41 protein-coding genes are annotated in these 46,793 nt (G+C 71.7%); 24 read left to right on the top strand and 17 right to left on the bottom strand.

Annotation, left to right across the window (positions count from 1 at the left end):
* The first annotated feature begins 307 nt into the window (after positions 1-307).
* The 3 genes from EAO76_RS28745 to leuE all read left to right on the top strand — a co-directional run bounded on the left by EAO76_RS28745 (position 308) and on the right by leuE (position 3,340).
* Positions 308-1,888, top strand: coding sequence for a methylmalonyl-CoA mutase (locus EAO76_RS28745; RefSeq protein ID WP_148838822.1), 1,581 nt, complete (start codon positions 308-310; stop codon positions 1,886-1,888).
* 91 nt (positions 1,889-1,979) lie between these two features.
* Entirely contained in the window at positions 1,980-2,591 is a 612-nt protein-coding gene (locus EAO76_RS28750; RefSeq protein WP_148838823.1) for a Uma2 family endonuclease, read from the top strand.
* A gap of 83 nt (positions 2,592-2,674) precedes the next feature.
* A complete protein-coding gene (leuE, locus tag EAO76_RS28755; protein WP_148838824.1) occupies positions 2,675-3,340 on the top strand; it encodes a leucine efflux protein LeuE in 666 nt (221 codons plus the stop codon).
* A 32-nt stretch (positions 3,341-3,372) separates the two neighbouring features.
* On the opposite strand, the gene EAO76_RS28760 is transcribed toward leuE, so the two are convergent.
* Positions 3,373-4,833 carry an FAD-dependent monooxygenase gene (locus EAO76_RS28760; protein WP_148838825.1) on the bottom strand — a complete coding sequence of 487 codons (1,461 nt, stop codon included), beginning with the start codon at positions 4,831-4,833 and terminating at the stop codon, positions 3,373-3,375.
* Between the two features lie 38 nt (positions 4,834-4,871).
* Here EAO76_RS28760 and EAO76_RS28765 point away from each other — a divergent pair, with 38 nt between their 5' ends.
* The 4 genes from EAO76_RS28765 to EAO76_RS28780 all read left to right on the top strand — a co-directional run bounded on the left by EAO76_RS28765 (position 4,872) and on the right by EAO76_RS28780 (position 9,271).
* Positions 4,872-5,516, top strand: a complete 645-nt coding sequence (locus tag EAO76_RS28765) for a TetR/AcrR family transcriptional regulator C-terminal domain-containing protein (protein ID WP_148838826.1) — start codon at positions 4,872-4,874, stop codon at positions 5,514-5,516.
* A gap of 313 nt (positions 5,517-5,829) precedes the next feature.
* Positions 5,830-6,795, top strand: coding sequence for a glycosyltransferase family 2 protein (locus EAO76_RS28770; protein WP_148838827.1), 966 nt, complete (start codon positions 5,830-5,832; stop codon positions 6,793-6,795).
* Between the two features lie 2 nt (positions 6,796-6,797).
* Complete coding sequence (locus EAO76_RS28775) at positions 6,798-8,141, top strand: polysialyltransferase family glycosyltransferase (RefSeq protein WP_148838828.1); 1,344 nt, start codon at positions 6,798-6,800, stop codon at positions 8,139-8,141.
* Complete coding sequence (locus EAO76_RS28780; RefSeq protein ID WP_148838829.1) at positions 8,138-9,271, top strand: acyltransferase; 1,134 nt, start codon at positions 8,138-8,140, stop codon at positions 9,269-9,271. Before EAO76_RS28775 ends, EAO76_RS28780 begins: the two co-directional genes overlap by 4 nt.
* 50 nt (positions 9,272-9,321) lie before the next feature.
* Here EAO76_RS28780 and EAO76_RS28785 read toward each other — a convergent pair whose 3' ends face one another.
* Positions 9,322-10,638 (bottom strand): polysialyltransferase family glycosyltransferase, encoded by a 1,317-nt coding sequence (locus tag EAO76_RS28785; protein WP_148838830.1) that lies wholly within the window; start codon positions 10,636-10,638, stop codon positions 9,322-9,324.
* Positions 10,635-11,615: a glycosyltransferase family 2 protein gene (locus tag EAO76_RS28790; RefSeq protein ID WP_148838831.1), complete on the bottom strand. Its 981-nt coding sequence runs from the start codon at positions 11,613-11,615 to the stop codon at positions 10,635-10,637. The genes EAO76_RS28785 and EAO76_RS28790 overlap by 4 nt, the downstream gene beginning before the upstream one ends.
* 208 nt (positions 11,616-11,823) lie before the next feature.
* Here EAO76_RS28790 and EAO76_RS28795 point away from each other — a divergent pair, with 208 nt between their 5' ends.
* The 4 genes from EAO76_RS28795 (at position 11,824) to EAO76_RS28810 (ending at position 16,528) form a co-directional block, all read left to right on the top strand.
* Positions 11,824-13,173 (top strand): DUF6716 putative glycosyltransferase, encoded by a 1,350-nt coding sequence (locus EAO76_RS28795; RefSeq protein ID WP_148838832.1) that lies wholly within the window; start codon positions 11,824-11,826, stop codon positions 13,171-13,173.
* 68 nt (positions 13,174-13,241) lie between these two features.
* Positions 13,242-14,468: an acylneuraminate cytidylyltransferase gene (locus EAO76_RS28800; protein WP_148838833.1), complete on the top strand. Its 1,227-nt coding sequence runs from the start codon at positions 13,242-13,244 to the stop codon at positions 14,466-14,468.
* A 60-nt stretch (positions 14,469-14,528) separates the two neighbouring features.
* Complete coding sequence (locus EAO76_RS28805) at positions 14,529-15,461, top strand: N-acetylneuraminate synthase family protein (protein ID WP_148838834.1); 933 nt, start codon at positions 14,529-14,531, stop codon at positions 15,459-15,461.
* Positions 15,462-15,472: 11 nt separating this feature from the next.
* Positions 15,473-16,528: a hypothetical protein gene (locus EAO76_RS28810; protein ID WP_148838835.1), complete on the top strand. Its 1,056-nt coding sequence runs from the start codon at positions 15,473-15,475 to the stop codon at positions 16,526-16,528.
* A 144-nt stretch (positions 16,529-16,672) separates the two neighbouring features.
* Here the strand turns inward: EAO76_RS28810 and EAO76_RS28815 are convergent, their stop codons facing one another.
* Together EAO76_RS28815 and EAO76_RS28820 are read right to left on the bottom strand one after the other, a co-directional pair.
* Positions 16,673-17,056: a peptidase inhibitor family I36 protein gene (locus EAO76_RS28815; RefSeq protein WP_148838836.1), complete on the bottom strand. Its 384-nt coding sequence runs from the start codon at positions 17,054-17,056 to the stop codon at positions 16,673-16,675.
* A 136-nt stretch (positions 17,057-17,192) separates the two neighbouring features.
* Positions 17,193-18,194, bottom strand: coding sequence for a helix-turn-helix domain-containing protein (locus tag EAO76_RS28820; protein WP_148838837.1), 1,002 nt, complete (start codon positions 18,192-18,194; stop codon positions 17,193-17,195).
* A gap of 530 nt (positions 18,195-18,724) precedes the next feature.
* Between EAO76_RS28820 and EAO76_RS28825 the strand changes: the two genes are divergently transcribed.
* From EAO76_RS28825 to EAO76_RS28860, 8 genes are all read left to right on the top strand, one after another.
* Entirely contained in the window at positions 18,725-19,954 is a 1,230-nt protein-coding gene (locus EAO76_RS28825; RefSeq protein WP_148840362.1) for an amidohydrolase, read from the top strand.
* Between the two features lie 444 nt (positions 19,955-20,398).
* Positions 20,399-21,448: a BMP family protein gene (locus EAO76_RS28830; protein WP_148838838.1), complete on the top strand. Its 1,050-nt coding sequence runs from the start codon at positions 20,399-20,401 to the stop codon at positions 21,446-21,448.
* A 373-nt stretch (positions 21,449-21,821) separates the two neighbouring features.
* Positions 21,822-23,405 (top strand): ABC transporter ATP-binding protein, encoded by a 1,584-nt coding sequence (locus EAO76_RS28835; protein WP_148838839.1) that lies wholly within the window; start codon positions 21,822-21,824, stop codon positions 23,403-23,405.
* On the top strand, positions 23,402-24,520 hold the full coding sequence (locus tag EAO76_RS28840) for an ABC transporter permease (protein ID WP_148838840.1): 1,119 nt from the start codon (positions 23,402-23,404) through the stop codon (positions 24,518-24,520). The genes EAO76_RS28835 and EAO76_RS28840 overlap by 4 nt, the downstream gene beginning before the upstream one ends.
* The gene (locus tag EAO76_RS28845; protein WP_148838841.1) at positions 24,517-25,782 is read left to right on the top strand and encodes an ABC transporter permease; all 1,266 of its coding nucleotides are present in this window, start codon (positions 24,517-24,519) and stop codon (positions 25,780-25,782) included. Before EAO76_RS28840 ends, EAO76_RS28845 begins: the two co-directional genes overlap by 4 nt.
* A complete protein-coding gene (locus EAO76_RS28850) occupies positions 25,779-26,177 on the top strand; it encodes a cytidine deaminase (RefSeq protein WP_148838842.1) in 399 nt (132 codons plus the stop codon). The genes EAO76_RS28845 and EAO76_RS28850 overlap by 4 nt, the downstream gene beginning before the upstream one ends.
* A 214-nt stretch (positions 26,178-26,391) precedes the next feature.
* A complete protein-coding gene (locus EAO76_RS28855; RefSeq protein ID WP_148838843.1) occupies positions 26,392-27,669 on the top strand; it encodes a thymidine phosphorylase in 1,278 nt (425 codons plus the stop codon).
* A 98-nt stretch (positions 27,670-27,767) separates the two neighbouring features.
* Positions 27,768-28,358, top strand: a complete 591-nt coding sequence (locus EAO76_RS28860; RefSeq protein ID WP_148838844.1) for a Uma2 family endonuclease — start codon at positions 27,768-27,770, stop codon at positions 28,356-28,358.
* Positions 28,359-28,480: 122 nt separating this feature from the next.
* Here the strand turns inward: EAO76_RS28860 and EAO76_RS28865 are convergent, their stop codons facing one another.
* The gene (locus EAO76_RS28865) at positions 28,481-31,756 is read right to left on the bottom strand and encodes a S8 family serine peptidase (RefSeq protein ID WP_148838845.1); all 3,276 of its coding nucleotides are present in this window, start codon (positions 31,754-31,756) and stop codon (positions 28,481-28,483) included.
* A gap of 410 nt (positions 31,757-32,166) precedes the next feature.
* On the opposite strand from EAO76_RS28865, the gene EAO76_RS28870 reads away from it, so the two are divergent.
* Complete coding sequence (locus tag EAO76_RS28870) at positions 32,167-32,532, top strand: STAS domain-containing protein (protein ID WP_148838846.1); 366 nt, start codon at positions 32,167-32,169, stop codon at positions 32,530-32,532.
* A 250-nt stretch (positions 32,533-32,782) separates the two neighbouring features.
* Here the strand turns inward: EAO76_RS28870 and EAO76_RS28875 are convergent, their stop codons facing one another.
* From EAO76_RS28875 to EAO76_RS28890, 4 genes are all read right to left on the bottom strand, one after another.
* Positions 32,783-33,100, bottom strand: coding sequence for a hypothetical protein (locus tag EAO76_RS28875; RefSeq protein ID WP_148838847.1), 318 nt, complete (start codon positions 33,098-33,100; stop codon positions 32,783-32,785).
* A gap of 10 nt (positions 33,101-33,110) precedes the next feature.
* Complete coding sequence (locus EAO76_RS28880; RefSeq protein ID WP_262375814.1) at positions 33,111-34,130, bottom strand: sigma-70 family RNA polymerase sigma factor; 1,020 nt, start codon at positions 34,128-34,130, stop codon at positions 33,111-33,113.
* A gap of 177 nt (positions 34,131-34,307) precedes the next feature.
* On the bottom strand, positions 34,308-35,024 hold the full coding sequence (locus tag EAO76_RS28885) for a L,D-transpeptidase family protein (protein ID WP_148838849.1): 717 nt from the start codon (positions 35,022-35,024) through the stop codon (positions 34,308-34,310).
* A 186-nt stretch (positions 35,025-35,210) separates the two neighbouring features.
* Positions 35,211-36,533, bottom strand: coding sequence for an MFS transporter (locus EAO76_RS28890; RefSeq protein ID WP_148838850.1), 1,323 nt, complete (start codon positions 36,531-36,533; stop codon positions 35,211-35,213).
* A gap of 62 nt (positions 36,534-36,595) precedes the next feature.
* Between EAO76_RS28890 and EAO76_RS28895 the strand changes: the two genes are divergently transcribed.
* On the top strand, positions 36,596-37,549 hold the full coding sequence (locus EAO76_RS28895) for a LysR family transcriptional regulator (RefSeq protein WP_148838851.1): 954 nt from the start codon (positions 36,596-36,598) through the stop codon (positions 37,547-37,549).
* Positions 37,550-38,226: 677 nt separating this feature from the next.
* Here EAO76_RS28895 and EAO76_RS28900 read toward each other — a convergent pair.
* Together EAO76_RS28900 and EAO76_RS28905 are read right to left on the bottom strand one after the other, a co-directional pair.
* Positions 38,227-38,655 carry a hypothetical protein gene (locus EAO76_RS28900; protein WP_148838852.1) on the bottom strand — a complete coding sequence of 143 codons (429 nt, stop codon included), beginning with the start codon at positions 38,653-38,655 and terminating at the stop codon, positions 38,227-38,229.
* Between the two features lie 602 nt (positions 38,656-39,257).
* Positions 39,258-40,019 (bottom strand): alpha/beta hydrolase, encoded by a 762-nt coding sequence (locus tag EAO76_RS28905; protein ID WP_262375815.1) that lies wholly within the window; start codon positions 40,017-40,019, stop codon positions 39,258-39,260.
* 102 nt (positions 40,020-40,121) lie between these two features.
* Between EAO76_RS28905 and EAO76_RS28910 the strand changes: the two genes are divergently transcribed.
* Together EAO76_RS28910 and EAO76_RS28915 are read left to right on the top strand one after the other, a co-directional pair.
* Positions 40,122-41,273 carry an adenosine deaminase gene (locus EAO76_RS28910; RefSeq protein WP_148838853.1) on the top strand — a complete coding sequence of 384 codons (1,152 nt, stop codon included), beginning with the start codon at positions 40,122-40,124 and terminating at the stop codon, positions 41,271-41,273.
* A 143-nt stretch (positions 41,274-41,416) separates the two neighbouring features.
* Positions 41,417-41,752: a hypothetical protein gene (locus EAO76_RS28915; protein WP_148838854.1), complete on the top strand. Its 336-nt coding sequence runs from the start codon at positions 41,417-41,419 to the stop codon at positions 41,750-41,752.
* Positions 41,753-41,835: 83 nt separating this feature from the next.
* Here the strand turns inward: EAO76_RS28915 and EAO76_RS28920 are convergent, their stop codons facing one another.
* From EAO76_RS28920 to afsQ1, 5 genes are all read right to left on the bottom strand, one after another.
* Positions 41,836-42,039, bottom strand: a complete 204-nt coding sequence (locus tag EAO76_RS28920) for a PspC domain-containing protein (protein ID WP_148838855.1) — start codon at positions 42,037-42,039, stop codon at positions 41,836-41,838.
* Positions 42,040-42,131: 92 nt separating this feature from the next.
* Complete coding sequence (locus tag EAO76_RS28925; protein ID WP_376038401.1) at positions 42,132-42,674, bottom strand: VanZ family protein; 543 nt, start codon at positions 42,672-42,674, stop codon at positions 42,132-42,134.
* Between the two features lie 290 nt (positions 42,675-42,964).
* Positions 42,965-43,588 carry a hypothetical protein gene (locus tag EAO76_RS28930; RefSeq protein ID WP_148838857.1) on the bottom strand — a complete coding sequence of 208 codons (624 nt, stop codon included), beginning with the start codon at positions 43,586-43,588 and terminating at the stop codon, positions 42,965-42,967.
* The gene (locus tag EAO76_RS28935; RefSeq protein ID WP_148838858.1) at positions 43,585-45,123 is read right to left on the bottom strand and encodes a HAMP domain-containing sensor histidine kinase; all 1,539 of its coding nucleotides are present in this window, start codon (positions 45,121-45,123) and stop codon (positions 43,585-43,587) included. The genes EAO76_RS28930 and EAO76_RS28935 overlap by 4 nt, the downstream gene beginning before the upstream one ends.
* On the bottom strand, positions 45,120-45,797 hold the full coding sequence (gene afsQ1, locus EAO76_RS28940; protein WP_176729344.1) for a two-component system response regulator AfsQ1: 678 nt from the start codon (positions 45,795-45,797) through the stop codon (positions 45,120-45,122). Before afsQ1 ends, EAO76_RS28935 begins: the two co-directional genes overlap by 4 nt.
* A 203-nt stretch (positions 45,798-46,000) precedes the next feature.
* On the opposite strand from afsQ1, the gene EAO76_RS28945 reads away from it, so the two are divergent.
* The gene (locus EAO76_RS28945; RefSeq protein WP_148838859.1) at positions 46,001-46,762 is read left to right on the top strand and encodes a SigE family RNA polymerase sigma factor; all 762 of its coding nucleotides are present in this window, start codon (positions 46,001-46,003) and stop codon (positions 46,760-46,762) included.
* Positions 46,763-46,793 lie beyond the last annotated feature (31 nt).

The raw sequence follows: 46,793 nt of genomic DNA on the forward strand, positions 1-46,793 counted from the left end.
TGCCGGTGGCCTCCGCCCGGCAGCCCGCCGCCGTGGTCACGGCGAGCACGGCGAGTGCCGCGGTCGCCCCCGCCCGGCCCCGCGGCCCGAACCGCCGCGCCCTGTTCGGTATCCCTGTCCGTGCCGTGCTTCCGGTGGTGCTGCGGTGTCTCATCTCGGCCCCCTGGATGTCCGGTAACTCATGAGACGGATTCCCGCTCTGCCCGGTTGCCAAAGCCCGCGCATGATGGGGGAACGGTGCCGGAACCGTGGTCACCGGTCACCGGTAAGCGGCTGCGGCGAGCGGCCCCGGCGGGAGGCACGGAGGATGACGCGCGAATCGGAGTCGGGACTGCCCGTCGAGCCGGTGTACGGGCCGGAGGCGCTGGCGGGGTGGGATGCCGGTGAGCGGCTGGGGGTGCCGGGGGGCTATCCGTTCACGCGCGGTGTGTACGGGTCGATGTACACGGGGCGGGCGTGGACGATGCGGCAGTACGCGGGGTTCGGGACGGCGGTGGAGTCCAACGCCCGCTACCGGCAGCTGATCGCGAACGGGACGACGGGGCTGTCGGTGGCGTTCGACCTGCCCACGCAGATGGGGTACGACTCCGACGCCCCGGTCGCGTCGGGGGAGGTGGGCAGGGTGGGGGTGGCGGTCGACTCCATCGACGACATGCGGGTCCTGTTCGACTCCATCGCGCTGGACCGGGTGTCCACGTCGATGACGATCAACGCCCCGGCCGCGGTGCTGTTGCTGCTGTACCAGCTGGTGGGCGAGGAGCAGGGGGTGGCGGCGCGGGACCTGACGGGGACGGTGCAGAACGACGTGCTCAAGGAGTACGTCGCGCGCGGCACGTACATCTTCCCGCCGGGGCCGTCGCTGCGGCTGACGGCGGACGTCTTCGGGTACTGCCGTGACGAGCTGCCGCGGTGGAACACGATCTCGGTCTCCGGGTACCACATGGCCGAGGCCGGGGCCACGCCGGTGCAGGAGGTCGCCTTCACCCTGGCCGACGGCATCGAGTACGTGCGCACGGCCCTGGCGGCGGGCATGGACGTGGACGACTTCGCGCCCCGGCTGTCGTTCTTCTTCGTCGCCCGCACCACGATCCTGGAGGAGGTCGCGAAGTTCCGGGCGGCCCGCCGGATCTGGGCGAGGGTGATGCGGGAGGAGTTCGGGGCGGAGGACCCCAAGTCGCTGATGCTGCGCTTCCACACGCAGACCGCCGGGGTCCAGCTCACCGCGCAGCAGCCCGAGGTCAACCTGGCCCGGGTCACCGTCCAGGCCCTGGCCGCGGTCCTGGGCGGCACCCAGTCCCTGCACACCAACTCCTACGACGAGGCCATCGCCCTGCCCACCGACAGGTCCGCCCGCCTGGCCCTGCGCACCCAGCAGGTCCTGGCCCACGAGACGGACGTGACCGCGACCGTCGACCCGTTCGCCGGGTCGTACGCCGTGGAGCGGATGACCGACGACATCGAGACGGCCGTGCTGGAGCTGATGGGGCGGGTCGAGGCGATGGGCGGGGCGGTGCGCGCGATCGAGCAGGGCTTCCAGAAGAGCGAGATCGAGCGCTCCGCCTACCGCGTCGCGCTGGAGACCGAGGAGGGCCGACGGGTCGTGGTCGGCGTCAACCGCTTCCGCCTCGACGAGGAGGAGCCCTACGAACCCCTGCGCGTCGACCCCGCCGTCGAGGCCGAACAGGCCGCCCGCCTGGCGAGGCTGCGCGCCGAGCGCGACGGGGACGCCGTGGCGGCCGCACTGGACCGGCTGCGCGATGCCGCCCGGGGCACCGACAACGTCCTGTACCCGATGAAGGACGCCCTCAGGGCCCGGGCCACGGTGGGCGAGGTCTGCGACGCCCTGCGCGAGGTGTGGGGGAGGTACGAGCCGTCGGACGCGTTCTGAGCCGGCGGGGTACCCGCGCGGGTGATCCCTCGCCGAATGCCCGCGGCCGTGGATGAGCTCGTGAACAGTGGTCCCCGGAAGGGGGGATGCCGTGGCCGTGACACAGCACGAGGAGCAGACGCACGAGCGGGAACGGCCGGGGCCGACGCCCGGCGGGGCAGCCGACCGGCTCGCGCGTTCACTGCCCGGGTATCGCGTGGAGATTCTCCGGGGAAGGCTCATCGCGACGCCGTGGGCGGACGTATCGCACGCCCTGACTCTGTCCTGGCTCGGCGAGGAGTTCGGTGCGCGGGCGCGTACCGTGGGACTGAGACTCGTCCAGGGGGTTGGGCTGTGGCTGCCTTCCGGGCCGGAGGACTACGCGATTCCCGACCTGTCGGTCGTCGAAGCCGACATCAAGGACGCCCACGTCATGAAGAACTGCTACGCCGCGCACGTCTTCCGCATGGTCGTGGAGGTGACCTCGACCAACTGGGCGGACGACCTCGGTCCCAAGGTCGAGGACTACGCCCAGGCGGGCATCCCGGTCTACGTGGTGGCCGACCGCAAGCACGACCGGGTGCTGCTCTGCACCGACCCCCGGGGCGGCGAGTACAAGAACAAGGTGCACCACGGGCGCGGGACCTCGTTCACCGTGCCGGAAGTGGCCGGGGTCGAGATGAAGCTCTCCGTGGACCGTCTCCTCGACGGCGACGAGGACTGACCCCGGGCCGCTTCCGCCCGGGGTTTCCCGAACCCTGGAACCCCCTGGACAGGGAGTCGTACTCGCGTGCGACACTCCGGTTCATGCTGGGTGTCACCGATCTTCCGACCTATCTCGCCGGCCTGGTGCTGATCGTCCTTCTGCCGGGACCGAACTCGCTGTACGTGCTGTCCGTCGCCGCCCGGCGCGGGGTGCGGACCGGGTACGTGGCGGCGGCCGGGGTGTGGACCGGGGACACCGTGCTGATGACGCTGTCCGCGCTCGGGGTCTCCTCGCTGCTGCGGACGAACCCGGTGCTGTTCACCGTCGTCAAGTTCGCCGGCGCGGGCTATCTGACCTGGATGGCCGTCGGCATGCTGCGGGCCGCGGTCGCCATGTGGCGCGAGCGGCACCGGAAGGCGGCCGAGCCGGCCGGGGAGGGCGACGGGGCCCCGGCACCGGCGACGATGGAGCGGCCGTACCGGCGGGCGCTGGTGGTCAGCCTCTTCAACCCGAAGGCGATCCTGTTCCTGGTGTCGTTCTTCGTCCAGTTCGTCGACCCCGACTACGCCTATCCCGCGCTGTCCTTCCTGGTACTGGGCGCCCTGCTGCAGATCGCCAGCGCCCTCTACCTGTCGATGCTGATCTTCGGCGGCACCCGGCTGGCCACCGCGTTCCGCCGCCGCAAGCGGCTGTCGGCGGGGGCCACGTCGGCGGCCGGGCTGCTGTTCCTCGGGTTCGCCACGAAGCTCTCGCTCAGCAGCGTGTGACGCTCCGGCTCGGCAACGTGTGACGCCACGGCTCAGGGGGCCGTGACCGGGGCGAGCCCGAACCGGGCCAGGTATCGCACCAGCTCCGAGGGGTCCTCGCCCGCCCAGCCGATGTAGCCGTCCGGGCGGACCAGGAACAGGCCCTCCCCGTACGCCTCGTGGACGCCGGTGCGGTGCGTCCGGAGCGGGCCGCCGTCGGGCAGGGGGAGCACGGGCGGTCCGGTGTCCGGGCCGACCGCCAGCAGGGTGAAGTGCGGGCCGCGGAAGACGTCGAAGAGGCGCCGCCCCCCGTCCGTCGGGCCGTCCGGGGCGCGGTCGCCGGAGTGCAGGACCCCGGCCCGGCCCACCGACAGCGGGCCGGTGCGGTAGCCGAGGCCGAGCTGCTGGACCGCCGCGCCGCGCTCCTGCTCGCCCCGGTGGATGCGGGTGGACAGGCCGAGCACGTCGGCGGCGACCGGGCGGCGCTCCTGCTCGTAACTGTCCAGCAGGGCGTCCGGCGCCCCGTGCCGCAGGACCTGGCCGAGCTTCCAGCCCAGGTTGTACGCGTCCTGCACGCCGGTGTTCAGCCCCTGGCCGCCCGCGGGGGAGTGCACGTGCGCGGCGTCGCCCGCCAGGAAGACCCGGCCCGCGCGGAACCGGTCGGCCAGTGCGGCGCGCGGCCGGAAGTCGGAGGCCCAGCGGACCTCGGTGACGTCCCGTGCCGCCAGGTGGGTACGGGCGGCGACCAGGGCGCGCACCCCCTCCGGCGACGTGTCGGGCTCGCCCTCCTCGAACCGGGCGACCAGCTGGAAGTCCGCCGTGCCGGGCAGCGGGCAGAGCGTGAGGAAGCCCTGCCCGTCGGGCATCACGTGCCAGTTGAGCCGGTCCAGCGCGTCCTCGGCCACCCGCACGTCGGCGACCAGCATCGGCGCCGGGTCCACGTCCTCGCCGGTCATCGCGATGCCCAGCGCGCGCCGCACCGTGCTGCGCCCGCCGTCCGCCGCGACCAGGTAGGCGGCCCGGACCGGGCCCGTGGTCAGGTGGGCGGTGACGCCGTCCGCGTCCTGGTCGAGGCCGGTCAGCGCGGTGGAGAAGGCGACGTCGCCGCCCAGTTCGCGCAGCCGGGCCAGCAGGATCTCCTGGGTGCGCCACTGCGGCATCAGCCACGGCTCCCCGTACGGCTCGGTCCCGGTCGGGGCCGCGCGGCGGAACATGTCGTGCTCCCGCAGCCGCTCCCCGTCCTTCCAGACCATCCCCACCGGGGCCGGGCCGCCGTGCTCGCGGACCGCGTCGCCGACGCCGAGGTCGTCCAGGACCTCCCGGGTGCGCGGCTGGATGCCCTTGCCGCGCGAGCCGGGGAAGAGGCCCGGCGCCCGCTCGGCGACCAGGACGCGCACACCGCGCCGGACCAGGTCGCAGGCGAGGGCAAGTCCGCACGGACCGGCGCCGACGACCACGACCTCGGGCCCGGGCGCCGTCACGCCCACCGTTTCCTTAACGCCGTTAAGTTCCATGGTCGGGAGTGTGGGCTTAACGCTGTTAAATTGTCAAGGTGGGTACGACGAAGATCGACCGGGCCCGGGTGGCCGACACCGGGCTGCGGCTGTTGAACGAGGTGGGCCTCGACGGCCTCACCCTGCGCGCCATCGCCAGGGAGCTGGACGTCAAGGCGCCCGCCCTCTACTGGCACTTCAAGGACAAGCAGGCGCTCCTCGACGAGATGGCCACCGTGATGTACCGCCGGATGCTCGACGAGGGGCTGCCGAGCCCGGTCCCGGAGCGCTGGCAGGACCAACTCGTCTCGTACAACAGCGCGTTGCGCGCCGCCCTGCTGCGCTACCGCGACGGGGCCAAGGTCTACAGCGGCGCCAGGTTCACCGGCACCGACCACGCCGACGGCCTGGAGGCCCATCTGCGGACCATGGTCGACGCCGGGTTCGAGCTGTGGCAGGCGGTGCGGGCGAGCACCACGGCCTACTCGTACACGATGGGCTTCGTCACCGAGGAGCAGGGCGTCCTGCCGATGCCGGACGAACGGCGGGACGGCTTCGACATCGGCGAACGGGCCGACCGCATGGCCGCGTACCCGCTCGCCGCGGCGGCCGGTGCCGAGATCTTCGCGAACTACGACGAACGCTTCGACGACGGGCTGCGGCTGATCGTCGCGGGCATCGAGGCGCGGTACGGGGTGTCCTGACGCCCGCGCCCGGCTGACGCCCGCGCACCGTCGATGCCCGCGCCCGGCTGACGCCCGCGCCTCGCCGGCCCGCGCCCGGCTGACGCCCGCGCCTCGCCGGCCCGCGCGCCTCGTCGGCCCACGTGTGCCGGTCGGCCCGCGTGTACCGGCCGGCCCGCGTGTATCGGTCGGTCCGTGGGCCCGGTCGGCCCGGCCCCGACACCGCGTCACGCGAGCGTCGTCCAGAGTTCACCACCCGTCGCCCCGTCGGCCACCCCGTCCTCGGCACGCCTGATTACGTTGGGCGGCCACAAGACCGAAGGCGAGGGCCGGCGTGCCGAAACTGTCCGTTGTCGTACCGCTCCACAATGTCGCCCCGTATGCCGACACCACGCTGGGCAGCCTGGCCCGCAACGCGGCCGGGGACGTGGAGTTCCTGCTGGTGGACGACTGCTCCACGGACGAGACACCGGCCGTCATCGACCGCTGGGCCGCGAGACTCCCGCAGGCCCGGGTCATCCGCCACGAGGTGAACGTCGGCATCGCCACCGCCCGCAACAGCGGCATCGAGGCGGCGGACGGGGAGTACCTCACCTTCCTCGACGGCGACGACTGGTACGCCCCCGGGCACCTGGACCGGCTGCTGCGCGCCACCGAGGAACTGGGCGTCGACTTCGTCCGCCACGACCACGTCCAGGCGACCGGCACCGGCCGGGTGGTCCGCCGCGCCCCGGCCCGGATCCGGGACCGGGCGACCGACCCGCGGGAGGGCATCGCGTACCCGGGGATGGAGACGATGGTCGACTACCCCTTCGTCTGGGCCGGCCTCTACCACCGGCGGCTCTTCGAGGACGGGGACATGCTCTTCGACCCGGCGCTGCGCACCGCCGAGGACCGGCTGTGGACCTGGCGGCTGCACCTGCGGGCACGCTCCTGCGCGGTCCTGGGACTCCACGGGATCTTCTACCGGCGCGGGGTCACCACCTCGCTGACCCAGATCAAGGACTCCCGCCAGCTGGACTTCTTCCCCGCCTACGACACCCTCCTGGCGGAGCTGGAGCAGGACCGGGACGCGGAACTCCTCCTGCCCAAGGCGGTCCGCACCTACTGCGCGCTGATCGCCTTCCACACCGAGAAGGCGGAGGAGTACGAGGCCGCCACGGCCCGCCGGCTGCGGCAGGAGTCGGCCGCCGCGCTGCACCGCATGCCCCCGCACGTGCTGGACCACATCCTGACGACGATGGACACGAAGCGCAGCACCTTGCTCCGACGCCTGCGTGACAAGCAGAAGGCCGCCTGATCATGCCCACCCGCACCCAGATCTTCCAGGTCTCGACCCTGTACGGGGCCGCCACACTCGCCGCCGCCCTCGACGCCGGCCAGTTCGGACCGCCGGCGGACAGCCGCCGCATCCTGCTGGTGTGCAACAACGCCCCGGTGCCGGAGACCGCCGCCGGACCGGACGCGCTGCTCGGCTACGACCGCATCGCCGCCCGTTTCGACTCCGTCATCAGCTGGAACGAGACGATCCGCCCCTACCACCCCGGCGCCTGGGGGCCGCGCGCCGACGACGTCGTGCTGTGGCAGCGCGCGCTGCGGCTCGCCTGGGGACTGGGCGAGGAACCCGTCGAACTGGCCCTGGAGTCCATCCAGGTCGACCCCGCCCGCGCACTCGCGGCGATCTTCTCCGAGAGCGCCCTGCACGTCTACGCGGACGGCCTCATGAGCTACGGCCCCACCCGCACCAGGCTGCCCCAGTCGATGGGCTGCCGCATCCGGCGGGTGCTCCACCTCGACCTGGTGCCCGGCCTGAAGCCCATGCTGCTGTCCGAGTTCGACGTGGAGACCGAACTCGTACCGGAGGACGCCTTCCGCAAGGTCCTGGGCGAGATCGCCGCGTCGGCCGACGGCGACCGGCAGCTCGCCGGGGCGGTCGCGCAGGCCCCCACCGCCGTGCTCCTGGGCCAGTACCTGGCCGCCCTCGACATCCTGACCGTCGAGGAGGAGGAGGCCCTGCACATCCGCATGCTGCACGGGGCCGCCCGGGCCGGTCACACCCGCGTCCTGTTCAAGCCCCACCCCACCGCCCCCGTCCGCTACTCCGACGCCCTGGAGCGGGCCGCGGCCGAGGCCGGGGTCCGGCTCGTCACGCTGGACACGCCCCTGCTGGCGGAGACCCTCTTCGAGCGGTGCGCGCCCACGCTCGTCGTCGGCTGCTTCTCGACCGCCATGCTCACCGCCGCCGTGTACTACGGCATCCCGGTCGCCCGCGTCGGCACCGGCCTGGTCCTGGACCGCATCGCCCCGTACGAGAACAGCAACCGCGTTCCGCTGACGATCGTCGACCACTACGTGCCCGACCTGGAACGGCACGGCGGCGGAGAGGTGCCCGCCCTGCCCGGCACCGCGCCCGCGACCCTGGGACCGCTGGTCCGCACGGTCGGCTACTGCATGCAGTCCGAACTCCACCCGGAGCTGCGCGACGAGGCGGAGAGCTGGCTGCGGGAGCGGCTGGACGACAGCACCCGGCGCTACTTCAAGCGCCAGCGGCTCGGCAAGCTCTCCCTGCCCGGCGGCAGCACCCCGGGCGCCGCGGCCCGGCTGCGCAGCACGGTACGGCGCACCCGCAGCACCCTGCGGGTGTGACGGCCTCCCCGCCGGTACCGCCGGCCTCCTCGCCCGCATCGCCCGCGCCGTCCGCATCGCCGGTCTCTCCGCCCGTACCGGTGGCGGCGGATCCGCGGGGCGGGCGCCCGCCCCGCGAGCACCGCCACGACATCGACCTGATCAGGCTGCTCTGCTCGGTCGGCGTGATCCTCTGCCACACGGGCTCCGCGTTCGTGAACGCCGTCGGCCGCGAGCCCTCGGGCGGGGCGGGCACCTACTGGGCGGGGCTGGTGGCGGACTCGGCCGGCCGGTTCGCCGTGCCGCTGTTCTTCGCCATCGCCGGATGGGTCGTCCTGGTCGGCGCCCCGCCGAAGGACGGCGCGCAACTGCGGCGGCGCATCGTGCGCATCGTGCTGCCGCTCGCCGTGTGGACCGCCCTCCACCTGGCATGGGGGCGGCTGCGCGGCACCAACGACGACCCGGTCGGCGACCTGGCGCTCGACTCGCTCCTCGCCTCGGTGCGCCCCGCCTACCACCTCTGGTACCTGTACGCCTACATCCCCGTGATCATGCTCCTGGCCTTCGTGGTGCTGGTGCGGTCGGGCAGGCGGCCGTGGGGGCTGGGCGCGGCGCTCCTGGTCCTGGCGGCGGCGCCGTCCCTCTTCGGCGACCTCTCCGAGGTCACCGGCACCGAACTGCCGCGCTTCGGCTGGGGCTTCGGCCCGTACCAGCTGATCTACGCGGTGCTGGGCGCGTTCCTGCTCGCGCTGCCCGCCGGAGCCACCGGGCGCAAGCGCCTGCTGTGGACCCTGCCCGCGCTGGTGGCGCTGGCCGCGGTGATCGGCTACCAGTACCGGGTCCACTACGCGATCCCGTACGCCAGTGTGCTGGTGGCGCTGTTCAGCGCGGGGGTGCTGCTCTCCCTGCACCGGCTGCGGATTCCCGAGGGGCTGCGCCCCCGTCTGACCCGGCTGGCCGACGCGTCGTTCGGCGCCTACCTGGTCCACGTCCTGGTCCTCGGCGTGCTCACGGACCTGTTCGTCTCCACCGGCCTGTCCCTGCCGTCGGCCGCCGCGCTGATGGTCGCGGTGACGGCGGCGACCACGCTGCTGTCGTTCGGCGCGGCGCTGCTGTGGGGACGGCTGGGGATGAGCAGGGTGCTCGGCTGAACCCGGTGTTCCGGGCGGGACCGCCCGCCCGGAACACCGGGAGCCCCGGGTCAGCGCAGTACGGTCCGTCCCAGCCGGCGCGCCTTCCGGGCCGCCCGCCGCACCGCCGGTCTGCGGGAGAGGGCGGCGAGCCGGCCGGGCAGACCGCCGGGGAGCCCGAGCACCGTGAGCCTGCGCCGCGGGAACAGCCGCTGCTCGTCCGGCGTGACGCCGTCCGCGAGGTACGCGGTGGCGGCCGGCCGCAGCCCCGGGTGGATCCGCGGCTGCATCGTGAACCCGATCGCGGCCACCAGCCGACCCGTGTCGCCGGGCGTCCGGGTGCGCCCCGTCTCCAGCTCGGGCAGCAGGGTGTGGGCGAGGACCGCCGGTACCCGGTTGCTGTTCTGATACGGCGTCAGCCTCTCCAGCAGCATCCCCGTACCGGTACGGGCGGTGTCCAGGCCGTACAGCTGCCGGGCCGTGAACAGCGCGGTGGAGAAGCAGCCCACGACGAGCACCGGACGCAACCGCTCGTACAGCGTCTCCGCGAGCACCGGCGCGTCGAGCACGGTGAACTCCACGCCGAGCCGGGCGGCCTCGGCCTCCAGCAGCCGGGACCAGCGGGCGGGCGCCGTCGGATGGGGCTTGAAGACGATCTGCCGGTGCCCGCGCGCGGCGGTCCCGCGCAGCATGCGCAGGTGCAGCTCCTCTTCCTCCTCGGCGGTGAGGATGTCCAGCGCCGAGAGGTACTGGCCGAGCAGGAGCGCCGGAGCGTCGTACGGGATCTCCGGTGCGGGCGTGCGCGCCCCGATCTGTCCGAGGACCGCGCGGAAGGCGTCGTCGGGAACGGTCTCCGCCCCGACGCCGAACTCCGTGAGCAGCAGGGGTTCCAGGCCCGGCACCAGATCGAGGTGGAGGACCCGGCGCACCCGCGTGCCGAGCAGCGGGTCGAGCTTGATCCGGGTGGGCCCGTAGCTCATCAGCCCGTCCGCGTACACGTCCACGGCCGCGCCCGTGAAGATCCCGGTGACGGCGAGGGCCGGGTTGACCTGGATGGACTCGACGGCGAACTCGACGTCGTCGTCGCCCAGTTCCCACAGCCTGCGCAGATGGCGCTCCCACAGCGGTACGTCCTCGGTCCGCGGCGACCAGCCCGACGGGTGGAACGGCTCGATCGCCGCGTTCCAGGAGAGCACCTCGTCGAACCGGTCCCGGATCGCCTCGAAGCCCGGCATCGCGTCGAGCGGCGGCGCGACCTCGGGGACGGCGGCGTTGTTGCTGATCAGCAATATGCGCCGGTCCGCGGGCCGGATGAGGCCCGTGTCGACGGCCGCGGCCAGGGTGGCCGCGCCGTAGAGGGTGGAGGCACAGAGGATCTGAGTGGTCATGCGGCGGCCCTCGCGGCGGCGAAGGGACGACGGCGCAGCCGTCGCAGCCGGGCGGACCTGTCGGCGTCCATGGCGTCGATCGTCTCTTTCAGAATGTCCTGCGGCATGCGGTGCAGCGCTGCCGCGCCCCTGTCGAGAAGGCCGCGGGCGACGGCCGGCTCGAATTTCGAAATGGTCGCCAAATGGTGGGAGATCAGTGCGCAATAGGTGCGCACCGCTTTCGGCAGCAGCGCGTCGGCCTCCGGATCCCGTGCGGTCTCGTCGAGGACCTGGTCGAACGCGCGAATGAAATCGAGTTGCCGGATGTCGCCGATCTGGGTCAATGAGGAGGAGACCCCGCGCCGGTAGAAGACCCCGAGCAGGCCGACCGCGGCGAACGACTCCGCCTCCCGGTGCAGCCGCCAGATCCACGGCCGGTCCTCGGCGGTGCGCAGCCCGTCCGTGAAATGGATCAGTCCGCGCTCCACCAGGCGGCGGTGGTAGACGCCGGCCCAGGCGTACGGGTAGTCGACGGAGGTGGTGCGCCCGACCGGGAGGATCGCGTCGCGCGGGTTCATCGGCACGTCCCGCAGGCCGTGCGGCACCCGGGCCACGGTGCGCGACCTGGCGTGGCACTGCACATGGTCGGTCCGCAGGAAGTCGCACCCCAGCCGGTCCATGGCGGCGACCAGTTCGGCGCAGTACCCGGGGGCCAGCCAGTCGTCCCCGTCGAGGAACGTGACGTACTGGCCGCCCGCCGCGTCGAGGCCGGTGTTGCGGGCGGTCGCCAGCCCCTGGTTCTGTTCGTGCCGCCGCAGCACCACCCCGGGGATCTCGTCCCGCGCCCGGAGCAGGACGTCCGCGGTCCCGTCGGTCGAGGCGTCGTCGACGAGGACGAACTCGAAGTCCTCGCGCGCGTTGGCGCGCAGACTTCGAAGGGTGTCGGAGGCATATGTCCGCACGTTGTAGAACGGCACGATGACGGAGAGCTTAACCACTCGGTCAAGCTAAGGGCGGTTTCGGCATTTACCTTGTCCCGGAGAAGTACTGCGGGTGAACGGCGCATGCGGAAATGGTGAACCGGCGTGAATGCGCGGGTTCTCCGGGGCGTGAACCGGGCCGATTAGCCAATCGTCGACGGGCTGTTAACCAGCTGTTGCCGTCGCGTTGGGCCGCGAATCGAAATGCCTTCCTAAGTTCTGGGACGTGCCCCCACGTACCGAAAAGACGACCGCCCTCCGGGTAGCCGTGCTCGCCGACTCCGACACCCGGTGGAAATGGGGCGCGCTCACCGCGCGCCGCCTCACCGCCGGTGCGTCCGACGCGTCGGCGCAGCGCGTCGAGATCAGCGGACTGCTGCTGCGCGGCCGGGCCACCCCGACCCCGCGCCAGCTCGCCGAGGTCGGCGACGTCGGCATCGGACCCGACCGGGTGCGCGAGGTGACGGCCGTCGAGTTCCTGCACGCGGTGCGCGACGAGGGGTACGACGTGGTCGTCCTCGCCCTCGTCGGCGGCGGCGTCCAGGCCATGCTGCACGGCCTCGCCGCGCTGCGGCTGCCGACCCGGCCCGTCGTCGTCACCGGCTACGTCGGCGTCGTCTACGAGAAGCTCGCCGACGGACTGCTGCTGCGGCACGGCGCGGACGTCGTCCTCGCCAACTCCCGCCACGACGCGGAGCGTTTCCGCGCGGTGTACGAGGGAGTGGGCGCCGACGCCTCGGCCGTCACGGAGGCCGCCCTGCCGTTCCTCGGCGGCGAACCGCACCGCCCGGAGAAGGGCCGCGACACCGTCGTCTTCGCCGCCCAGCCGTCCGTGCCGGCCTCCCGCGCCGACCGCACGTACCTGCTGCGCAGGCTCGTCGAACACGCCCGGCTGCACCCCGGCCGCGAGGTGGTGCTGAAGCTGCGCTCCAAGCCCGGCGAGCACACCACGCACATCGAGGAACTCCCGTACCAGCGGCTCGCCGAGAGGCTGCCCGGCGGGACGCCGCCCAACTTCCGCCTGGCGTACGGGAACATGGGCGAGGTCCTGGACCGCACCGACCTGCTGGTCACGGTCTCCTCGACCGCCGCGCTGGAGTCCCTGCACCGGCGCATCCCGACCGCGGTCCTCACCGACCTCGGCGTCCGCGAGGCCCTCGGCAACCACCACTTCGTCGGCTCCGGACTGCTCACCTCCTGGGACCACCTCGACGGCGGGCTGCGCCCCGAGCCCGACCCGGAGTGGCTGGCCGGCCAGGGCGTCGCCGCCGACGGCACGTACGCCACCGCCTACGACCACGCCCGCGCCCGCGTCGACGCGCTGCTCGCCGCCCCCCGGCTGCCCGACCTCGCCCCCTACTACACCCCGGCCACCGCGCCCGGCTACCTCCCCGGCATCCTCGCCCGCCACCACCTCGCCCCCGACGGCCACCCGCTGCCGGGCGCCGAACGGCCGCGCGAGACGGGCGGGGTGCGCGGAGCGGTCCGCGAGGCGGTCCGGGAGGCGGCGCGCGGCGCGTACCGGCAGGGCGTCCAGCGGGTCGCCCCCGTCATCCGGCGGATGGGCGAGCTGTGACCCCGCCGCCCACCGTGCTCGCCGTGATCCCCGCCCCCTCCGACCCGACCCCGACCCCAGGAGCAGCGATGACGCCGCCCACCGTGCTCGCCGTGATCCCCGCCCGCGGCGGATCCAAGGGCGTACCGGCCAAGAACCTCGCCCAGGTCGGCGGCGTACCGCTGGTCGCCCGCGCCGTACGCGCCTGCCTGGCCTCCCGCGAGGTCACGGACGTCGTCGTGACGACCGACGACGCGGCCATCGCCGACGCGGCCCGCGCCGCGGGCGACACCACGGGCGCCCCCGAGCGGCTGCACATCGTCCAGCGTCCCGCGGCCATCGCCGGGGACAGGTCCAGCAGCGAGGACGCGGTGCTGCACGCCCTGGACGCGTACGAGGCGATGCGCGACCGGAAGGCCGACGTGGTGCTGCTCGTCCAGTGCACCAGCCCCTTCGTCGTACGGGAGGACATCGACGGCGTCGCCGCCGCGGTCGCCCGCGACGGCGCCGACACGGCGGTCACGGTCGCCCCCTTCCACGGCTTCCTCTGGCGCGACGGCAGCGCGATCGAGGAGGGCAACTACGGCGTCAACCACGACAAGTCCGTACGCCAGATGCGCCAGGACCGCCCCGAGGACCTCCTCGAAACCGGCACCGCGTACGCCATGGACGTCGAGGGCTTCCGCACCCACCGCCACCGCTTCTTCGGCCACACCGCGCTGGTGCGCACCGACGCCGCGCGGGTCCTGGAGGTCGACGACCCGCACGACCTGGCCCGCGCCCGCGCCCTCGCCCCGCTGCTCGACCCGTCGCCGCTGCCCACCCTCGACGACGTCGACGCCGTCGTGCTGGACTTCGACGGCACCCAGACCGACGACCGGGTCCTCATCGACGCCGACGGACGCGAGATCGTCGCCGTCCACCGCGGCGACGGCCTGGGCATCGCCGCGCTGCGCAGGGCCGGGCTGCCGCTGCTGATCCTGTCCACCGAGCAGAACCCGGTCGTCGCGGCCCGCGCCCACAAGCTCCGCATCCCGGTCCTGCACGGCATCGACCGCAAGGACCTCGCGCTCAAGCAGTGGTGCGACGAACAGTCCATCGCTCCCGAACGTGTCCTCTACGTCGGCAACGACGTCAACGACCTGCCCTGCTTCGCACTCGCCGGCTGGCCCGTCGCCGTCGCGAGCGCCCACGACTCGGTACGGGCGGCCGCACGCGCCGTCACGACCGTCCCCGGCGGCTTCGGCGCCATCCGCGAGATCGCGGCATGGCTGCTCGGCCCCACCCTCACGACCACCGCCAAGTCCCCCAAGTGATCCCGGGTCCCCGAGCCCGCCACGTCATCCGAGCCACCCGAGCTTAAGGAAACACACCTCATGAGCACCTCCCGCCTGCGCACCTTCGGCACCCGCACCGCCGGCCCCGGCCGCCCCGTCTACATCACCGGCGAGATCGGCATCAACCACAACGGCGACCTCGACAACGCCCTCGCCCTGATCGACATCGCCGCCGAGGCCGGCTGCGACGCGGTCAAGTTCCAGAAGCGCACCCCGGAGATCTGCACCCCGCGCGACCAGTGGGACATCGAGCGCGACACCCCCTGGGGCCGGATGACGTACATCGACTACCGCCACCGCGTCGAGTTCGGCGAGGACGAGTACCGGGCCATCTCCGAGCACTGCGCCCGGCGCGGCATCGACTGGTTCGCCTCCCCGTGGGACACCGAGGCCGTCGCCTTCCTGGAGAAGTTCGACGTCCCCGCCCACAAGGTCGCCTCGGCCTCGCTCACCGACGACGAGCTGCTGCGCGCGCTGCGCGCCACCGGCCGCACGGTCATCCTCTCCACCGGCATGTCCACCCCGAAGCAGATCCGCCACGCGGTGGAGGTCCTCGGCTCGGACAACATCCTGCTCTGCCACGCCACTTCGACGTACCCGGCCAAGGCCGAGGAGCTGAACCTGCGGGTCATCAACACCCTCCAGCAGGAGTACCCCAACGTCCCGATCGGCTACAGCGGCCACGAGACCGGCCTCCAGACGACCCTGGCCGCCGTCGCCCTCGGCGCCACGTTCGTCGAGCGCCACATCACCCTGGACCGCGCCATGTGGGGCTCCGACCAGGCCGCCTCCGTCGAGCCGCAGGGCCTCAGCCGCCTGGTCCGCGACATCCGCACCATCGAGGCCTCGCTCGGCGACGGCGTCAAGAAGGTGTACGAGTCCGAGCTCGGCCCGATGAAGAAGCTCCGCCGGGTCACGGGCGTCGTCGCCGAGAGCGAGGCGGTCGCGGCCGCCGAGCCGGTCGCGGTCTGACGGGCCGACCGGTGAACCTCGCCTTCGTCGAGAGCCCGGTCCAGCTCCTGAACGTCCTGGAGTGGGCCTACGCAGAGGGAGGCGACGACCGGGTCCTGACGGACATCACGGTCGTCGTCCTCCCCCCGGTCGACCCGATGTCGCGCGGCCAGCTGCGCCGGATGGCGGAGCTGGCCCGCGACGAGGGCATCCACGTCCGCTGGCAGGAGGCGCGCGGCGGCGCGAGCGCTCCCTTGAAGAGCCTCCGTGACCTGGCCGGACTCGTCCGCGGGGCCCGCCACGTCGTCATCGGCGACCCGTTCTCCCGGTACGTGCAGCTCCTGCTCACCATGGTCCGGGCCCGCCGCCTCACGGTGGTCGACGACGGCACCGCCACCATGGAGTTCGTCGCCCAGCTGGCCCGCGGCGAACGCCTGGTGCGCTGGCACCGCAAGGGCGGCTCGGGCCCGCGCGAACTGGTCCTGGCCCCGGTCACGGCCCGCGCCCGCAGCCGCTTCGTCCCGTCCGACACCCGCACGGTCGAGGTCTTCACGGCGATGCCGGTCGAGGCCCCGCCCGGCGTCACCATCACCCCCAACACCTTCGCCTGGACCCGCGCCCGCTTCGGCCCGCCGAACCTCACCAGGGGCGCGGACCTGGTCGGCACCTCCCTCGTCGAGACGGGCGTGGTCGACCGGGACCAGTACCTGGAGGCCGTCGCCGCCCTGTCCCGCACCCACGGGGCGACCCGCTACTTCGCCCACCGCCGCGAGTCCACCGACAAGCTCCACGCCCTGGAGGCCCTCACCGGCCTGGAGATCGTCCGCCCCGACCTCCCCCTGGAACTCATCGCCCGCCGCGGCCCGATCGGCCGCACGGTCCTCAGCTTCCCCTCCACCGTCGTCCACACCCTGCCCCTCGCCCTGGCCGGCACCGAGGTGAAGGTCGCGGTCTGCGACATCGCCCCGGAATGGCTCCGCGACACGGCCTCCCCCCGCGCCCAGGGCTTCCTGAGCGGCGTCACGGCAACCGCCCGCGACGTACAGCGCCTGGCCCCGTGGCGCGCCACGGCGGTGACGGAGGCGTAGGAGCCGACGCCGATGGCCTTCGGCCGCCGGGAGCCGACGCCGCCCGGAACGGACCGGTGTGCTCGCTCGTTCCTTCCTCGACATTCCGGCCGAGGTTCCGGCCGGCAGCTGATGCCACCGCCCCGTCGGTCCGGGGGTACCGGATCAGACGCAGTTGACCCACTTGTTGGACTTGATGAAGTGGGTGGTGGACCCGGTCAACTTGGAGCCCCGCTTGATGATGCCGCTGCTGCCCGTGTAGTTCGTCCCCGAGTACCACTTGAAGTCGCAGTTCTTGCCGTGCTGGTAGCGGGACTTGAAGCCCTGGAAGACGGCGAACTGGGTCAGGTTCGCGTTGTTCCCCTCCACCTTCTGCATCCTGCCGGTGTAGTTCTCCCCGGACCAGACGCAGTACCAGCCCGACGGGCAGTCCGATGCCGCGGTCGGCGTGACCTCCGTCGCGCCGACGGTTCCCGCGCTTGTGACCAGCAGGCCCCCGGTCAGCGCGATGCCACTGGCGACGGCGGCGAACTTCCTGGTCATGCGCATGAGTTACCCCCTTCGTCCGGACCGCTTCCCCCGCCCCGGCATTCCCCCCGGGCGGGCGGTCCGTTGTCGTGGAACCACGATGACGCGGACGGGCGTGGCCCCGACAGGACATTCGACGCTGCTCCAAAGACGCAGCTCACAGGGCGGCCGGAGGGACTCGGCGCGGCGGTCGCGGTCGCAGCAGTGCCGCTCCGGTCGGGGTCACCGTGTGCAGGACCGTGTTCGCGTACCGGCGGCTGCTGATCAGCCCCGCCTCGCGCAGTACGGAGGTGTGGTGGGTGGCGGTGGCCGGGGAGACGCCCAGCGCGCGGGCCAACTCCGAGGTGGTGGCGCCCAGCCGGGCGGCGCGCAGGGCGGCGGCGCGGGTCCGGCCGAGCAGCGCGCCGAGCGAGGCGGCGCCGGGGGGTTCGGGCTCGGGGGCCCCGTCGCGGTGCAGCGGGTACAGCAGCGTCGGTTCGAGCGCCGGGTCGGCGAAGGCGACCGCCCGATGCCAGCAGAAGTACGAAGGGACCAGGCGCAGCCCGCGGCCGTCCAGGTGCATGTCGCGGTCCTCCGCGTAGTCGACCTCCAGCACCGGGGGCCGCCAGTGCATGCCCGGCTTCAGTCCGGCCAGCAGCCCGTCCAGGCCGTCGTCGAGGACGGACCGGCCGAGTACTGCCCGCTCGCCGTCGATCCTCGCCCGGACGCGGTCGTGGTGCGGGGCGATCACGGCGGAGTGGTACGCGCGCAGAGTGCTCACCAGTTCCTCCCGCGACCGCCGTTCCGTCAGCCGGGCCGCCCAGGCGGGAGCCCCGACGACCCTGGCGAGGGTCTCCACCTCCCGCCGGACCCGGTCCGGCGGAGTGTCGAGGATCGCCGTGCAGCCGGCGTCCAGTCCATCTTCGGCCTCGGGCGGGGTGAGGAAGTCCGGGAAGTAGCGGGCCCTGGGCACGACCTGGAACAGGACCTTGCGGACGGCGGTGCCGAGCGGTGTACCGATCAGTTTCAGCCGGGCGGTGCGGTGCCACTCGGCGAAGGCCCAGCGTCCCCGGGTGCTCTGGAGCCGGTGGAGGCTGAAGGCGGTCTCCCACAGCGGGTCGGGCGTTCTCGCGATCCGGATGCGGGTCAGATCTTCGGTGGTGAAGTGAATACGCAGCATGCGGCGTCCCCCGAGATGCGGGCCGGGTCCTCTCCCCCCTGGCGAGGCGGCCGTACGAAGAAGATCCCACCGCTCGTCGCCGAGTCAAAGGGGGGTAAAGACGGTGGGCTCCGGCCGGGCCGGGGGAGTGGCGGATTCCTTACCGTGCCGGCGCCCTCCCAGGGTTCCGAGGGCCACGGCTCCGCACCAGGTGGGGCCCCGCCCCGCTCCGCCGGCCGCAAGGTGCCGCCGGGCACGGGAAGCGGAAAGCGGTGGTTTTCGGTCGATCTCGACAGTGGTGTTCCGGTCGGTGTGTCGTCCGGGTGTTCGGCCGGTACCGGGCTCCCGTCGAGGGCCGCGACCCCGGTGGACGTGCCGGAACGCCCTGGTCCCGCGGGCCGTACCCCCGAAGTGGCGGGGCAGCTTACCCATCCGTCCGCCTCATCACTCGCCGTCACACCATCTTTTGTTCGTCTATGTGGCTGAACTTTTCTTGTTTCATGGTCAGTTGAAGGGGGAAGGGCCGTACCCTTCGCCAGGTGAACCAGTTGATGTCCCGCGATTCCGACGCCGAGCCGACGCCTCACGACGAACAGCTTCCCGGCACCCTGCCCGAGGACCTGCGTGCCGAACTGATCGCCTTCCGACGCGATCTGCACATGCACCCCGAGCTCGGCAACCAGGAGTTCCGCACCACCGCGGCCATCAAGGCCCGGCTGGAGAAGGCCGGCCTGCGGCCCCGGGTGCTCTCCACCGGAACCGGACTCATCTGCGACGTGGGCACGCGGGACGACTCCACCCCGCCCGTCCTCGCCCTGCGCGCCGACATCGACGCCCTGCCCATTCCGGACACCAAGACCGGCGTCCCGTACCGCTCCACCGTCCCCGACCGGGCGCACGCCTGCGGGCACGACGTCCACACCACCGCGGTCCTCGGCGCCGGCCTCGTGCTCGCCGACCTCGACCGGCGGGGGCTGCTCCCGAACCCGGTGCGGCTGATCTTCCAGCCGGCCGAGGAGGTGCTGCCCGGCGGGGCGCCCGAGACGATCCTGTCCGGGGCGCTGGAGGGCGTCGGGCGGATCATCGGGGTGCACTGCGACCCGAAGGTGGACGTGGGCCGGATCGGCCTGCGGGTCGGGGCGATCACCTCGGCCTGCGACCGGCTGGAGGTCTCCCTCGACGGACCGGGCGGCCACACCGCCCGCCCGCATCTCACCACCGACCTGGTCACCGCCGCCGCCAAGGTGGCCACCGAGGTGCCCGCGCTGCTGGCCCGCCGGGTCGACGCCCGCTCCGGCCTCGCCGTGACCTGGGGGCGGCTGGAGGCCGGCCACGCCTGCAACGTGATCCCGCAGCACGCCGAGCTGTCGGGCACCGTCCGCTGCCTGGACCTGGCGGCCTGGCGGGAGGCGCCGGACCTGGTGCACGCCGCGATCGACGAGGTGGCCGGGCTGCACGGCGCCAAGACGGTGATCGACTACGTCCAGGGCGTCCCGCCCGTCGTGAACGACGCCGCCGTGATCGACCTGCTCGCCGGGGCGATGACCGCCCGCCGCGGACCGCAGTCGATCGAGAGCACCGAGCAGAGCCTCGGCGGCGAGGACTTCTCCTGGTACCTGGAGCACGTCCCCGGCGCCATGGCACGCCTCGGCGTCCGCACCCCCGGCGACACCGCCCGCCTCGACCTGCACCGCGGCGACTTCGACGCGGACGAGGAGGCGATCACGGTGGCCGTCGAGCTGTTCACCGCCTCGGCACTCCTGGACGGCCGCGACGACTGACCCGGAACGGCGACCGGCCTGGAACGGCGACTGACCTGGAACGGCGACCGGCCCGGAACGGCGACCGACCGGGAGCGGCGACCGAACAGCGGCGGTGCCTGGACGGACGTGGCGGGCGGGGCGGAAGCGGCCGAAAGCCGTCACGGGAACGGGCGGAAGAAGTGGCGGGAACGTGGTGGGAACGGGCGGAAGGCGCACAACCCCGCCCCCGTTTCCCGACCGCCCGAACAGCCCCCGCCGCGCGGCGGGTACCGTGTTCCCGGACCGTTCGCTTCCTCCGTGTCGCCCGATGGCAACCACCCGTAATCGGGTCGGTCACCTCTCGTTCGCGACGATCCGATAACGGCTTCCGTACGGGGCTTTATCTGACATCTACGCGCGTTACGATCGCGGCGAAACCAGCGCCGGAAGAGGCGCTTCGGTCAGGTTTGAAGGAGCCTTCCCTTGCGCCGGATCACCCGGATTGCCACCGTGGGCCTCGCGTCCGCGGCGCTCGCACTCAGCGCCACGGCCTGTGGCAGTAAGACGTCGTCGGATGCTGGTTCCGACTCCAAGGAAGCCAAGACGGCCATCGCGTACGACGTCGGCGGTCGCGGCGACCAGTCGTTCAACGACGCCGCCTACGCCGGTCTGGCCAAGGCCGAGAAGGAACTCGGCTTCAAGGGCACCGAGGCCGAGCCGTCGGACGGCGAGGCGGACGCCGACAAGGTGCAGCGCCTCACCACGCTGGCCCGCGCCGGCAACAACCCGGTGATCGGTGTCGGCTTCGCGTACGCGCCCGCCATCAAGAAGGTCGCGGCGAAGTTCCCGAAGACCACCTTCGGCATCATCGACGACGCCTCGGTGACCGACAAGAACATCGCCAACATGGTCTTCAACGAGGAGCAGGGCTCCTACCTCGCCGGTGTCGCGGCGGCCAAGGTGACCAAGTCCAAGACGGTCGGCTTCATCGGCGGTGTCGAGACCCCGCTGATCAAGAAGTTCCAGGCCGGCTTCGAGCAGGGCGTGAAGGACACCGACTCGTCGGTGAAGGTCCTGTCGCAGTACCTGACCCAGCCGCCGAACTTCGACGGCTTCTCCAAGCCCGACCTCGGCAAGGCCGCCGCCCAGGGGCAGCTCGACAAGAAGGCCGACGTCATCTACGCGGCGGCCGGTCTGGCCGGCTCCGGCTCCATCGAGGCCACCGCCAAGGCGGGCAAGTGGGCCATCGGCGTCGACTCCGACCAGTACAACCAGAAGGGCCTGGCCGCCTACAAGGACCAGATCCTGACCTCGGTCACCAAGGACGTCGCGGACTCCGTCTACAACCTGATCAAGTCGGTCAAGGACGGCAAGCCGCAGTCCGGTGAGATCCGCTACGGCCTGGACAAGGACGGCGTCGGCCTGGCCGACTCCAACCCGGCCTTCACCAAGATGACCGACGTCATCGCCGCCGTGGACAAGGCGAAGAAGGACATCATCGACGGCAAGGTCACCGTCAAGACCACCCCGTAACGGCGACCGCCGTACGGCTGCTTCCCCGGGCCCGGAGCGCGCACACCGCCGCTCCGGGCTCGGGGGGCGTTCCGCGGAGGAGTTCCCCGGAGAAGTCCTGGAAAGGTCCTCGAAGAGGTCCTGAAAGGGGTTCCCGGAGCAGCCTCGGAACAGCCCTCGAAGCGGTCCCGGAGCAGTCCCCGAAGCGGTACCGAAGAAGTCCTGAAGCAGTCCCGAAGAAGTTCCGCCCGTCACAGCGTCTTCCCAGCACAGAGGCACGACCCCGGTCTTTCGACGTGTTGAGCACAGGCGTCTTACGATTCGGCAGCGCTACGCGTGTAGACAGCCCTCCGGCGCGATAACTTCACCCCGCCCCTGCCCCTCCGCCCCGCTCCTGTCCGGCCAAGGAGAGTGCGTCATCAACGCGTCCAGCCCCCCTGCCGTAGAACTGCACGGCATCACCAAACGCTTCCCCGGCGTCGTCGCCAACCGGGACATCGACATCACCATCCGCAAGGGCACGGTTCACGCCCTCGTCGGTGAGAACGGTGCCGGCAAGTCGACCCTGATGAAGATCCTCTACGGCATGCAGAAGCCGGACGAGGGCACCATCACGGTCGACGGGACCGAGGTGACGTTCGGCAGCCCGGCCGATGCCATCGGCTGCGGCATCGGCATGGTGCACCAGCACTTCATGCTCGCCGACAACTTCACCGTCCTGGAGAACGTGGTTCTCGGCGGCGAGAAGCTGCACGGCATCGGCTCCGCGGCCCGCAAGAAGATCATGGAGATCTCGGACGCGTACGGTCTGGGGGTCCGGCCCGACGCCCTCGTCGAGGACCTCGGCGTCGCCGACCGCCAGCGCGTGGAGATCCTCAAGGTCCTCTACCGCGGCGCGCGCATCCTGATCCTGGACGAGCCGACCGCCGTGCTCGTGCCGCAGGAGGTCGACGCGCTCTTCGACAACCTGCGCGAGCTCAAGGCCGAGGGCCTGACCGTCATCTTCATCTCGCACAAGCTGGGCGAGGTCCTGTCGGTCGCCGACGACATCACGGTGATCCGCCGCGGCACGACGGTCGGCACCGCGGACCCGGCCAACACCACCACCAAGCAGCTCGCCGAGCTGATGGTCGGCAGCGAGCTGCCCTCACCCGAGACCCGTGAGTCCACGGTGACGGACGTTCCGATGCTGCGCGTCGAGAACCTCGCGCTCACCGCGACCGACCCGGACGGCGTGGTGCGCGACGTGCTGGCCGGCATCGACCTCACCATCCGCAAGGGCGAGGTCCTGGGCATCGCCGGTGTGGAGGGCAACGGCCAGACCGAGCTGATCGAGGCACTGATCGGCATGCGGAACCCCGACGGCGGTGTGATCACCCTCGACGGCCGGGACATCTCCCACATCCCCACGCGCAAGCGGCGCGAGAGCGGCATCGGCTACATCCCGGAGGACCGCCACCGGCACGGCATGCTGCTGGAGGCGCCCCTCTGGGAGAACCGTATCCTCGGCCACGTCACGGAGCGGCCCAACAGCCGGCACGGACTGCTGGACATCAAGGCGGCCCGCGCCGACACCGAGCGGATCGTGCGCGAGTACGACGTCCGCACCCCCGGCATCGAGGTCACCGCGGCCTCCCTCTCCGGCGGCAACCAGCAGAAGCTGATCGTCGGCCGGGAGATGAGCCACGACCCGAAGCTCCTGATCGCCGCCCACCCCACCCGCGGTGTGGACGTCGGCGCGCAGGCGCAGATCTGGGACCAGATCCGGGAGGCGCGCCGGGAGGGCCTCGCCGTCCTGCTCATCTCGGCGGACCTGGACGAGCTGATCGGGCTCTCCGACACCCTGCGCGTCATGTACCGCGGTCGGCTGGTCGCCGACGCCGACCCCGGCACCATCACCCCGGAGGAACTGGGCTCGGCCATGACCGGCGCCGCCACCGGTCATCTCGAGGCAGCACCGGAGGACGAGGACCGATGAAGAAATTCGACAAGGACCGGCTGATCCTGGGCTTCGCCGGCCCCGTTCTCGCCCTGGTCGTCGCCTTCGTGCTCACCACCGCGGTGCTGCTCGCCTCGGGCAAGAACCCGTTCGAGCCGTACCGGCTGATGCTCGACTCGGCGGCGTACGTCGACGTGCAGGTGCTGATCATCAACCAGGCGGGTACGTACTACCTCGCCGCCCTCGCGGTCGCCGTCGGCTTCCGGATGAACCTCTTCAACATCGGTGTCGACGGCCAGTACCGGCTCGCCGCGATGATGGCCGCGCTGGTCGGCGCGAGCGTCGACCTGCCCGGACCGCTGCAGATCGCGCTGATCGTGATCGTCGCGATGCTGGTCGGCGCCTTCTGGGCGGGCATCGCCGGCTTCCTCAAGACCACCCGGGGAGTGAGCGAGGTCGTCTCGACGATCATGCTCAACTCCATCGCGACCGCGCTGATCGCCTGGCTGATCCTGCCGAAGAACTTCGGTGTGCAGCCCGCCGGCTCCAACAACCTGACCACCGGCGACCTCCCGGAGTCCGCCTGGTTCCCCGGTCTGTCCATGGGCGAGGAGGCGGGGGAGATCTACGGATTCACCTTCGTCGCGGCCGCCTGCGGCATCATCTACTGGTTCGTCCTGAACCGCACCCGCTTCGGCTTCGACCTGCGGGCCACGGGTGAGAGCGAGAGCGCCGCCCAGGCCTCCGGCGTGGACGCCAAGAAGATGATCCTCACCTCGATGCTGATCTCCGGCGCCGTCGCCGGTCTCGCGGGCATGCCGACGCTCCTGGGCGACTCGCACACCTACAGCCTCGACTTCCCGACCGGGATCGGCTTCACCGGCATCACCATCGCCCTGCTCGGCCGGAACAACCCGGTCGGCATCGCCTTCAGCGCCCTGCTGATCGCCTTCCTGGACAAGGCGTCCGCCTCGCTCGACCAGTTCGGGTACGAGAAGGAGATCGCCACGATCATGCAGGGGCTGATCGTGATCTCGGTCGTCGTCAGCTACGAACTCGTGCGCCGTTACGGAACCCGCCGCCAGCAGCAGAAGGTCGGCGAGGAACTCGCCGCCGGCCATGCCCTCAAGACCGAGAAGGAGGCCGCACTGTGAGCGCAACCCAGGTTTCCGCCGCGAGCGTCGCCCCCAAGAAGGGCGGCGGCCGCCGCAAGCTCACCCTGCCCGTCATCCTGCTGATCATCGCGGGCGGTCTCGCACTGGTCTCGCTCGTCCGCCTGATCAGCGGCGCCAACGACGTGACGTCCGTCGGGCAGGTCGCGGGCGCGCTCGAACTGGCGGTACCGATCGGCCTCGCCGGACTCGGCGGTCTGTGGGCCGAGCGGGCGGGCGTCGTCAACATCGGTCTCGAAGGCATGATGATCCTGGGCACCTGGTTCGGTGCCTGGGCCGGGTTCCAGTGGGGCCCGTGGGTGGGCGTCCTGTTCGGCATCATCGGCGGCGCCCTCGGCGGCCTGCTGCACGCGATCATCACCGTCACCTTCGGGGTGAACCACATCGTCTCCGGTGTGGCCATCAACATCCTCGCGGTCGGCGTGACCCGCTACCTCTCCAACTACGCCTTCGACGGCGTCGAGGGCGGCTCGTCCAAGCAGTCCCCGCGGATCGAGGCGATCGACCGCATCACCATCCCCGGACTGTCGGACTGGCTCCTGGACATCCAGCAGAAGCACTGGTTCCTCGTCTCGGACATCGCCGGGGTCATCGGCGGCCTGGTCACCAACCTGTCCTGGCTGACCGTCGTCGCGCTGCTGCTGATCCCCGGCACCTGGTGGGTGCTGTGGCGCACGTCGTTCGGGCTGCGGCTGCGTTCCTGCGGCGAGAGCCCGGTCGCCGCCGAGTCGCTCGGTGTCAACGTCTACAAGTACAAGTACATCGCCGTCGTCGTCTCCGGCGGTCTCGCCGGTCTCGCCGGCGCCTTCCTGGCGATCGTCTCCACCGGCATCTACCAGGAGAGCCAGACCGGCGGCCGCGGCTACATCGGTCTCGCCGCGATGATCTTCGGCAACTGGATGCCGGGCGGGATGGCGCTCGGCGCGGGCCTGTTCGGCTTCACCGACAGCCTCAAGCTGCGCGGCGGTGCCGAGAACGTGCACGCGATGCTCCTGCTGCTCGCGATCCTGCTGGTGGCCGTGCTGATCTGGCAGCTGTACCGGAAGAAGTACGTGGCGGCGGTGGTCTCGGCAGCGGTCTCCGGGCTGCTCTTCACCTGGTACGCGCTGACCGACCAGGTGCCGAGCCAGTTCGTCGACGCGGCCCCCTACGTCACGACGCTGCTGGTCCTCTCGCTCTCCGCGCAACGGCTGCGCATGCCAAAGGCGGACGGTCTCGTCTACCGGAAGGGCCAGGGCAAGTGACGGCCGCCGCGGAGGTCGACTGGGCGGCGCTGCGCGGCGCCGCACGGGCCGCGATGACGCGCGCGTACGTGCCGTACTCGCACTACCCGGTCGGCGCCGCGGCCCGGGTCGACGACGGCCGCACGGTCTCCGGCTGCAACGTCGAGAACGCCTCGTACGGGATCGGGCTGTGCGCCGAGTGCGGCCTGGTCTCCGAGCTGCACGCCACCGGCGGCGGCCGGCTGACCCACTTCACCTGCGTGGACGGGGCCGGCGAGATCCTGGTGCCGTGCGGCAGGTGCCGGCAGCTGCTGTACGAGTTCGGCGGCCCGGAACTGGTCCTGGAGACACCGGACGGACTGCGCACGCTCGACGAGATGCTGCCGCAGGCGTTCGGTCCGGGGCACCTGAAGTAGAAACCGGGCACCCGGGGCGGCGGACGTCCGCATCGCGACCACTGCGGCCCCGGACCACCATGGCCCCGGACCACCGCGGCCCTCCCGGATCACCGTGGCCCTCCCGCCCGTCGGGAGGGCCACTCCCATCTCCACCCTCTATGCGCGTAGAGTCATTCGGGACTCTCGCGTACCGCACGCACACGTACGTACCGGCCGGAAGGACTCCCAGGACATGGACGCCATCTCCGTCATCCGCACCAAGCGGGACCGAGGCGAGCTGACCCCCGAGCAGATCGACTGGGTCATCGACGCGTACACCCGCGGTGAGGTCGCCGACGAGCAGATGTCCGCGCTGGCCATGGCGATCCTGCTGAACGGCATGAACCGCACCGAGATCGCCCGCTGGACCGCCGCGATGATCGCCTCCGGCGAGCGGATGGACTTCGCCTCGCTCTCCCGGCCCACCACCGACAAGCACTCCACCGGCGGCGTCGGCGACAAGATCACCCTGCCGCTCGCCCCGCTGGTCGCCGCCTGCGGCGCCGCCGTGCCGCAGCTCAGCGGCCGGGGCCTCGGCCACACCGGCGGCACGCTGGACAAGCTGGAGTCCATCCCCGGCTGGCGCGCGCACCTCTCCAACGCGGAGATGCTCGACGTCCTGGACACCACCGGCGCGGTCATCTGCGCCGCCGGTGACGGTCTGGCCCCCGCCGACAAGAAGCTGTACGCGCTCCGCGACGTCACCGGCACCGTCGAGGCCATCCCGCTGATCGCCAGCTCGATCATGTCCAAGAAGATCGCCGAGGGCACCGGCGCGCTCGTCCTGGACGTCAAGGTCGGCTCCGGCGCCTTCATGAAGACCATCGAGGACGCCCGCGAACTGGCCTCCACCATGGTCGCGCTGGGCACCGACAGCGGCGTGCGCACGGTCGCCCTGCTCACCGACATGGCCACCCCGCTCGGCCTGACCGCGGGCAACGCCCTGGAGGTGCGCGAGTCCGTCGAGGTGCTGGCCGGCGGCGGCCCGAAGGACGTCGTCGACCTCACCCTCGCCCTGGCCCGCGAGATGCTGGACGCGGCGGGCCTCAAGGACGCCGACCCGGAGAAGGCCCTCGCCGACGGCTCCGCGATGGACGTCTGGCGCCGCATGATCTCCGCCCAGGGCGGCGACCCGGACGCACCGCTCCCGGTCGCCCGCGAGCAGCACGTGGTCACGGCCCCGTCCACCGGCGTGCTGACCCGCCTGGACGCCTACGACATCGGCGTCGCCGCCTGGCGCCTCGGCGCGGGCCGGGCCCGCAAGGAGGACCCGGTGCAGGCGGGCGCGGGCGTCGAGCTGCACGCCAAGCCGGGCGACCCGGTCACGGCCGGCCAGCCGCTGCTGACGCTGCACACCGACACCCCGGAGAAGTTCGACTACGCGCTGAAGGCCCTGCCCGACGCGTACGACATCGCCCCGGCGGGCACGGCCTTCACCGCCACCCCCGTGGTGCGGGAACGTATCGCCTGACCTGCGGTTTTCCCATACGGGTGAACGGGACCGGTGGACCGCCGCCGGTCCCGTTCGGCATGCTGGACTCGGTGACGCACCGATAGGAGGAGACCGCCATGAGCGCACTCACCGTCGATCCCGCTCCGGGCCACGGCCGGGAATGGGACGACCTCGTCCGGATCTGGGAGGAGACGGACGCGCCCGAGGGCTGCAAGGTGGAGATCATCGAGGGGATCGTCACCGTGTCGCCACCGCCGTCCAACGACCACAATCTCACCGCGGCGCGCCTCCAGCGCAGGCTGTACCGCGTCATTCCGGAGGACTGGGAGATCTTCCAGACCCTCGGAGTCTCGGTACCGGGCCGGGCCGGGCTCTACATTCCGGACCTGGTCGTCGTGCCGGACACCGTGACGACCGGACCGGGCAACCGCATTCCGGCCGAAGAGGCCCGTCTCGTCGTCGAGATCACCTCGAAGGCCAACGCCAACCACGACCGCATCGGCAAGGTGCGCGGCTACGCGAAGGCCGGTGTCGAGCTGTTCCTGCTGCTCGACCCGTGGCACTCGGGCCGCCCCACCGCCACGCTGTACGGGGAGCCGGAAGGCGGCACCTACCGGGTGCTGGACACGGTCGAGTACGGGGAGAAGCTGACGCTGCCCGAGCCGTTCGGGCTCGTCCTGGACACCGGGGTGTTCCCGGTGAGCTGACAGGTGCTGCCGGGTGCGGCGCGGTCCGGGAACGCGAACGGCCCGCCGGGGCGGAGGAATCCGTCCCGGCGGGCCGCTGTCGTGCGCGGGCGGGGGCCTGTCGGCTCACCGCCCGGGGCCGGTCACTTGCCGAAGTAGGCGTTGTAGATCGACACCGACGACTTGTTGCCCTTCTTGTCCGTGACATCGGCCCGGTAGGAGATGGACTTCCCCTTGGCCGGGTTCTTCACGGAGAGCTTGCCCTTCTTCACCGCGGACTTCTTCCACGTCTTGCCGCCGTCGTAACTGACGTACACCGTCAGCGACTTGAGGTTCTTTCCGGCGGCGGCGCCCTGCACCGTCACGGGCACCGAAGCGGTCCGGCCGGCCGTGACCCGGCTGTCGGAGGTGACGTTGGGCGTGAACCGCACCGTGGAGACCGGCAGCATGGTCGGACCCGAGGTCCGCTTGGAGCGGAAGGTCCAGCTCGCGTCGATCCGGGTGGAGACCGGGGAGAGCGCCGCGCTGCGCCGCAGCGAGGTCGTCAGCCGGTAGTCGGCGGCACCGGCCGGCACGGCGAAGGGGGTGCTGCCCGCCAACGGGTCCTCGTTCTGGGCGAACTTCTTGCCGTTGCGGTACAGGACCGTCTTGGCCGAACTGTAGGCGGAGTCACCGATGTTGCCGCGCCCGTCGGCCACCAGCGGCAGCACGCCGACGATGTCGTCGCCGTCGCGGAGGACGCCGTACTGGGAGGTGACCACGGGGCCGAACACCGCGGTGTTGACCTTCTTCGTGTAGGACTTGCCCGCCTTGAACGTCTGCGGGGTGCCGAGGGAGTACTGCGCCTCGGTCACCGGGTAGCCGTCCTCGTCGAGCCCGCCGTCCTGGCTGAACTCGAAGCCCCACTTCACCTTGTCGGCGGTGGAGACGTAGGTGGTGACGTTGCCGGGGATCTTGTGGGCGGTCCAGCTCGCCCAGACGTTGTCCGATCCGGGCAGCGCGGCCCACGCGGAGACCTCACCGGTCTTGCCCTTGGCGGGCGAGCCGAGGGCGAGGCCGACCTTGGCCAGCTGGGCGGCGGTGTACTTCCGCTGGTAACCGGTGGACGCCTGCGTCGCCGGGCCGCCGGCCGCGATGTCGTACCGGGTGGAGGCACCCTTGGCCCAGCTGCCGAGCCAGTGCTGGGAGAGCGAGCCGTCGGTCACCTTCGGGCCGAAGTGCGCGGTGTTGAAGTTCTTGTACGTGTCGAGGATCCAGCCGTAGGTGTAGCCGCCCTCCTCGGTCGAGAACTGGAGGTCGGGCGCGGCCAGCAGGGACTTCGTCCCGGTGGTGGGCAGGGTGATGTCCACCGGCTTCGCCTTGCGCGCGTCGAGCGTCACGGTGAGGTTCTTGGTGACGTCCAGCTTCGGCTGGGACAGCCAGTCGGTGCCCTTGGCGTAGTCCTCGGGGTCGACGGTGACGGCCCCGTTCAGGGTGTAACCACCCTTGGGCAGACGGACCTTGGCCGTGCCGTCGGTGTTCGTCGGGGAGAGCCACTGGCCGAGCGCCGTTCCCGAGAGGCCGAAGAGGTCGGTCTCGACGAACTGGGCCGGCTTGCCGTCGCGCCCGATGGTCTTGACGGTGACGTCGTACGACTCGATCTCGCGCTCGACCGCGGCCGCCGTGCGGACGCTCTGGCCGCCGCCGGTCCCGACGACGTACGCCGAGTAGACGCCGTCGGCGTTGCCGCCGAGCTTGGTGTTCACGGTCAGGGGCACGTCGGCGGTACCGCCCGCGGGGACGGTGACCTTGTCGGCGCCGAGGGTGAAGAAGCCGGCCGGGGCGGGCCCGCCCTTCGGCCCGGTCGCCTCGGTCGTGAGGTCGAGGGTGACGTCACTGGTGCCGAGGTTGCGGTACGTCAGCTTCTTGGTGACCGGGGTGTCGTCGGTGTGCGGCCACTGCTGGAGGCCGAAGCTCAGCGAGACCGGCTCGGCGACGACGGTCTGGGCGATCGCCCGGTCGACGGCGATCCGGCCCGTGCCCTGCTCGAACGGGGTGTACGCGCCCGGCTTCGTCGAGGCGGTGAGCGCGCCCTTGAGCTCGGCGTACTTCCACTCCGGGTGCTGCTGCTTGAGGAGCGCGGCGGCGCCCGCGACGTGCGGGGTCGCCATCGACGTGCCGGAGATCGTCAGGTAGCCCGGCGGGTTCTGCCCGACCTCCTGGTCGATGGCGGAGCCGGGGGCGGCGGCGGCCGTGATGTCCACGCCGGGGGCGGTGACGTCGGGCTTGATCCCGCTGTCGCCGATGCGCGGGCCGCGGCTGGAGAATTCCGCCAGGCCGTCCTTGTCGTCGACGGCGCCGACGGTCAGCGCGGCCTCCGCGCTGCCGGGGGAGCCGACGGTGCCGGCGCCGGGGCCCTCGTTGCCCGCCGCGATGGCGAACAGGACGCCCTTGTCGGCGGACAGCTTGTTGACCGCCGCCTCCAGCGGGTCGACCTCGGGGGTGTCGCCGCCGCCGAGGCTCAGGTTGACGATGTCGGCGCCCTGCGCGACCGCCCACTCCATCCCGGCCAGGATGCCGGAGTCGTCGCCGAAGCCGTCGTCGTCGAGGACCTTGCCCTCGAGGAGCTTGGCGTCCGGGGCCACGCCCTTGAACTTGCCGCCCGACTTGGCGCCCGTACCGGCCGCGATCGACGAGACGTGGGTGCCGTGGCCGACCCGGTCCTTGGCGTCCGGGGAGGAGGTGAAGTTCTTCGTGTCGAGGATCTGGTCCTTGAGGTCGGGGTGGGTGGCGTCCACTCCGGTGTCCAGGACGGCGATCTTGACACCCTTCCCGGTGTAACCGGCCTTCCACGCGGCCGGGGTGCCGATCTGCGGGACGCTCTTGTCGAGGCTCGCCCTGCGTACGCCGTCCAGCCAGACCCGGTCGATCCCGGCGGCGGTGGTGAGCTGGGTGCTGCGCGGGGCCTTGCTGGTCAGTGCCTGCCAGATGTCCCCGGCGTCGCGCTGCGGGGTGATCACCGACTCGGCGTTCAGCGTCTTCAGGGTCCGGGCGACCCGGGTGGAACCGGCGTCGCGGACCTCGGCCTTCGCGGTGGCGGCCTTCGCGCCCCGGTAGGAGACGATCAGCTTCAGGCCCGCCTTCTGGGCCCGGCGGTTCTCCGCCCGGCTCAGCTCGGTGATGTCGAACAGCCGGCGGTCCAGCTTCCCGGAGCTGATCAGCCGGTGGGCGTCGGCCGGGACGAGCAGGGTGTGCCCGTCGCGTATCTGGCGCTGCACGGGTATGTGCTCGCGCCCCTTCGCGGCGCGGAAGCCGACGACCCGGCCCTTGGCGTCCACCGTGACGAGGTCACCGGTGATCAGTGTCAGCCGGTGCTGGGCCAGGGACTTGGTGCCGGTCGGCCGGGCGGTGTCGGGCTGTGCGACGGCCGGGCTGGTCATCCCGGCCGCGAGCGCCACGGCGGCTGCCGCGGCGACGGTCGAAACACACGCGTTTTTCACGTGTTTGCGCAACTCTCCCCCTGGAGAATCAGGCGGCCCCGAGGGCCACTGGTCAGTCGGCACGACGGCGACGCCGGTGCCGACCGGTTCACGTACCTAGAGGGGGAATTGGGCAGACGGGTTCACAGAAGACGCACAGATCAACGGAGTTGACGAAAGATCATCGCTCCGGCGCGGTCCGGGACGGTCCGGGTCGGCCCGGGGTGGTCCGGAACATCCCGGTTCAGGACGGTGTGGTGTGGCGAGGGGGTGCCGGGAAGCCGCCGGGGGTGCGCGACGGCCGAGGGAAGTACCGGACCGGGCAGCGATGAGTTTCGGCCGTCGCGCCGGTCTCCCCTGATGTGGAAGCCATGACCCCGATCGTTCTCGTCGTCACCGGCCGCGTCACCAGGGACGCGGTGCCGGGACTCTGCGCCGAGCTGGAGGCGCTGCTGCACGGCCCCGACGGTGCCGCCCACGCCCCGGACGCCGGGGTGGACTGCGATGTGGGCGGGGTCGTACGGGCGGATCTGGTACTGGTCGAGGCGATAGCGCGGCTGGTGCTCGTCGCACGCCGGGCGGGCGGCCGAAGGCTACGGCTGCGCAACGCGTCCCCGGAACTGCGGAGCCTGCTGGACCTGGTGGGACTGGCCGAGCTGATGGGCGTCACCAGTGTGACGGGTGTGGCGAACACGACGGGTGTCACGGACGTGGCGGGCGGGACGGACCCGGGGTAGACGACGGACGCGAGGTGCGGGACGGACATGAGGCGCGGGCCGGGGCAGGAGGCCGGGCCGGGCACAAGGTGCGTGCCGGACATGAGGTACGGGCCGGGCACGAGGTGGACGGCGGACGCGAGGTGCGGGCCGGGGCCGGAGGACGGACCGGACCGGAAGGATCACGAACCGACCGCCGCCCCGTACACCACCGGAGCCACGCCCATCCCACACCCGTCCCACTCCCACTCCCGCCCCGCCCCCGTCCCGCTCAGTCCTCCTCGTCCCCGGACGACGTGATCCGGGCCGAGTCGCAGACCGTCGTACCGATGGAAACTCTCCCGTCGGCCGCGACTTTCGTCAGCGTGGCGGACGAGTTCGGGGAGGCGCTGGGGCCCGGGGGCGCCGCGACGAAGTCCCCGCAGTCGGACTCGGGCTGAGGTCCCGGCTCCGCCCCGGAGGACGGCGGTGTCACCGGGGCCGGGCCGCCGGTGGCGGAGGGCTCACCCATCCACCGGGCCACGCCCCAGCCACCGGCGGCCAGCACCACCCAGCCGACCACCAGCCCGTTCCGTATTCCGCGTCTCACCGGCCCGGCCTCATACCGCCGCGTCGTCGTCGAGGTGGTCCGGCAGCCCGAAGAGCGGGAACCAGCGCGGTGTGTCCAGGAAGCAGTGCATCCCGGTGATGGAGCCCTCCGAGATGTCGATGACCTGCACCGCCCACGGCACGAACCCGGGGCCTTCCGGGTTCGGCTTGTAGTGGGCGAACGCCGGGGTGCCGTTGGCGAACGTCGGCACCAGGCGGGAGCCCGCGCAGCCCGCGCCGATGGAGAGCATGAAGCCGGTGATGTCGTCGTGCCCCTGGAGCCAGAGGTCGAACGGCGGCATGGTCATCACGGCGTCCTCGTGGAGCAGCGCGGTCAGCGCCGCCATGTCGTACCCCTCGAAGGCCGCCACGTACCGCTCCAGGAGCTTGCGCTGCTCCTCGTCGAGCGGATTCGCGGTGTCCGCGGGCTTCCCCCCGTGCTCCGTGAGGGTGGCCCGCGCCCGCTGGAGGGCGCTGTTGACGGAGGCGACCGAGGTGTCCAGCAGCTCGGCGACCTCGCTCGCCTTCCAGGCCAGCACCTCGCGCAGGATCAGCACGGCCCGCTGCTTGGGAGGCAGGTGCTGGAGCGCGGCGACGAACGCGAGCCGCACCGACTCCCGCGCCACGGCGGCCTCCGCCGGGTCGGCCACCGTCGGCAGGATGCGGCCGTCCGGCATCGGCTCCAGCCAGGTGTTCTCCGGCAGCGGGTTGAGCGCCGCCTGGGCGAGCGGCGTCGGCCCCGTCAGGTCGACGGGACGGGCCCGCTTGTTGCCCGCGTTCAGCATGTCCAGACAGACGTTGGTGGCGATGCGGTACAGCCAGGACCGCAGCGAGGAGCGCCCCTCGAACTTCTCGAAGTTCCGCCAGGCACGTACCAGCGTGTCCTGCACGGCGTCCTCCGCCTCGAAGGCCGAGCCGAGCATCCGGTAGCAGTAGCCGGTCAGCTCGACCCGGTGCCCCTCCAGACGGCTGTCGATGTCCGTCGTCGCCGTCAGATCACTCATCGCTCCACCCCTGTTGCGCTGTGACACCGCCCACTTCGGCACTTCGGAAGCTACAGCAGGCCACTGACAACAGGGGCGGAAAGCGCCGAAGCCGCCCTTGCCGCCGCCGTGTTCCAGTCGCGTTCGGGGCGAGTTCCGGCCGAGTCCCGAACAGGCCCCGACCGGGCTCCGGGACGGTGCCGGGGCCCGGTCGGCCCGGCCGGATCAGGTGCCGGGCTTGCGCCCGTACACGTAGACGTCGTCGCCGTTCCTCAGCAGCTTCCAGTATGACTTCGCGTCGGCGGAGCGCATGTTGACGCAGCCGTGCGACCCCGGCGGGTTCCACATCTTCACGCCCACCGAGTGGAACGCCTGCCCGCCGTCGAAGAACTGCGCGTACGGCATGGCCACGTGGTAGATCGACGAGACGTGGTCGATGTTCCGCCAGTAGATCTTCTTCGACCCGGTGCGGGTCTCGTACCCGTTGCGCCCGGTCCGCACCGGCACGGGGCCGAACTTCAGCTTGCTGCCGTCCTGGATCCAGCTCAGCTGCCGGGTCAGGTCGACACACGCGATGCGCCCCTTGTCGGTGGGACACTTCTTGTCCTTGTTCGGGTTCTTGCCGGCCGCCTTCTGGGCGGTGAGCGTCTTCATCGTGCGCCAGGTGACCGGACCCGCGTACCCGATGGTGGGGGTGACCCCGTACGTGCTCTGGAACGACCGGATCGCCTTGCAGTCGGCGGACGACTGCTTGCCGTCGACCGGCCGGTGCAGATACTTCTCGACCTGCTTCTGGTACGGCCCGGTGGACTTCGTGCAGGACGCCGCCTGCGCCGACCCGCCGGTACCGATGACCAGGGCGGGCACCGAGGCCAGCCCCGCGACCGTCAGCGCGATGCCGCGCCGCAGCCGTACTCCCCGTATGTTCCCCGCGACTGCCATGTACGCCAACTCCCCTTCGCGCGCCGTGAGGTGATTCCGCCTGCTAGACGCGCGTCGGGGAGTCGATGGTTGTGCGCCGGATGTCTCAGTTCTGCACGGTCGCCGGGTTCCGGGTACCGGTCGCCGAGTCCCGGTTGCCGGGCGCCGGGTTCCGTCCCCGGCGGGTACCGGAGAACGTGCCGGCCCTCAGGCCCGTACGGCCGCCACCGGCGAGGTCCGGAGCCGTTCGGCGCGGGCGACCCGCGAGCCGTACAGCGTGATCGACACGACGCCGAGCACCGCGAACAGCCCCAGCGCCACGGTCCCGGTCCAGCCGCCCGCGTGGAAGGCGACCGCGCCGAGCGTGCCGCCCGCGCTGGAGCCCAGGTAGTACGCGGACTGGTAGAGCGCCGACGCCTGGGCGCGGCCCTTCGTGGCCGTACGGCTCACGGACGAGGAGGCGACCGCGTGCCCGGCGAAGAAGCCCGCCGTGATCAGGACCAGGCCGAGGAGCACGGCGGCCAGTCGGTCGGAGAGGGAGAGGAGCAACCCGGCGGCGGTGGTGGAGACGGCCAGGTACAGCGCGCCCCGGCGGCCGAGCCGGGCGACCAGCCTGCCGGCCGCGGCGGAGGAGACCGTACCGACGAGGTAGACCAGGAAGATCGAGCCGACGACCCCCTGCGGGAGGTTGAACGGAGCCTCCACCAGCCGGTAGCCGATCACCGTGTAGACCGCGCCGAACACCGTCATGAACAGCGCGCCGATCGCGTACAGCCGACGCAGCAGCGGGTTGGCGAGGTGGTCGCCCACGGTCCTGGCGAGGGCCTTCGGGTTCAGCGTCCCGGGGGTGAAGTTCCGGGCCCGGGGGATCATGAAGTGGAAGACGACCGCGCAGGCCAGGGCCATCAGCCCGACCGCGCCGAGCGCCGCCCGCCAGCCCCACAGCTGGGCGATCCAGCCGGTGACGATGCGGCCGCTCATGCCGCCGATGCTGTTGCCGGCCACGAACAGCCCGATCGCGGCGACCAGCGCCTTCGGCCGCACCTCCTCCGCCAGGTACGCCATCGCGGAGGCGGGCAGTCCGGCCAGTGCCGCGCCCTGGACGGCGCGCAGCGCGATCAGCCAGCCCAGCGAGGGGGCGAAGGGCACGAGCAGCCCGACCAGTACGGCGACCGTCAGCGACGCGGTCATCATCTGCCGCCGCCCGAACCGCTCGGAGAGCGCGCTCATCGGCAGTACGCACAGTGCCAGCGCACCCGTCGCGGCGGAGACCGTCCAGCTGGCCTGGCCTGCCGTGGCGCCGAGGGAGGCGGAGACGGCGGGCAGCAGGGCCTGGGTGGAGTAGAGGAGCGCGAAGGTCGCGACGCCTGCGGCGAAGAGCGCGAAGCTCATCCGGCGGTAGCCGGGGCGGCCGGGTTCGAGGCGATCCGTCGCGGCGGTGGCGGCGGGCGCGGGGGAGTCGGCGACGGGGGACGGCTGGGACGAGGCGGCCACGACGAGCGTGGACGCCCCGGTACTGGCAGGAGGCATGCTTCGAAAGTAGACCTCTCCATTTCATGCGTCCAATGCACAAATTGGCGATAATCAATCCCATGGTGCATGAACGCAGCTCACAGCCTCGGCTGTCACCGGGTAGTTACGAAGAAGACATCCGCGCCGTGCTCGCGCCGAGGCTGGCCCACTTCGAGGCGGTGGCCCGCCACGAACACGTCACGCGCGCCGCGCAGGAGCTCGGCGTCCCGCAGTCGACGCTGTCGCGGGCGATGGTCAGGCTCGAACAGGACCTGGGCGTCGCCCTGTTCGCCCGCAAGGGCCGTACGGTCTCGCTCACCCCGGCGGGCCGCACCTTCCTGGGCTCCGCCGAGCGGGCCCTGGCCGAGGTGGAGAAGGCCGCCGACTCGGTACGGGCCGACGCCGACCCGGCCACCGGCAAGGTCGCCTTCGGCTTCCTGCACACCATGGGCTCGGAGACCGTCCCCGCCCTCATCCGCGCCTTCCGCGCCGACCACCCACGGGTCCGCTTCCAGCTCGTGCAGAACTACGGCGAGGCGATGCTCGAACGCCTCCGGGCCGGCGGCCTCGACCTCTGCCTCACCTCACCCGTCCCGGACGCCCCCGACCTGGTCGCCCGCCGCCTGGACGAACAACGCCTGCGCCTGGTCGTCCCCGAGGACCACCGCCTCGCCGGCCGCCGCCGCATCCGCCTCGCGGAGGCCGCCGACGAAAAGTTCGTCACCCTGGAACCGGGCTACGGCCTGCGACGGATCACCGACGACCTGTGCGCCGAGGCGGGCTTCACCCCCCGGGTGGCCTTCGAGGGCGAGGAGGCGGAAACCCTCCGCGGCCTGGTGGCCGCCGGCCTGGGCGTCGCCCTCCTCCCCCCTCCGGCGGTCGCCCGCCCCGGAGTCGTGGAACTGACGGTCACGGCCCCGAGAGCCGCCCGCGAAATCGGCGTCGCCTGGCTCGACGGCCACCCCGACACCCCACCGGTGGCCGCCTTCAAACGCTTCCTCCTGTCCCGCCGGGGGCATTTGCTGCCGGACTGAGGGGCACGGCGATGGCCGGGGGGTGTACTGCCGTTACGGGCCCGGCATGGGCGGGGCCACTGCATCACGGACCCTGGCTGTGTAGCGTTTGGGGACCATCCCCACATGTGCGGGGACCACAAGGCGTCGCCCTGTCCGAAGCGGTCCAGGCCGGGACCACCCTCGCACGCGCGGGGACCACTGCTCGAAGGGGCCGCCGTCGTCGTCGAAGCCGGGACCACTTCCCGCCCCGGAACTGCATCAGTTCCGGCCCGGGACCACCCCCGCCCACGCGGGGAACATGCCAACGCCGACGGCAACGCGCGCTTCTACGGCGGACCACCCCCGACCGTGCGGGGAGCACCGACGGCTGTTTCCTGGCCAACAAGTGTCCCGAGGGACCACCCCCGCCCACGCGGGGACCATCCAGGGATCAGGCCCTTCACGAAGTCCTTCACTGGACCAACCCCGCACGCGCGGGGATCACTGGGCCGTATGCCGAAGCACGACAGTCATCACCTCGGCGCGGCGGATGCCGCCGAGGTCGAAATCTGCCGCCGAACCTGGTCCGGCAACCGCTGCTGTGGCATTCGCGCCCGAGCCCACTATGACCCAACGTCCGCGTCCCGAGCAGCCTGCTGGGAAACCGGTATCGGGAAACTGCCGGTACCGCGCGCCGCCGGTGGAAGCGACCGGCGTCAGGACGCGGCCACGCGCGCCGCCTCCAGCTGGGCCACCAGCCGCACGACCCGCCGATTCCGGGCCCGGCCCCAGCTGTGGCCCCCCATCATCAGCAGCTGGTCCGTCCCGCCGGAGGCCAGCACCAGCTCCGGGACATCGGACTGGTAGACCTTGCCCGACAGGACGGCCACTCGCACCTCCAGGACGTCCGCCCACGCATGGGAGCGCGTCCCGAACATCCCGGTGTACCTCACCCCGGCCGGCCCGTAGGAGACGCTGAACACCGGCGCGCGGAACGTCAGCATCACGCCTGGTACGCCCAGGATCACGATCGGGACCAGACTGACCACGTCGCGCACGCCCGCCGCCATCACCACGGCGATCAGCAGGCACGCACTGCCCATCAGGAAGTAGCCGATCGCCGAGAGAGGGCGCCTCTTCCGCATGTCTGTTCCCCCAGTTCCGCAGCGCGTGGCGCGCGGAGCCGTTCGCGGCCCGCGCTCCGGGGACGCCGCCACCGCCCGTGGACAAGCATACGAACGGCGCAGTGGCCGTTCCCTCGTGGTCCTGTCCCCGATTGCCTACGTCCATATCGCCATCGGCACGTTGGCCTCAACCACGGTCAACCAGTGCCAGAAACGCTCAGCACTCGGCGAAAGTGGCAAGTAGCGCGAACAGGAGGTAGGCGCGGGACCACCCCCGCACGCGCAGGGACCATAACTTCGGCATGATGCTCGCCTCCCTCTACCAGGGACCACCCCCGCACGCGCGGGGACTGCGGCACGACTAGCCGTGCGCGGGCGAGGCGGATGGGACCACCCCCGCACGCGCGGGGACCACAAGGGCGGGCGCCGCCATTCCCCGGACGAGTGGGGACCACCCCCGCACGCGCGGGGACCACCGTTCGTGACCTGCGACGTTATCGCGCCCGAGTGTCGATTTTGCTTACTTTCGTTGATTCCGGCATAACGGTCATAAGGTTTGTCCCGTTTGGGCGGCAGGGTGGCGTCCATGCGGTGCGATCGTCCTGGGTCATTTTCTCAACTCCTCAGTTCCGCAAGGACTTTCCGAACCCCGCCGCCAGCGGCATCCGCAGCCCCAGTGGCGGCGGAGCCGCCAAGGCGTCGGCGACCGGGCGGGCGTAGGGGCGGCCGAAGAGGGAGCCGCGGATGAAGTCGGTTGCCAGGGCCGAGACCTCGGAGCGGTGCTGGCGCAGGGAGTGGCCGTCCGAGTGGACCTCGAAGCGGCAGGTGTCGCGGTTGGTCTTCTTGGCGCGTTCGGCCAGGCGGAAGGAGAGTTCGGGGTCGGTGCGGGCGTCGTTGGTGCCGTGTACGAGGAGGACCTGGCGGCCGAGCAGGTGCTTCACCGGTTCCGTGTGGTCGGTCCCGTCCTCCGGCAGCCAGGGGGCCATCGCGAGGACGGAGTTGACCGCCGGGTGGCCGCCCGCCCGGAGGGCCGCCCGGCCGCCCATGCCGTGGCCGGCCAGGCAGACGGGGACGTCGCCGTACCGTCGTACGACCTCGTCCGCCGCCCACTCGGCGTCCGCCGCGAGGTGGGCGGCCGTCGCGTTCCAGCCGCGGCAGCGGTAACGCACCACGTGCGTGACGAGCCCGTCCTCGCGGCCCGCGCGGGCCAGGGCGCGGGCCAGGGGGAGTTGGAGTGCGTAGGAGACAGGGGAGGGGCGGCGGTGCGAGTCGGCCTCGCCGTCCGGGAGCAGCAGAACCACGCCGCTGACCGCTGTTGGTGCTCCGGCCGTCCTGACGGCCCGTCCCAGCCTCGCAGCAGGCAGGGGGAGTGCGCGCTGTGCCATGGCAGAACAGTGTCAGAAGGGCGGGTGTACTCCACCCGTATTCGCGGTCACTGTTACGTATCGACAAGCGACATCTACGCGCGTAGGGGCTAGAGTGCGCAGATGATGAGCCCGACCCTTCACGTGCCCGGCCAGGATCAGATCCGGCGTGCCCCCAAGGTCCTTCTCCACGACCATCTCGACGGTGGTCTGCGCCCGGGAACGATCGTCGACCTCGCCCGCGCGAGCGGCTACGACGGACTTCCCGAGACCGAGCCCGACAAGCTCGGCATCTGGTTCCGCGAGGCGGCCGACTCCGGGTCGCTGGAGCGCTACCTGGAGACGTTCGCCCACACCTGCGCCGTCATGCAGACCCGTGAGGCGCTGTTCCGGGTGGCCGCCGAGTGCGCCGAGGACCTCGCCGCGGACGGGGTCGTCTACGCCGAGGTGCGGTACGCCCCCGAGCAGCACCTGGAGGCCGGGCTGAGCCTCGAAGAGGTCGTCGAGGCGGTCAACGAGGGCTTCCGCGAGGGCGAGCGCAGGGCCCGTGAGGACGGCAACCGCATCCGGATGGGCGCGCTCCTGACCGCGATGCGGCACGCCGCCCGCTCCCTGGAGATCGCCGAGCTCGCCAACCGCTACCGCGACCAGGGCGTCGTCGGCTTCGACATCGCGGGCGCGGAGGCGGGCTTCCCGCCCACCCGCCACCTCGACGCCTTCGAGTACCTCAAGCGCGAGAACAACCACTTCACCATCCACGCGGGCGAGGCGTTCGGCCTGCCGTCGATCTGGCAGGCCCTCCAGTGGTGCGGCGCGGACCGGCTCGGCCACGGCGTCCGCATCATCGACGACATCGAGGTCACCGACGACGGGGTGAAGCTCGGCCGCCTCGCCTCCTACGTACGGGACAAGCGCATCCCGCTGGAGCTGTGCCCGACCTCCAACCTGCAGACCGGCGCCGCCGCCTCGTACGCCGAGCACCCCATCGGGCTGCTGCGGAAGCTGCATTTCCGGGCCACCGTGAACACGGACAACCGGCTGATGAGCGGTACGACCATGAGCAATGAATTCGAGAAGCTGACCGAGACTTTCGGATACACGCTCGACGACATGCAGTGGTTCACCGTCAATGCGATGAAGTCGGCATTCATTCCTTTCGATGAACGTCTGGCGATGATCAACGAGGTGATCAAGCCCGGATACGCCGAGCTGAAGTCCGAGTGGCTCTTCGAGCAGACCGCCGCGACCAGCGTTTCTTCCGCCTCCACCGACTGATCGGTGCCTTGACGACCGGCGGCCGGGACGATGATTTCCCGGCCGCCGGTCGTCTTTTCCGCGTGTCGCCATGTTTGCGGGAAGGGCGATGGGCTGACTAATTTTCGGAGCCCACGTCCCTCTCCCCAAAGGATGAATTTCACATGAAGCAGTCTGCTGTCAGGACTCTCGGCGTCGCCGCCCTCGGTGCCGCTTTCGCCGCCGCCGCCGCGGGTACCGCCTCCGCCGCCGTGCTGCCGGGTGGAGCCGCCGCCACCACCGTCCTGCCGGTCGCCGGCGCGGCGCTGGACACCGCGACCCGGACCCTGCCGGTCGAGGACACCGCCACCACGCTCCTCGGCAAGGGCCAGCAGAAGCTCGTCGGTGAAGTCACCGCCCCGGCCAAGGGCCTGCTCGGCGGCCTGCCCGCGGGTGGCCTGAACGCCAACGGTCTGACGGCCAACGGCCTGTCGACCAACGGTCTCCCGCTCGGCGGCTGACCTCGCAGCACGTACCGCATGCGCCTGTGGGCGGACACCCTGGTCCGGGTGTCCGCCCACAGGCGCATGCGTGCGTACGAGGGTCACCAGGCGGCGGCCGACGACGTCTTCTCGGACGGGAGGAGCAACCACAGCGCCAGGTAGAGCAGGAACTGCGGCCCCGGCAGCAGGCAGGAGGCCAGGAAGATGATCCGCATGGTCCCCGCGGAGGTGCCGAAGCGCCGTGCCAGCGCTGCGCACACTCCGCCGATCATGCGTCCGTCCGTGGGGCGGGCAAGTGCGGCCATGGTGGGCTCCTTCGCGAACCGTTGCGGGGAGCAGCTCCGTCGTGCTCCCGATGCATCCATGGTGACCCGACGAACAGGGGCAAAGCGTCGCTCTACGGGGCGACTCCGACCCTGGGAATCGTCGGGGTCGCCCCCTGAGCCGCCTCGTCCCTGCGGCGGGGCAGCACCCCGACCCGCTCCTGCTTCCGGCGCAGCCGCGCCCGGCACATGGGGACCACCAGCAGATGGGCGAACGCCACGCCGATGGTGTTCAGGAGCAGCGAGTCGACGTCGACGACCTGGCCGGGCACGCCGGTCTGCGCCAGCTCGATGCCCAGCGAGATCAGCGCGCCCGCGGCGACGGTGCGGGCCAGCGAGGCCCACGGGGAGACGAACAGCCGGCCCCCGGCCATCGGCAGCAGCACGCCGAGCGGGGCGAGCAGCAGCAGTCCCTCGCCGATCCGGCGGGCGGCCTCGACGGGGCCGAGGGACAGATCCGCTCTGATCCCGGCGAGGGGTTGCAGATTCGAGGCAGTCATCCAGGGCACGTCGAGCGGCCGCAGGGTCAGCCACCCGACGAACAGCAGATGCGCGAGGAGGAGAGATACCCCGGCCCCGCGGAAACGGATAACGGTTTGACCGTCCAAACCTTCCAGACCTTGACGCACGTCCCCCAAGACGCGCCGTACGGCAGGATCGGTTCCGCATAGCCGGAATCCGCTCCGGGGCCGCTCCGGGGCCGGTACGAGGGCGGTTCGGGGCGGTTCGAAAAAGTCAGGGACGGCTCGGAAAGGCCCAGGCGGTTCGGAAAGGCCCAGGCCGTGAAAGGCCCGACACGGTGTTCCGGGTGGCGGGGGCGCGTCTTGCGGCGGCCCCGCGTCCACCGCGTCGGGCACCGTGCCGCGTCCGCCGCATCAGGCCCGTACGCGCCGTGCCGCGTCCGCCGTCAGGCCCCCGTGCCCACGCCCAGGTTCGGTACCGAGTTGGGGCGGGTCTTCATTTCCGAGGTGCACAGGTATCCGCGCGGCTCGTACTCCCCGGGGCCGCCCAGCATCACCGTGCCGTCAGGGGCGAGCGACTCGCTCTCCGCGTACGTGCACACGATCTGGGCCAGTGCCTCGGACCGCAGGTCCTCCGGCTGCTCGGTCAGCCGGAGCGTGCCCGGCCGGTCGCCGGTGCGGGCCGGGCCGACCCGGAGGTTCTCCGGGACGGTCGTGGAGTACCCGGCCTTCCGCTCGGCGGCGGGCGGCTTCTGCCGCAGCTCGTCGAGGAGCTCCTGCGCGACGCGGATCCGGTCCACCCCGGACCCTTCGGTCGCCCGCACCGTACGGTCCACCGTGACCAACTGCGAGGAGCAGACCAGGTAGACCTGCACGGGGACGCCCCGCAGGTCCTGCGTCGCCACGTTCTTCGCGGACGTCGTGCAGGGCACCTGGGACGGCGCGGCCCCGGCGTCCACCGGCACCGACGTGGACCTGATCCCACAGGCCGAGAGCAGCACGGCCCCGGCCACCGCGCCGGTCAGTGCCGCGGCCCGGCGGAGCGTCCGGTGGTTCTCGCTGTTCCTCATGCCTCGTCGCCCTCCTCGTCCCGGATCCCGGCACCGTGCTCCCCGTCGGAACGGGTGAGCCGCTCGGCGTCCCGCGGCAGCCGCAGCACGAACACCGCGCCGTCGCCGTCCGGCGAGTTCGAGGCCGTGATGTCGCCGCCGTGGATGTGCGCGTTCTCCATGGCGATCGACAGGCCGAGACCGCTGCCGTCGGAGCGCGGACGCGAGGCGCTGGCCTTGTAGAACCGGTCGAAGACGTGCGGCAGCACGTCCTCGGGGATGCCGGGGCCGTGGTCGCGGACCTCGATGACGAGTTCGTCGCCCTCGGTCCGCACCGCGACCCGCACCGGCGAACCGCCGTGCTTGAGCGCGTTGCCGATCAGGTTCGCCAGGATCACGTCGAGGCGGCGCGGGTCGAGGCGGACCATCATGCCGCGCTCGGCGTCCAGGTCCACCGCGTCCAGCCAGGCCCGGGCGTCGATGCAGGCGGTGACCTGGTCGGCGACGTCGACGGTGTCGAGGACCAGCCGGGCCGTGCCCGCGTCGAAGCGGGTGACCTCCATCAGGTTCTCCACCAGGTCGTTGAGGCGCCGGGTCTCGCTCACCACCAGGTGCACCGCGGGCGCGATCATCGGGTCGAGGCCGTCCGCCTCGTCCTCCAGCACCTCGGTGACGGCGGTCAGCGCGGTGAGCGGGGTGCGCAGCTCGTGCGACATGTCGGCGACGAACCGCCGGCTCGCCTCCTCCCGGGCGCTCATGTCCGCGACCCGCTTCTCCAGCGAACTCGCGGTCCTGTTGAACGTACGGGAGAGATCGGCCAGTTCGTCCGTGCCGGACACCACGAGGCGGGTGTCGAGCTTGCCCTCGCCGAGCTTGCGGGCGGCGTCGCCGAGCCGCTGCACGGGGCGCAGCACGGTCGTCGCCGCGGCCTGCGCGAGCAGCGCCGAACCCACCAGCGCGAGCCCGGTGGCGATCCCCAGCGACCAGGCGAGGGAGTTGAGGTCCTGCCGTTCCTGGTCGAGGGACTTCAGCATGTAACCGGTCGGGCCGCCACCGATGATCTTCGTGCCGCCCACCAGGTACGGGGTGCCCCGGATGCTGGTCCGCTGCCAGAACAGGTGGTACTCGTACTTGTTTCCGGACTCCAGCGACTGCTTCTTGTTCACCGCCTTCTGCAACGGCAGCGGCACGTTGTCGAGCGTGAAGGTGTCCAGGTCGGAGTTGCCGACGATCGGCTTGCCGGTGTCGCGCTCGTCGACCAGCAGCACGCTGTAGCCGGGCGAGCTGTTCGCCATCTGCGTGGCCGCGTTCTGCAGGTCGTCCTTGGTGGGGCGCAACGGCAGCGTGGCCGCCCGGTTCTGCATCTCCTGACGGAAGTCCCCGAGCGCGGCGTCCTGCGTACGGGTCAGCACGGCCTCGCGGTTCAGCCAGTACGCGATTCCCGAGGCGGAGACCGCGGCGGTCAGGGCGACCAGCCCGAACACGACGACGAGACGCAGGCGCAGACTGGTCCAGCGGAGCCCGGTCAGCAGGCGCCGCGCGGTGGCATCGCTCACTGAGGCGAGTCCAGCCGGTAGCCCACACCGCGGACGGTACGGATCAGGGTCGGCGAGGACGGCACGTCCTCCACCTTGGCGCGCAGCCGCTGCACACAGGCGTCCACCAGCCGGGAGTCACCGAGGTAGTCGTGCTCCCAGACCAGCCGCAGCAACTGCTGCCGGGACAGGGCCTGGCCCGGCCGACGGCTCAGCTCCAGCAGGAGCCGCAGCTCGGTCGGCGTGAGCTGGAGGTCCTCCCCGTTCTTGGTCACGGTCATCGCGGACCGGTCGATCACCACGTTCCCGAAGGACGCGGAGTCGGTGGACTCCCGTTCGCCGCGTCGCAGCACCGCGCGGATGCGGGCGTCGAGCACCCGGCCCTGCACGGGCTTCACCACGTAGTCGTCCGCACCGGACTCCAGCCCGACCACGACGTCGATGTCGTCGCTGCGCGCGGTCAGCAGGATGATCGGCAGCTGGTCGGTGCGCCGGATGCGCCGGCACACCTCGAAACCGTCGATGCCGGGCAGCATCACGTCCAGCACGATCAGATCCGGCCGCTGCTCGCGCAGCAGTTTCAGGCCGTCCTCTCCCGTCGCCGCGGTGGCCACACGGTGGCCCTGGCGTGACAGCGAGAGTTCGAGGGCCGTGCGGATGGCGTCGTCGTCCTCGATCAGCAACAGGAAAGGCACGCTGGTCATTCTGACCCATGGTGGAGCCCCAGTTCGACCGTTGCGACCCACTCGTGCCTCCGGCGTACCCACGGCGCACCCCCGGCGCGGGGGCGAAGTCCCCTGTGACAGGCCTGTGACAGTCGGCGGACAGGGTCATGAAACTGCCCCGGCAAGCTCTTCGACACAAGGAACGGACGGACTCCACCGATGGGGGGCGCGAGATGAACGCAACTCACAGCATCACCGCAAGCGCAGTTGTCACGCGTCTGCACGATGTCGGGCGGAGTTCCGAGAAGTCCGGTGCTTCGAGCGGGCGGGGGTGCGTTCGTGGTGCCGGGCGTCAGCACACGTCGTACATGACGGTGGTTGACGTGCCTGTGGGGGGCAACGGGGGGAACAACGGGGGCAACGCGTACGGGGAGGGCACGGGGGAGCGGAAGGTCCCGGCACAGGCCGAGAGCGCCGAAGTGGCGTTCACCGCCTACGTCCGGGAGCGCCGCGCCTCCCTGTACGCGACCGCCTACCACCTGACCGGCGACCGGTTCGAGGCCGAGGACCTGCTGCAGAGCGCCCTCTTCTCGACGTACCGGGCGTGGGACCGGATCAGCGACAAGGCGGCGGTCGGCGGCTATCTGCGCCGCACCATGACGAACCTGCACATCAGCGCCTGGCGCAGGCGCAAGCTCAACGAGTACCCGACCGAGGAGCTGCCGGAGACGGCGGGCGACACGGACGCGATGCGCGGCACGGAACTGCGCGCCGTGCTCTGGCAGGCGCTGGCGCGGCTGCCCGAACTCCAGCGCACGATGCTGGTCCTGCGTTACTACGAGGGCCGCACCGACCCGGAGATCGCGTCCATCCTCGACATCAGTGTCGGCACGGTGAAGTCCAGCATCTGGCGGTCGCTCCGCCGGCTGCGCGAGGACGAGGTCCTCAGCTTCGGCCGTGACCAGGAGGAGTCCTTCGGCGAGCTGGTGGCCTGAGGCTGGGGGAAACCACGGGGAAACCACGGGG

This window comes from Streptomyces sp. sk2.1 (genome assembly GCF_008120935.1).
In the GTDB taxonomy this organism is placed as follows: domain Bacteria; phylum Actinomycetota; class Actinomycetes; order Streptomycetales; family Streptomycetaceae; genus Streptomyces.

Excerpts from the sequence above, each read along its gene's own strand:
- EAO76_RS28870 (WP_148838846.1), top strand. The coding sequence starts at position 32,167 with ATGACCCCGATCGTTCTCGTCGTCACCGGCCGCGTCACCAGGGACGCG.
- leuE (WP_148838824.1), top strand. The coding sequence starts at position 2,675 with ATGCTGGGTGTCACCGATCTTCCGACCTATCTCGCCGGCCTGGTGCTG.
- EAO76_RS28825 (WP_148840362.1), top strand. The coding sequence starts at position 18,725 with ATGTCCCGCGATTCCGACGCCGAGCCGACGCCTCACGACGAACAGCTT.
- EAO76_RS28760 (WP_148838825.1), bottom strand. The coding sequence starts at position 4,833 with ATGGAACTTAACGGCGTTAAGGAAACGGTGGGCGTGACGGCGCCCGGG.
- EAO76_RS28930 (WP_148838857.1), bottom strand. The coding sequence starts at position 43,588 with ATGAGGAACAGCGAGAACCACCGGACGCTCCGCCGGGCCGCGGCACTG.
- EAO76_RS28855 (WP_148838843.1), top strand. The coding sequence starts at position 26,392 with ATGGACGCCATCTCCGTCATCCGCACCAAGCGGGACCGAGGCGAGCTG.
- EAO76_RS28820 (WP_148838837.1), bottom strand. The coding sequence starts at position 18,194 with ATGCTGCGTATTCACTTCACCACCGAAGATCTGACCCGCATCCGGATC.
- EAO76_RS28945 (WP_148838859.1), top strand. The coding sequence starts at position 46,001 with ATGAACGCAACTCACAGCATCACCGCAAGCGCAGTTGTCACGCGTCTG.
- EAO76_RS28860 (WP_148838844.1), top strand. The coding sequence starts at position 27,768 with ATGAGCGCACTCACCGTCGATCCCGCTCCGGGCCACGGCCGGGAATGG.
- EAO76_RS28815 (WP_148838836.1), bottom strand. The coding sequence starts at position 17,056 with ATGCGCATGACCAGGAAGTTCGCCGCCGTCGCCAGTGGCATCGCGCTG.
- EAO76_RS28745 (WP_148838822.1), top strand. The coding sequence starts at position 308 with ATGACGCGCGAATCGGAGTCGGGACTGCCCGTCGAGCCGGTGTACGGG.
- EAO76_RS28905 (WP_262375815.1), bottom strand. The coding sequence starts at position 40,019 with ATGGCACAGCGCGCACTCCCCCTGCCTGCTGCGAGGCTGGGACGGGCC.
- EAO76_RS28865 (WP_148838845.1), bottom strand. The coding sequence starts at position 31,756 with ATGACCAGCCCGGCCGTCGCACAGCCCGACACCGCCCGGCCGACCGGC.
- EAO76_RS28910 (WP_148838853.1), top strand. The coding sequence starts at position 40,122 with ATGATGAGCCCGACCCTTCACGTGCCCGGCCAGGATCAGATCCGGCGT.
- EAO76_RS28895 (WP_148838851.1), top strand. The coding sequence starts at position 36,596 with ATGGTGCATGAACGCAGCTCACAGCCTCGGCTGTCACCGGGTAGTTAC.
- EAO76_RS28915 (WP_148838854.1), top strand. The coding sequence starts at position 41,417 with ATGAAGCAGTCTGCTGTCAGGACTCTCGGCGTCGCCGCCCTCGGTGCC.
- EAO76_RS28775 (WP_148838828.1), top strand. The coding sequence starts at position 6,798 with ATGCCCACCCGCACCCAGATCTTCCAGGTCTCGACCCTGTACGGGGCC.
- EAO76_RS28785 (WP_148838830.1), bottom strand. The coding sequence starts at position 10,638 with ATGACCACTCAGATCCTCTGTGCCTCCACCCTCTACGGCGCGGCCACC.
- EAO76_RS28805 (WP_148838834.1), top strand. The coding sequence starts at position 14,529 with ATGAGCACCTCCCGCCTGCGCACCTTCGGCACCCGCACCGCCGGCCCC.
- EAO76_RS28840 (WP_148838840.1), top strand. The coding sequence starts at position 23,402 with ATGAAGAAATTCGACAAGGACCGGCTGATCCTGGGCTTCGCCGGCCCC.
- EAO76_RS28900 (WP_148838852.1), bottom strand. The coding sequence starts at position 38,655 with ATGCGGAAGAGGCGCCCTCTCTCGGCGATCGGCTACTTCCTGATGGGC.
- EAO76_RS28890 (WP_148838850.1), bottom strand. The coding sequence starts at position 36,533 with ATGCCTCCTGCCAGTACCGGGGCGTCCACGCTCGTCGTGGCCGCCTCG.
- EAO76_RS28800 (WP_148838833.1), top strand. The coding sequence starts at position 13,242 with ATGACGCCGCCCACCGTGCTCGCCGTGATCCCCGCCCGCGGCGGATCC.
- EAO76_RS28885 (WP_148838849.1), bottom strand. The coding sequence starts at position 35,024 with ATGGCAGTCGCGGGGAACATACGGGGAGTACGGCTGCGGCGCGGCATC.
- EAO76_RS28920 (WP_148838855.1), bottom strand. The coding sequence starts at position 42,039 with ATGGCCGCACTTGCCCGCCCCACGGACGGACGCATGATCGGCGGAGTG.